The 42,892-nt window shown below is 38.2% G+C and carries 41 protein-coding genes; 25 read left to right on the forward strand and 16 right to left on the reverse strand.

Annotated elements, in window-relative coordinates:
• Positions 1–192: 192 nt before the first annotated feature.
• Complete coding sequence (locus tag MM239_RS15210) at positions 193–1,431, reverse strand: dipeptidase (protein ID WP_241349110.1); 1,239 nt, start codon at positions 1,429–1,431, stop codon at positions 193–195.
• A 180-nt stretch (positions 1,432–1,611) separates the two neighbouring features.
• Here MM239_RS15210 and MM239_RS15215 point away from each other — a divergent pair, with 180 nt between their 5' ends.
• From MM239_RS15215 to MM239_RS15225, 3 genes are all read left to right on the forward strand, one after another.
• The gene (locus MM239_RS15215) at positions 1,612–2,496 is read left to right on the forward strand and encodes an NHL repeat-containing protein (protein WP_241349111.1); all 885 of its coding nucleotides are present in this window, start codon (positions 1,612–1,614) and stop codon (positions 2,494–2,496) included.
• Positions 2,497–2,624: 128 nt separating this feature from the next.
• On the forward strand, positions 2,625–3,626 hold the full coding sequence (locus MM239_RS15220) for an acyl-ACP desaturase (RefSeq protein WP_241349112.1): 1,002 nt from the start codon (positions 2,625–2,627) through the stop codon (positions 3,624–3,626).
• 130 nt (positions 3,627–3,756) lie between these two features.
• Positions 3,757–4,611 carry a pirin family protein gene (locus MM239_RS15225; protein ID WP_241349113.1) on the forward strand — a complete coding sequence of 285 codons (855 nt, stop codon included), beginning with the start codon at positions 3,757–3,759 and terminating at the stop codon, positions 4,609–4,611.
• 140 nt (positions 4,612–4,751) lie between these two features.
• Here MM239_RS15225 and MM239_RS15230 read toward each other — a convergent pair whose 3' ends face one another.
• The 6 genes from MM239_RS15230 to MM239_RS15255 all read right to left on the reverse strand — a co-directional run bounded on the left by MM239_RS15230 (position 4,752) and on the right by MM239_RS15255 (position 10,523).
• A complete protein-coding gene (locus tag MM239_RS15230; RefSeq protein WP_241349114.1) occupies positions 4,752–5,528 on the reverse strand; it encodes a Rossmann-like and DUF2520 domain-containing protein in 777 nt (258 codons plus the stop codon).
• 26 nt (positions 5,529–5,554) lie between these two features.
• Positions 5,555–8,083 (reverse strand): cytochrome c biogenesis protein CcsA, encoded by a 2,529-nt coding sequence (ccsA, locus tag MM239_RS15235; protein WP_241349115.1) that lies wholly within the window; start codon positions 8,081–8,083, stop codon positions 5,555–5,557.
• A gap of 19 nt (positions 8,084–8,102) precedes the next feature.
• Entirely contained in the window at positions 8,103–8,519 is a 417-nt protein-coding gene (locus MM239_RS15240; RefSeq protein WP_241349116.1) for a cytochrome c maturation protein CcmE domain-containing protein, read from the reverse strand.
• Between the two features lie 24 nt (positions 8,520–8,543).
• Positions 8,544–8,792, reverse strand: coding sequence for a CcmD family protein (locus MM239_RS15245; RefSeq protein ID WP_241349117.1), 249 nt, complete (start codon positions 8,790–8,792; stop codon positions 8,544–8,546).
• A complete protein-coding gene (ccsA, locus tag MM239_RS15250; RefSeq protein ID WP_241349118.1) occupies positions 8,789–9,469 on the reverse strand; it encodes a cytochrome c biogenesis protein CcsA in 681 nt (226 codons plus the stop codon). The genes MM239_RS15245 and ccsA (MM239_RS15250) overlap by 4 nt, the downstream gene beginning before the upstream one ends.
• Positions 9,470–9,857: 388 nt before the next feature.
• The gene (locus MM239_RS15255; RefSeq protein WP_241349119.1) at positions 9,858–10,523 is read right to left on the reverse strand and encodes a heme exporter protein CcmB; all 666 of its coding nucleotides are present in this window, start codon (positions 10,521–10,523) and stop codon (positions 9,858–9,860) included.
• A 220-nt stretch (positions 10,524–10,743) separates the two neighbouring features.
• On the opposite strand from MM239_RS15255, the gene MM239_RS15260 reads away from it, so the two are divergent.
• From MM239_RS15260 to MM239_RS15270, 3 genes are read left to right on the forward strand one after another with little or no spacing between them, the layout of a single operon-like run.
• Positions 10,744–11,142, forward strand: a complete 399-nt coding sequence (locus MM239_RS15260) for a DUF1801 domain-containing protein (RefSeq protein WP_241349120.1) — start codon at positions 10,744–10,746, stop codon at positions 11,140–11,142.
• 4 nt (positions 11,143–11,146) lie between these two features.
• A complete protein-coding gene (locus tag MM239_RS15265; RefSeq protein ID WP_241349121.1) occupies positions 11,147–11,494 on the forward strand; it encodes an iron chaperone in 348 nt (115 codons plus the stop codon).
• Complete coding sequence (locus tag MM239_RS15270; RefSeq protein WP_241349122.1) at positions 11,491–12,090, forward strand: dihydrofolate reductase family protein; 600 nt, start codon at positions 11,491–11,493, stop codon at positions 12,088–12,090. The genes MM239_RS15265 and MM239_RS15270 overlap by 4 nt, the downstream gene beginning before the upstream one ends.
• Positions 12,091–12,389: 299 nt before the next feature.
• On the opposite strand, the gene MM239_RS15275 is transcribed toward MM239_RS15270, so the two are convergent.
• Entirely contained in the window at positions 12,390–13,397 is a 1,008-nt protein-coding gene (locus MM239_RS15275) for a LacI family DNA-binding transcriptional regulator (protein WP_241349123.1), read from the reverse strand.
• Positions 13,398–13,858: 461 nt separating this feature from the next.
• On the opposite strand from MM239_RS15275, the gene MM239_RS15280 reads away from it, so the two are divergent.
• The 6 genes from MM239_RS15280 to fucP all read left to right on the forward strand — a co-directional run bounded on the left by MM239_RS15280 (position 13,859) and on the right by fucP (position 20,035).
• On the forward strand, positions 13,859–14,245 hold the full coding sequence (locus MM239_RS15280; protein ID WP_241349124.1) for an L-rhamnose mutarotase: 387 nt from the start codon (positions 13,859–13,861) through the stop codon (positions 14,243–14,245).
• The gene (locus tag MM239_RS15285; protein ID WP_241349125.1) at positions 14,235–15,893 is read left to right on the forward strand and encodes an alpha-L-fucosidase; all 1,659 of its coding nucleotides are present in this window, start codon (positions 14,235–14,237) and stop codon (positions 15,891–15,893) included. Before MM239_RS15280 ends, MM239_RS15285 begins: the two co-directional genes overlap by 11 nt.
• A 148-nt stretch (positions 15,894–16,041) precedes the next feature.
• On the forward strand, positions 16,042–17,049 hold the full coding sequence (locus MM239_RS15290; RefSeq protein ID WP_241349126.1) for a zinc-binding alcohol dehydrogenase family protein: 1,008 nt from the start codon (positions 16,042–16,044) through the stop codon (positions 17,047–17,049).
• A gap of 24 nt (positions 17,050–17,073) precedes the next feature.
• Positions 17,074–17,916: an amidohydrolase family protein gene (locus MM239_RS15295; protein ID WP_241349127.1), complete on the forward strand. Its 843-nt coding sequence runs from the start codon at positions 17,074–17,076 to the stop codon at positions 17,914–17,916.
• A gap of 5 nt (positions 17,917–17,921) precedes the next feature.
• Positions 17,922–18,704 carry an L-fucose dehydrogenase gene (locus MM239_RS15300; RefSeq protein WP_241349128.1) on the forward strand — a complete coding sequence of 261 codons (783 nt, stop codon included), beginning with the start codon at positions 17,922–17,924 and terminating at the stop codon, positions 18,702–18,704.
• A gap of 92 nt (positions 18,705–18,796) precedes the next feature.
• Entirely contained in the window at positions 18,797–20,035 is a 1,239-nt protein-coding gene (gene fucP, locus MM239_RS15305) for an L-fucose:H+ symporter permease (protein WP_241349129.1), read from the forward strand.
• A gap of 37 nt (positions 20,036–20,072) precedes the next feature.
• Here the strand turns inward: fucP and MM239_RS15310 are convergent, their stop codons facing one another.
• The 3 genes from MM239_RS15310 to MM239_RS15320 all read right to left on the reverse strand — a co-directional run bounded on the left by MM239_RS15310 (position 20,073) and on the right by MM239_RS15320 (position 21,503).
• A complete protein-coding gene (locus MM239_RS15310; protein WP_241349130.1) occupies positions 20,073–20,414 on the reverse strand; it encodes a n-acetylglutamate synthase in 342 nt (113 codons plus the stop codon).
• 5 nt (positions 20,415–20,419) lie between these two features.
• Complete coding sequence (locus MM239_RS15315; RefSeq protein ID WP_241349131.1) at positions 20,420–20,749, reverse strand: SelT/SelW/SelH family protein; 330 nt, start codon at positions 20,747–20,749, stop codon at positions 20,420–20,422.
• A 241-nt stretch (positions 20,750–20,990) separates the two neighbouring features.
• On the reverse strand, positions 20,991–21,503 hold the full coding sequence (locus MM239_RS15320; protein ID WP_241349132.1) for a regulatory protein RecX: 513 nt from the start codon (positions 21,501–21,503) through the stop codon (positions 20,991–20,993).
• Positions 21,504–21,575: 72 nt separating this feature from the next.
• On the opposite strand from MM239_RS15320, the gene tpiA reads away from it, so the two are divergent.
• Both tpiA and prmA read left to right on the forward strand, forming a co-directional pair.
• Positions 21,576–22,337, forward strand: a complete 762-nt coding sequence (gene tpiA / locus MM239_RS15325) for a triose-phosphate isomerase (RefSeq protein ID WP_241349133.1) — start codon at positions 21,576–21,578, stop codon at positions 22,335–22,337.
• 122 nt (positions 22,338–22,459) lie between these two features.
• Positions 22,460–23,290, forward strand: a complete 831-nt coding sequence (gene prmA, locus MM239_RS15330; RefSeq protein WP_241349134.1) for a 50S ribosomal protein L11 methyltransferase — start codon at positions 22,460–22,462, stop codon at positions 23,288–23,290.
• Between the two features lie 258 nt (positions 23,291–23,548).
• Here the strand turns inward: prmA and MM239_RS15340 are convergent, their stop codons facing one another.
• Positions 23,549–24,463 (reverse strand): M28 family peptidase, encoded by a 915-nt coding sequence (locus MM239_RS15340; RefSeq protein ID WP_241349136.1) that lies wholly within the window; start codon positions 24,461–24,463, stop codon positions 23,549–23,551.
• A 112-nt stretch (positions 24,464–24,575) separates the two neighbouring features.
• Here MM239_RS15340 and MM239_RS15345 point away from each other — a divergent pair, with 112 nt between their 5' ends.
• Positions 24,576–25,562: an NTPase gene (locus MM239_RS15345; protein WP_241349137.1), complete on the forward strand. Its 987-nt coding sequence runs from the start codon at positions 24,576–24,578 to the stop codon at positions 25,560–25,562.
• Between the two features lie 67 nt (positions 25,563–25,629).
• Here the strand turns inward: MM239_RS15345 and MM239_RS15350 are convergent, their stop codons facing one another.
• The 4 genes from MM239_RS15350 to MM239_RS15365 form a co-directional block, all read right to left on the reverse strand.
• A complete protein-coding gene (locus MM239_RS15350; protein ID WP_241349138.1) occupies positions 25,630–25,887 on the reverse strand; it encodes a DUF6952 family protein in 258 nt (85 codons plus the stop codon).
• Positions 25,868–26,182, reverse strand: a complete 315-nt coding sequence (locus MM239_RS15355) for a thioredoxin family protein (protein ID WP_241349139.1) — start codon at positions 26,180–26,182, stop codon at positions 25,868–25,870. The genes MM239_RS15350 and MM239_RS15355 overlap by 20 nt, the downstream gene beginning before the upstream one ends.
• Positions 26,183–26,270: 88 nt before the next feature.
• Complete coding sequence (yjjX, locus tag MM239_RS15360; protein ID WP_241349140.1) at positions 26,271–26,849, reverse strand: inosine/xanthosine triphosphatase; 579 nt, start codon at positions 26,847–26,849, stop codon at positions 26,271–26,273.
• 160 nt (positions 26,850–27,009) lie between these two features.
• Positions 27,010–27,717, reverse strand: a complete 708-nt coding sequence (locus MM239_RS15365; protein WP_241349141.1) for a YebC/PmpR family DNA-binding transcriptional regulator — start codon at positions 27,715–27,717, stop codon at positions 27,010–27,012.
• 155 nt (positions 27,718–27,872) lie between these two features.
• Here MM239_RS15365 and MM239_RS15370 point away from each other — a divergent pair, with 155 nt between their 5' ends.
• The 10 genes from MM239_RS15370 (at position 27,873) to MM239_RS15415 (ending at position 42,445) form a co-directional block, all read left to right on the forward strand.
• A complete protein-coding gene (locus MM239_RS15370; protein ID WP_241349142.1) occupies positions 27,873–29,201 on the forward strand; it encodes an NAD(P)/FAD-dependent oxidoreductase in 1,329 nt (442 codons plus the stop codon).
• A 503-nt stretch (positions 29,202–29,704) separates the two neighbouring features.
• On the forward strand, positions 29,705–30,835 hold the full coding sequence (locus MM239_RS15375) for a DUF4221 family protein (protein WP_241349143.1): 1,131 nt from the start codon (positions 29,705–29,707) through the stop codon (positions 30,833–30,835).
• 22 nt (positions 30,836–30,857) lie between these two features.
• Positions 30,858–31,994, forward strand: coding sequence for a DUF4221 family protein (locus MM239_RS15380; RefSeq protein ID WP_241349144.1), 1,137 nt, complete (start codon positions 30,858–30,860; stop codon positions 31,992–31,994).
• A 10-nt stretch (positions 31,995–32,004) separates the two neighbouring features.
• Positions 32,005–33,141, forward strand: a complete 1,137-nt coding sequence (locus MM239_RS15385; protein WP_241349145.1) for a DUF4221 family protein — start codon at positions 32,005–32,007, stop codon at positions 33,139–33,141.
• A 10-nt stretch (positions 33,142–33,151) separates the two neighbouring features.
• The gene (locus tag MM239_RS15390) at positions 33,152–34,291 is read left to right on the forward strand and encodes a DUF4221 family protein (protein ID WP_241349146.1); all 1,140 of its coding nucleotides are present in this window, start codon (positions 33,152–33,154) and stop codon (positions 34,289–34,291) included.
• Positions 34,292–34,301: 10 nt separating this feature from the next.
• Complete coding sequence (locus MM239_RS15395) at positions 34,302–35,444, forward strand: DUF4221 family protein (RefSeq protein ID WP_241349147.1); 1,143 nt, start codon at positions 34,302–34,304, stop codon at positions 35,442–35,444.
• A gap of 17 nt (positions 35,445–35,461) precedes the next feature.
• Positions 35,462–36,607, forward strand: coding sequence for a DUF4221 family protein (locus tag MM239_RS15400; protein WP_241349148.1), 1,146 nt, complete (start codon positions 35,462–35,464; stop codon positions 36,605–36,607).
• 7 nt (positions 36,608–36,614) lie between these two features.
• A complete protein-coding gene (locus tag MM239_RS15405) occupies positions 36,615–37,760 on the forward strand; it encodes a DUF4221 family protein (protein ID WP_241349149.1) in 1,146 nt (381 codons plus the stop codon).
• A 7-nt stretch (positions 37,761–37,767) separates the two neighbouring features.
• Entirely contained in the window at positions 37,768–38,898 is a 1,131-nt protein-coding gene (locus MM239_RS15410; protein ID WP_241349150.1) for a DUF4221 family protein, read from the forward strand.
• A gap of 307 nt (positions 38,899–39,205) precedes the next feature.
• Positions 39,206–42,445 carry a S41 family peptidase gene (locus tag MM239_RS15415; RefSeq protein WP_241349151.1) on the forward strand — a complete coding sequence of 1,080 codons (3,240 nt, stop codon included), beginning with the start codon at positions 39,206–39,208 and terminating at the stop codon, positions 42,443–42,445.
• Positions 42,446–42,892: the final 447 nt, after the last annotated feature.

Below are 42,892 nucleotides of genomic sequence, written 5' to 3' on the forward strand. Positions count from 1 at the left end.
TTAGTCTACAAAACTCGGGAAGTTGAAAGACCAGGTAGAAAGCTACCCAGGCTCAAAAAGCCAAAAAAACCTCATTATATGAATTATAAACCAATTTAATCCTTAACTAAACGACATTGAATCAAAAACCTTTAATACTAAAAAAAGCCTTAGATATCTAAGGCTTTTTTTAAGACTCATCGTTATCTTATGCTATTTTGCTACAGCTTCGATTGATTTCCAAACCCTGAAGAAATTCTTGCTACATATTTTCTCAATATCTTCTTTCGAATATCCAAGCTTCAATAGTTCAGCGATCAGATTTGGATACATTGATGCATCTTTCAGTCCTTCCGGAAGCGTATCACCTACTCCATCAAAGTCTGATCCCAATCCTACATAATCAACTCCAACAAGCTTTACTACATAATCTATGTGTTCTGCTACCTTCGACACATGTACAGAAGGTCTATTGTCAGCCATATATTTTTCGATATAAGCTTGCGCAGCTGTATCTCTTCTAGTAAGGCCTTGCTCTTCAAGCCACGCTGTAACATGCGCTCTATTGGCTGTATTTTTATCAGAGAATGCTTGATCTACAAAACTACCTCCAAAAGTAATCATGACTAAACCGTCCTTCTCTGCTATTTTCTTGATGATATCGTCTGAAACGTTTCTTTCAAAACCTGGTGTGAAATTTCTTGCAGAGCTGTGAGTAGCTACAATCGGTGCTTTACTATGTTCAGCCACATCAAAAAATGTCTTATCTGTGATGTGAGACACATCTATAATCATACCCAGTCTATTCATCTCTGCGACCACTTCTTTACCAAATTCACTCAATCCTCCATGAGTTTCCGCATCATCATATGAAGAATCACCTACCAGGTTATCTTTTCCATGTGTAAGTGTCATGTATCGGATTCCTTTGTTGTAGAAATACTCCACATTATTGATATCATCCTCGATTGCAGCTGCATTCTCTATACCCATAGGGAGTGATAAAAGTCCATTCTTGAAATTATTTTCTATATCTTCTACAGATTTGGCTAATGCTAACTTATCAGGCCAGGTCGTAGCCATTCTTTCTACCATCATTATTAAGGTATCAGCCAAAGCTTTTGCTCCTCCTCGCTCCTGATAGCCAGCTGGAATATAGATTGCCATAAATGGTGCGTCCATTCCGCCTTCTTTAGCTCTTACATAATCAATATTTCCAGATTCTTGCCTGTTTATAAAATCATACACATCCCCATTCATGGTGTTCCCAAGATTATACATCCGAAAAGGCAAATCCATGTGACCATCCACTATAATGGTACTTTGGGCAATCTCTTTTGCCACCTCTAGTCTTTCTTCATCACTGAGTTGAGTATAATCGACCTCTTGAGGTTCTTCACTACATGCCAAAGCCAATGTGGCTCCTAGAGCGATTGATAGAATTTTCTTCATGTTGATAAATTTTTATAGATTATCAATTTAATGAATATTCAAAATATCAAAACCTTAAGATTTATAAACGGTTATATTTATGGTATAAAACAACTAAAATCAAATACACGGTCAAAATACTGACCAACAACTGAAATAAACTAAACAAATCTTACCTAAATCACCAAAACACAAACCAACATGAAAAAAAATGCAATCACCTATTTGTCTCTTTTTGCTTTGATGACCTTCTGGGCATGCAGTGGAGGATCAGTAGAAACAGTCAAAGAAGATACTAATGAGAACGAACTTGAAGAGATTTCACCCTCTCTCACCCTACTTTGGAAAACTGACGACGTATTAACCACCAATGAATCTACACTGTATGATGAAAAAAGTGGAAAAATATATGTTTCAAATATTGACGGTAGTCCAAATGAGAAGGATGGAAAAGGATTCATTAGCATCATTGATAAAGAAGGTAATGTCGTTGAAAAGGACTGGATCACTGGAATAGATGCTCCAAAAGGAATGGGAATCAGTAATGGCAAGCTTTATGTTACTAATATTGATGAAATCGTAGAAATAGATATTGAAGAAGCCAAGATTCTCAATAGACATAAGGTCGAAGGAGCCAAGTTTCTCAATGACATTGACGTACATAATGATAAAATCTACTTCTCTGATATGGAGAACGGCAAAATTCATTATTTACTCAATGGAGAAATTTTCGATTTTGCCACAGGTCAAGCAAATATCAATGGTCTAAGAGTGTCTCCTGACGGAACATTGTATGGTCTAGATGGTAAAGGACTGAAAAAGTACGATGAAGACGGTGAGTTCGAAATGATCAATGATGTGGTAACTGGCGGAGATGGACTGATCATTATTGATGACCATACATTCATTGCTAGTAGATGGCAAGGAGAAATCTATCTTATCAGAGACGGTAAAGAGACACTCATCTTAGATACGAAAAGCGAAGAATCCAATACTGCTGATATAGATTATATCCCTGAAGAAAATATTCTTTTGGTACCTACGTTCTTCAAAAATAAGGTCGTTGCCTACCAATTATCCTATTAATCAGGAAACTCAAATTAGAAATCTGGTTTTCCTTATTTCAAATCAGTAGAATGTCCGTATCTTTATAGGGGATTTCTCATTGGCAAAGTGTTAATGCATTGTATTGTCAAAGGAAAACAAGATTTACTATGAACAAGTCAGAACATATCAATTACGAATTAGAAAAAAACTTAGAAGTTATCAGTCAACTTGATGACTTTGTTGGGCATGCTGTGGACAATACTCTGGTAGATCCGGATGAATGTTGGCAGCCCACTGACTTCTTGCCAGATATGAGTGCTCCTGATGCGTTTGATCAAGTCAAATTGCTTCAAGAAAGAGCTGCTGGCATCCCAGATACGATCATCACTTCTCTTATCGGAAATATGATCACAGAAGAGGCTTTGCCTAGCTACCAGACCTACTTCAACTTACTAGAAGGCATCAATCCAGAAGGCAACCTTCTAAGCCCTTCAGGCTGGGTAAGATGGTCAAAGGCTTGGACTGCTGAAGAAAACAGACACGGTGACCTGCTCAACAAATACCTTTACTTATCGGCACGAGCTGATATGAAAAAAGTAGAGCAAACTATCCACAGACTGATATACAATGGTTTTGATCCGAAATCAGAAAAAGATCCGTATCAGGCAATTATCTACACTTCATTCCAAGAAAGAGCTACTAAGATATCTCACGTAAATACAGGTAAACTTGCTGATAAGGCTGGTGATGATGTATTGTCAAGAATCTGTAAAACGATAGCAGGTGACGAAGCAAGGCACGAGAAAGCATACAAATCTTTCATGTCTGAAATATTCAATATCGATCCAAATGGGGCGATACTGGCATTTGAAAAAATGATGCGTAAGCAGATCGTAATGCCAGCTGTTCTTATGGGCAAAGGAGGACCTAACCCTACTTTGTTTGATCAGTTCTCAGCTATTACTCAAAAGATCGGTGTTTACACAGGCTGGGATTATGCAAGAATCATTGACCATTTGGTGAAGCTGTGGAAGATTGAATCCCTCACAGGACTTAACGACATGGCTGCCAAAGCACAGGATTACCTTTCAAACCTTTCAGACAGATACATGAGATTGGCAGATAGAATGAAAGCACCAGATGAAATTCAGTTGGCTTGGCTTAAATAACCTCTAAGCTTACTCAAGATACATATCAATATCGATAAAATACCGGTGAATCTCATCGGTATTTTTTTTGTCCTTGAAGGAACAAAATGGCAAAATTTAGCATTACATGTATATACATTAATTACAAGCTATGAGAACGATCAAAAACATACATGCTGCTTCATATCACCCAATCGCTGACCTTATTACTTTCAACCCATTACCATCAGCAAAACTTTCCCAAATTGACCCATTCATATTCTTGAATCATCATGGTCACCAAACTTACCCTAAAAACAACCAGGGGCTGCCATTTGGCCCTCATCCTCACAGAGGAATGGAAACAGTGACATTTATCCTTGAAGGCGATATCATGCACAAAGATTCTGGTGGACATGAGTCAGTGATCGAAGCTGGAGGCATACAATGGATGACCGCAGGGAGCGGATTGATACATGCTGAAGTAAGTTCTGATAAATTCAAAAAAGAAGGTGGTGACTTGGAGATTTTGCAACTGTGGGTCAACCTTCCAGCAAAGCATAAAATGACCAAGCCAAGGTATTTGGGTCTTCAAAAAGATGAAATTACAAACTTCAAACTCGACGAAGGCAAAATTAATGTGCAGCTGATAGCTGGTGAATGGGAAGAGAAAAAAGGTTCGTTCAAAACACTATCTCCCATTACCATGAGTACCATACACATGAATGCTGGTGGAAGATTTACCAAAAATATCCCCCAAGATGAAAACATCTTTTTCTATGTTGTGAAAGGCTCAGTCAAGGTAAATGGAGAAGTTATAACTTATAGAAATCTCGTAGAATTCAATCAAGACGGGGACTCTTTGACTGTAGAGGCTTCAGAAGACGCCATCATCATCCTTGGCCATGCCTTACCACTCAATGAGCCAATGGTAGCACAAGGACCATTTGTGATGAACACACAGCAAGAGATCATGCAGGCATATCAAGATTACCAAGCTGGGAAATTCGGTACTTGGAATCACTAATTGTAATTTCAAGTGAATCAGTGAAGCTTAAAAAAATGAAAACCATTGAAGATTAATCATGCTTCAATGGTTTTATTATTTTTAGTATGAGCAATATCTTCCATACCTACAAAGACAAGATTTGAAGCAAATATGCTTCATCAATTCACATCAATGATATCCTGAGAAATCAGCCGATATATTTCAGCTACTTGCTCGTTGTAATTCAAGAATTGAAAATGATTATCAAGGGTACTATAATCTCCGCGGATTGCGGGGCCAGTTTGAGCGCGTTTTGCCCCGATATCTAGGCTTTTGCTTATCGATTCAATAATAAGTGGTTTTAGCATTTCGAAATCCAACCCTTGCCTTCCCATGATCTCCTCAGATAGCCTAAGCATATGATTGGTGAAGTTACTAGCAAAAACAGCCGCTACATGGAGTGCCAATCTATCTTTGGACTTGACTACATAAACTTGGTTTGACAAGCTTTTGGCTACTTTTTTTAAATGTTGTAATGTTTCCTGATCTTCGGATTCCACTAGAAATGGCACATCATCAAAATCTATTTCTCTACCTTTGGAAAAAGTCTGTAATGGATAAAGGATACCAGTATAGGATGCTGAGCTATATCCCAATATACTCAATGGAATAGTGCCAGAAGTATGGACTAAAATACTATCCTCAGGCAAAATGATCTCATCGGCAATCTCCGAAATAGCACTATCACTTACTGCCAAAATAAAAAGCCTTGCCTCACTTTCCGAAAAATCAAGATCATCTTTGGCTTCAGCTACATACACTTTGTCACAGACTTTGGATGCAGCCAATATATCTCTGCCATATACTTCAGTGACAGTATGTCCAGCTTGCTCAAGTGCAGGTACCAAGTGGGTAGCCACATTTCCAGTACCAAGCACAGCTATCTTATAGTTCATCCTGAAAGATAAAGAATATAACTTTACTATTCCACTCCCTTATCTCGCATCTTCGAAAACTCATCATACCTTCTGTATATCGCTACACAGAACCCTATCAGCATGATAATGGTACCTGCCCACAAGATATTGATTTGTGGCTTCACCATTGCCTTTAGTACTACATAATCTTTTTGCGTCCTGTTGACTGTAAAGATGAACTTGTTCTCTTCGGGTACGATATTGGTTAGTTCTACCTTTACACCAAGCTCATGATCAATCACTGGAATTCTTCCAACTTGATTATTTCTAATGATAAATACTGGCTCAAGGACTTTCTCTACATCATAATCTTGCACAACAAGCCTCGCCTTCACTGCTACATCTCCATCAAAAAGCTGCATGCCATCCAGTTCTGTAACCACATCTGCACTTTCTAACTTGGTAACCATGTCTGAGATGTGGACCATCTCCCCTGGAGACACTTCGTAAGTTTCATCTTCTCTCCATTCTGGATCTTCGAGATCACTTATTACCGACACGAAAGTGTAGAGATCTTTATCAATAAATCTTCTCGAATCTGGTGATGAAAGCAATCCCATGGAAGAATTGTATTGCGCCATTGGACTCAGAGAAAACTTGAATTCATCATCTTGATAATAATCAATCTTGAAGTAATCATTTTCTTCCAAAACGATATCTACAAACTCACCCTCTCTATAATAGGTCTTATCATTGACTACAATGTCTACCAAAGCTATTGCTTGATTGACTTGCTCCGTCGGTTTGAGAAGTTTAGCATTGACAAGCCCTGGTACGCCAACTACTTTCTTCTGTCTTCCTCTATAGATTGCTGTATATTCTTTGATTTGAGTAGGTTTATTGATCCATAGCAAGGCATGTTCCTTGTTCACTTCATCTTCGAAATCATTTCTATAGGTCAATCCTGACATGTTTTGAGAAATAACTTCAGAATATCCAGATGAAAACATCACTCCGATCAAAATCATCCCTAAGCCAATATGAGCCAAAGAGCCTCCTGCAAGCTTGAATGTAGACTTTTTGAGCAACTTACTCAAGATTGTAGCATTGGCCACGATTGTAAATGTACCTGCCATAACCACAACCATATAGCTTAAGTTATATACCTTACCCAGCACAATAATACCAGCAGAAAGCAATACAGAAATGACATATGGAGTGACTAGTGTCTCTTTCAATGTCTTGGCATCCATCTTTTTCCACCAAAAAAACTGACCCACAGCTGTCAATAAAGCTAGGACAACGGCAAACCACAACTGAAACTTGGTATAGAAACCTACTTGATCGGCTGGAGGTGCCATATTTGATATGCCTCCAAAACTTTCAACAATTGAATTCCAAACGGGTATTGACGTCGGTAGGATTACTTGAAAAGCCATTAGCCCCAAGGTAGTAGCACCTATGAAAATCCAAAACTCTCTTGAATAGACTGAAGCTTCCTTCTCTGAAGTTGGTATATATTTCCAAGACCTTACGGCAAAGAAAATAGCCATTGCCAAAAAGAATAGCATGTATATCAACAATTGACCTGACAAACCCAAGTCAGTAAAAGAGTGAACAGACGAATCACCTAAGACTCCACTTCTTACCAAAAATGTAGCATAAAGCACAAGGATAAAAGAGGAAATTACGAGTACAATGGAGGTCTTCAGTGCTGTAGCACTTTTCTTGTATGTAATCATGGTGTGTATACCCGCCACCAATATCAACCATGGTACATAGACGGCATTCTCTACTGGATCCCAGTTCCAATACCCACCAAAGTTTAAGGTAACATATGCCCAATAAGCACCCATAATGATTCCCATACCTAAAATCATGGCAGAGAATATAGCCCATGGCAAGGTAGGGCGAATCCATTCGGAATATCGCTTCGTAGCTAAGCCAGCCATAAGAAATGCAAATGGAACCAAAGTACTTGCATAACCCAAGAACAATGTCGGAGGATGAATAACCATCCAAATGTTTTGTAGTAGCGGGTTCAACCCTGTCCCATCTTCTGGAACAAAATCAGGGTTGATCTGGAAGATCGGAGCCGAAACAGCATCTCGCAATAAAATAAATGGAGAACTACCAATCTTCAAATCTCCAATCACTACTCCCAATATCATAGAAACCAAAAAAGCTTGAACTAAAGCAAAAACTATCATTACTGGACCTTCCCAAGCTTTATTGGTATGTATCACGACCAAGCCAAGTACGACATTCCAGAAGATCCAAAGGATAAATGCTCCTTCTTGTCCCTCCCAAAAACTAGAAATCATGTAGTGAACCGGTAGTGCAGAGGAAGAGTGAGAATAGGCATAAAAATACTCGAACCTGTGATTGTAAATTATTTCAAAAAGCGATATTGCTATAGTCACCGAAGCTACGGAGTGAATGTAAAACATCACGCGACTAAAATTTCTCCAATTGGACTTCTCAAGCTCATTTGCTTGATAATATTTATAATAAGAAAAGGCCGTCAGCACCGCACTTACAAAAGCAAGAATAGTGGCCATATGACCTAAATTACCCACAAAGGTATTCATCATAACTTCTAAATTTTCAAATTTACATTCCCGCAGTGCTCACTTCATTTTCTTGATACTTGGAAGGACATTTCATCAAGATTTTGTCAGCCATGAATATCTCTTCATTCTTGTAGCCACCTATCACGACTACTTGCTCTGATCTATGAAAATCAGCTGGTACAGGTTCATTGTAAAACACACGCTGTTCTGTACCATCATTGTCCACCATCAAAAAGTAAAAAGATGTCTTGTCTTCATTGACCTCAATTCCTTCTACATTTCCAGATTCACCTTTTTTAAGTTGACCTACTACGTGAATTGCTTTGTCTTCACCTTTGGCTTTCATTGCTTTAGCTGTGGCAAAGCTTTCGTATGTACTCGCATCACCTAGCATGGAGATGATGATCACTATGGCGATCGCAATGATCCCAAGGCCTAATATATGTCCCTTTTTCATAATGAAAATGTTCTTAATTTAAACTTACTTCTCTTCTTGTACCAATTTCTCTAATCTCGCAACCCTTCGATCAGTACCAATGATGTAAACCAAGATTCCTCCAAAAACAATCCCTATTATCCCAACCAATACATAAATTTTCCCTTCGGATCTCATCACATCAGCCATTTCTATGCTTGAGTTTTCATAATCTTCCTCCGTGATTGCTATTTTCTCCTGAGCCATACCTTGCAAGCTGACCAAGAAAAACAAGATTATTATTAACTTCTTCATGATACTTGATTTATCAATTTATCTTCTATTCTTCTCTCTATTCTCTTTACCCTTACCCTCACGATGCTCATCCATGTACCTAAAAGTGTCCATCCAATGATCGCTGGATAGAATACCATCCTTAGATTGCTATCCATATCATAGGCATTGAAGCCTGGATTCCCTCCGTTGCCTGGATGAAGGCTATCGGTGAGTCTTGGCAAAACAAAAATCAATGGAATAAATGCTGCAAATGCAAAAATATTGTAAACGGCTCCTATTCTGGCCCTTTGCTGCACATCCGTGAGGGAATTGCGGAGGATCAGATAGGCAAAATACATCAATATACCTATCGCCGAAGCGTTTTGCTTAGGATCTCCACTCCAGTAATCTCCCCAAGTAAATTTCGCCCATAGCATACCAGTGACTATTCCCAATACACCAAAAAGTATGGCTGCATTGGTAAATTCTATAGCAATGTCGTCGTGTCTGAGGTCGTTGGTTCGAAGGTATTTGATGCTGTAGACTACCGCTACGACAAGCATAATGATCATTCCAAACCACATGGTGACATGGAAATATAAGGCTCTGATCGTTTCGTTAAGTATGGGTAGTCGGGGAACATCCATAACTAGCCCCCCAATGATGGTATAGGCCAACAAGACTATGGTCAAAATTTTCCACCAGCTAAATTTCATCTGTTATAATTTGTCTTTCATTGATCTGATGGTCTACCTCAAGCAAGCATCGAGACTAACCCTAGACCAGAATTCATATTCAATTGAAAAGCTTTGGTCACGTATTCACACAGCAAACTGACTCGATTTCGTGTAACCTGCCCTGCACTTTTCGAGTGCAAAAATAAGGTATAACTTCCTGATTCTTGCCATTTTTGTGAGATATTTGAGTCAATTGTATAACGGAATACTTTGAAAAAGGAACACATCCCTGACCGCAGCACTTTTGAAAAGTTTAAAAATTAAGTGGATAAAATTGCCCGAAACCTTATTTAGTTCCATGAAATTCTATAGTACTAAATACTTATGAGGTTTTATTCGGAAATAAGCCACCCTCAAGCCCTCAATACTAGCTCCTCCACAAGTATGGAAACAGAATATAGGAGGTAGCAGAAATGATTGCATTGATAGCCATAAGGGTAATGATCTTATCTATACTGACACTCCAGTCTAGGCCATCTATTGCATTTTTTGACACCCTTATAGCCATGAGAAGTATGGGGATGATTATTGGGAAACTTAATATAGCCATCAGTGTCGCATTGTTGCTTGCTTTGGAAGCAATAGCAGAAACCATCGTAAGGCATGCTGAAAACCCCAGTGATCCTAAAACCAAATTCAGCAAAAACAGCCCTTGATCCTGAACGGGATTACCTAGAATGATAGAGAATACAAAGTAGCCTAACAAAGCCAATACTAAGGTCAAAATTGAATTGTATATCATTTTGGAAATGATAATCGACTCTGGGGATGCAATCATGTAATAGTATAACTGTCTTCCTTGATGCTCCTGCACAAAACTCTTAGCAACTGCATTGACCGCTGAAAACAAAATGATGATCCAATACAAAGCATTCCATGTAGGCACCCCGATGTTTCCTTGCTTTGCACCTACGCTCAAGTAGGTAATAAACACCGCCGATACCACATACAAAAGTATCCCGTTCAAGGCATACTTTTGCCTCCACTCCAAAGTGAGTTCTTTGATGATAAGGGTATTTATTTGCTTTAGCATGGAGGCAAAGTTAACACATGAAGAGGAGATCATCATGGTAATCAAAAAAAGTAAGGAATTTCTTGTCGCAAATCACCTGAGAGATTGTCGTATTTGCACGGCTTCAATGAGCTCAATTATAGATACATTTGAGAATATGAAACATAAATACTCCGTTTTTCTCTATTTAGCTTAATGTTATATTATACATTGACAATTGTAAAAATAGAACCACCTACTTATGATAAACCCGGAGATTCAGGCATACAACAATTTACAAAAAAAAGAATACACGGAGATTTGTAATGCAATTTCAGAAATTGTGGGCAGGTGTTTGCCTGAATCAGAAAGTAAAATTTGGCATAGGCATCCTGTTTGGTTTTTAGATGGCAACCCTACAGTCGGTTACAGCATACAAAAACCTGGAGTTAGGTTGATGTTTTGGAGTGGGGCAGATTTTGAGGAAGATAAGCTCAATATTTTGGGCAAGAAATTCAAAGATGCTTCAATTTTTTATATCAATGTATCTCAAATCGATATGGCGGATTTAGAAAGGTGGCTCTCAAAATCAAAAGAGATTCAATGGGATTATAAAAATTTAGTGAAGCGAAAAGGAGAATTATTGAAATTGAAAGGATGACAGTATGAAAGATGTAAATGAATATATTGATGGATTTGCGGATCCTGTGAAATCAATACTTTTAAAAATCAGAGAGATTGTTTTGCTTCAAGCTCCTGAAGCATTGGAGTCAATAGCTTATGGCATGCCAGCTTATAAAACCTGTGGAAAACCTCTCGTGTATTATGCAGCATTCAAGCACCATATTGGATTTTATGCTACACCTACGGGACATGAGAAGTTCAAAGATTCTTTATCAAAATACAAACAAGGGAAAGGCTCTGTACAATTTCCTCTTGACCAAGAGATCCCGTATGGGTTGATTGAGCAGATGGTAAAATTTCGTTTTGAAGAAAATCTAAAATTCAAATGAGAAAAATCATATCATTTATGCACATTTCATTAGATGGATTTGTGTCGGACTCAAAAGGGAGTCTCAGTTGGGTAAAACTGGATCAAGAGATTTTTAAGTTTGTAAGTCAACGTGTCGGCAAGACAAACACAGCAATGTATGGACGCAAGACATTTGAGATAATGGAGAACTACTGGCCAAAGGCTGGTTCAAGACCAAATGCTACCAACCATGAAAAAGTGCATTCCAAATGGTATAATAATACGCATAAATTAGTCCTTTCTTCAACAATGAAAGAAGCATCGCTTCCGAATACCAACATTATCACGGACAATATTTCTGAACAAGTAAAAGAAATAAAATCCTCCATCAATCAAAATAGTAATGAAATTCTCCTTTTTGGAAGCCCACAAGCGACCCAAACCCTTATGGAGTTGAATTTGATTGATGGGTTTTGGTTATTCTTAAACCCCATTGTTTTAGGACAAGGTATATCCCTATTCAATGAGTTTGAAACAATGCAATTACTTTCTCTCAATTCAATTTATCAATTTCAGAACGGGGTAATTTCATTAGATTATACGATCACCAAAAAAGAAGATTTCTGGGCAATTTGAAATTATAATTTAGGTGGAAGCAAATTGAAGGTAATGAAATATAGTTCCCTGTATATCAGAAACTACTTAGGATCTGCTGAAAAAGTCCGATTTGAGTAAGATATGGGTTGGAGAAGTGCAGATGAATAAATATACTGCGAAATGAAACCAACGAAGTAGATTGCATGAAGCTGGCTAACACAACCAAGTCAAAATACTGCAAGAGTTTTGTGTTCATTTGCAGAAAAACCCTCTCCAAGATCAATGACTAGGTAAATAACCCATACATTACCAACTGGTTTTGAGTATTTAAGCAGATCCTACTTAGTTGATTCCCTGATGATCAAAGTTGTTGCCAATTGTTTGGACATGATTGTAGAGTTTTTATCTTCGATCATTTTGAAAAGAATTTCAGCCGCATGCTTGCCAATTTCAAAAGCGGGTTGCTTTACTGTAGAAAGTTGTGGGCTAATATATTGCGCTATAGGCTCATCAGCATAGCCGATGACAGAAATCTGATCAGGAATGCTAATTCCTCGTTTTTGCAATACTTTGATAGCATCATATGCGTAATAATCGCTAAAAGCAAAAATTCCATCTACATCATTAGTATCTAAGATTCGCTGTAGCTTTTTTTCAAAATCCTCATCCTCCCCCAACAAGATCATATCTTCTTCTAAGCTCAAGCCGTTTTTCTTCAACCCTTCCAAATATCCCAAGTACCTATTGAAACTAGTGGAGATATATTCAGGCCCCTTAATGTGTAGGATTTGCTTACAACCCGTTTGAACTAAATACTGAACAGCATCCAATGATCCTTGAAAGTCGTCAGTGACTACGTAGGAAGTATTCAAGTCTTCACAAATTCTATCAAGAAGTACCAAAGGTGTCCCGTCTTCTATGACTGTCTCAAAATGACTCAAATCATCCGAATCATTCCCTACCGCAGCCAAAACACCATCGACTCTGGTATTTAAAAAAGCCATACATGACTTTTCCTCCTTCTCTTTGAGTTCATCTGAAGTACAGATAAAAAGTTGATAACCCTTATGAAAAGATACACTTTCGATACCTGCAAGAATGTTATTAAAGTAATTGTGGGTAAACTCAGGAAGAAGTAAACCAATCGTAAAAGTTTTGTTAGAGACCATACTCTTGGCTATTTGATTAGGTCTGTAACCCAATTCTTTTGCCAATTGCACAATCTGATCCTTTCTGGAGTCACTGATGCTTTCATGTCCATTAAGAGCCCTAGAAATCGTAGAAGGTGTTACTCCCAAGATTTTGGCTAAATCTCTAATATTTACTCTTTTCTTGTACAAACTCATTGCGTACTCAAGTTAAGAAATTTCTTTATAAAATTGACCTATACTACTACAACAGGTAGAATTTCACACTTAATCTAAAGACCAATAGTAGAGCTTCGCACCTCAACTTTGAAGCTTATGCATCAATTCGAAGCTTGTAAATCTTCAATTTTCGGAAATAATTAGTTCATTTAACTTAAAATCCAAAATCCGTAAAAAAAAACATTATAATTGGTTGATTTATAATGACAATAGACCTTACAGATTCCACTCGATTATTCCTAGTAACTGATTAGTAGACAATAAAAACCTGAACGGTCGGCAGATTTTAGGTAAGAACAAAATCATTTACAAGCGTCTTTGTTGGACAAACTTTTTATCAAAACTCAATAGTACTATACAATCACCAAAACAAACGTTTGACTGGAAAAGCAATAGATTTTATCTTAACATTACTTATCCCAAACCTATTCAAACCCAGAATGAACAGACACTATCTCGCAACTGATCTAAAAGATGATCCAAAACTCATTGCAGCCTATGAAGAGTGGCATAAGGATTCCTGGCCCGAAATCCGCCAAAGTATTTTTGAAGCGGGTATAATCTCAATGGAAATTTTCAGAACAGGCAATCGGCTCATCATGGTTATCGAAACCGAATCAGACTTTAGTTTCTCAAAAAAAGCCCAAATGGACGCTTCCAACAATAAAGTACAAGAATGGGAATCTTTAATGAATCAATTTCAAACCCCACTTCCATGGGCAAAACATGGTGAAAAATGGACTTTGATGAAAAGGATCTTTCACTTATCTAAGAACAAATACAAAACCCAAAATGAAAATCAAACCACTTCAAATCATGAAAAATAATCCTTCGATTCGCTTAGTGTTTAGCATCATAATAGCTACAACACTAAATTTAAAAACATACGCACAAAAAGCTTTCCACGCACCAATTGGCTCAAACAATGAACAGCAACTGACTGGAAAATTTGAAGCAAATTGGGAATCCTTAAGCAATTACGAAGTCCCTGAATGGTATAGAAATGCTAAATTTGGAATATGGGCGCACTGGGGACCTCAATGCGAACCTGGCCAAGGTGATTGGTATGGCCGTGAAATGTATAAGCAAGGAAGCAGAGTCTACAATTGGCATGTAGAAAATTATGGACACCCTTCCCAATTCGGCTTCAAAGACATCATTCGCAACTGGAAAGCCGAAAATTGGGACCCTGAAAAACTTGTAGCCTTATACAAAAGAGCAGGGGCACAATATTTCTTTGCCATGGCCAACCATCATGACAATATGGATCTTTGGGACAGCAAATATCAAGAGTGGAACAGTGTCAACCTTGGCCCAAAAACTGACATCATTGAGCGTTGGGCACAAGCAGCAAAAAACAATGACTTGCCGCTTGGACTAAGTGTACATTCAGCTCATGCCTGGCTATGGTATGAGACTGCCCAGCAATCGGATCATGAGGGTCCACTGAAAGGCGTCTCTTATGATGGAACACTGACCAAAGATGATGGCAAAGGTACTTGGTGGGAAGGACTTGACCCGCAGGCACTATATGCTCAAGATCACTCCTTGAGTGAAGAAGCCAATGATATAGCTACCATTCATGGGCAGTGGGATTGGAAAAATGGTGCTTCACTACCATCTGTAGCATACAGTGAAAACTTCTACAATCGAACCATCGATTTGATCAACAAATTCAACCCTGACCTCATTTACTTTGATGACACTGCTCTGCCACTATATCCTGTCTCAGATGCTGGACTCAAAATAGCAGCTCATTACTACAATCAGAATATGAAGCTAAATGATGGAAAACTGAATGCAGTGCTATTTGGTAAAATACTTACGGACGAACAAAAGAAAAGCTTGGTATGGGATGTAGAAAGAGGTGCACCAAATGAAATTCAAGAGCTGCCCTGGCAGACATGTACATGTATTGGCAATTGGCACTATAGCGAAGACTATTATAAAAATGACAGGTACAAGTCCGCCAAGGACGTAGTCCACACGCTCATAGATATCGTAAGCAAAAATGGTAACCTATTGCTAAGTGTTCCAATCAAGGGCGATGGAACTCTAGACGACAAAGAAATTAAAATCGTCAATCAAATCGGTGACTGGATGGAAGTGAATGGAGAAAGTATCTTTGAAACTAGACCATGGTTAGTCTACGGTGAAGGCCCAGCCGTAGAAACATCAAATCCAATCAGTGCACAAGGATTCAATGAAGGTAAGATCAAGTTTGGATCAAATGACATCAGGTTTAATCAAAAAGGTAAAATCTTATACGCAAGTATATTTGGCATACCAGAGCAATCCATAAAAATCAAAAACCTTGGCAAGTCTTCAGAAAATGCTCTAAAAATTAAAAAGATTGAGCTTTTAGGAAGCAATGAAAAAGTAAAATGGAAAGTTGAGAATGATCATCTTACTGTTGAAAAGCCAAACACAGCTCCAAATGAGGTTGCCTTGGTTTATAAGATCTATCAAAAATAAATCTCAAGAATTCCATTTGCGATTTTGAAAGTTGATTTAATAAGTGTTAAATTAACATTTCTGAAAATAAAATCCTCATTAGATACCAAAACACATATTAAAAAGGAAGTCAAGTTAAATTTGACTTCCATTTTTCTAAAGTAAAAATATGAAATATATTGTCTGTGAAAACCCTGGGAAATTCACTTTAAAAGAAACCCAAAAACCTACCCTTAAAGAAGGTGAAGTATTGATTGCTATTAAGAAAATTGGAATTTGTGGTACGGATATCCATGCTTATGCGGGCAACCAGGCATACTTTTCATACCCCAGGATATTAGGTCATGAACTGGCAGCTGTCGTTGAAGAGTCCAATAAATCAGATTTTGCAAAATGTGAAAAAGTAATCCTCATTCCTTATTTACACTGTGGCAATTGTATCGCATGCAAATCAGGTAAGACCAATTGCTGTGTCAATATGCGTGTCATGGGCGTACATGTGGACGGAGGTATGCAAGAATACTTAGCTGTACCAAGTTGGTCTTTGCTAAGAACACCAAACCTAAGCTATAGTGAGATGGCACTTGTAGAGCCTCTGGCTATTGCTGCACATGCTATCAGAAGAGCAAATATCCAGGCAGGCGAGCATGTACTCGTGATGGGTTGTGGCCCGATTGGCTTAGCCATCATGGCGATAGCAAAAATCAAAGGAGCCACAGTAATTGCCTTAGACATCAATCCACAGCGAATACAATATGCAAAAGACCAAATCGGTGTGGATCATGGTGTAATCGCAAGACCAAGTGCAGAGGAAGAAATCAAAGTTCTAACAGCAGGCTCAAACTGTCAAGCAGTCTTCGATGCCACTGGAAGTAAAGTGGCGCTAGAGTCTGGTCCTAACTATATGAGTCATGGTGGCAGGTATGTACTTGTTGGGCTATCCAAAGGTGAGCTGGTGTTCAGTCACCCCGGGATACATGCAAAGGAATCCACCATTATGTGTAGTAGAAATGCAACTCATGAGGATTTTGACTTTGTGATCAATATGTTAGGCGAAAAATTATTTCCTACCGAATCCTTTATTACACATGAAGCAGCGTTTGAAGATATGATAGCTGTTTTTGATAGTTGGATCAATCCTGAAACACAAGTGATCAAAGCAACTGTAAATCTCTAATCTCTGAAACCCCAAAATAACACCATGTCACAATCCCTAAAAATAGACGCCCATCAACATTTTTGGAAGTATGACTCGCATAAGCATGCATGGATTGAGGACAGTATGTCTGTGCTGAAAAGTGACTTTTTGCCGAAAGACCTAATCCCTCTACTTGAAAAATCAAACTTGGATGGATGCATAGCTGTACAAGCTGATCAAAGTGATGAAGAAACTGAGTTTCTTTTAGATTTAGCACAAGGGAACTCCATCATCAAAGGTGTAGTAGGATGGACTGATTTACAATCCTCTCAGCTCGAAACAAAGTTAGAAACATATGCTTCCAGACCTCTCCTCAAAGGGTTTAGACACGTACTCCAGGATGAAGAAGACGATGCCTATATCTTGAGAGCAGATTTTATGAAAGGGTTGAAGCTACTTTCCAAGTTTAGTTATACTTATGATATATTAATTTTCCCAAAACAATTATCAACTGCCGCAGAAGCCGTAAGCCAATTACCTCATCAAGCATTTGTGCTAGATCACATTGCCAAACCTTCCATAGGTGGAAATGACATGGAAACTTGGAAAAAGGGAATCAAACAACTTGCTCAATATGAAAATGTATCTTGCAAGATTTCTGGAATGGTAACAGAAGCTAAGTGGGGCACGTGGGAATATAATGACTTTGTACCTTACATGGATTTTGTCCTTGAGCAGTTTGGGTCAGATAGGCTGATGTATGGTTCTGACTGGCCTGTATGTACGCTTTCAGGCTCTTATGATGCTGTCCAAAGCATTGTAACTCAATACATCAGCAAATTATCACGCACAGAGCAGGCTTCAATCATGGGAGGAAATGCGGTTAAATTTTATAAAATACAGTAAATAGCATGGATTTAGGATTAAAAGATAAAGTATATATCGTCACTGGAGGGTCTGAAGGAATCGGTGGTGGAATCAGTGAAGCAATAGCGCTAGAAGGCGGAATACCTATAATTGCTTCATGGTCCAGAGAGACTACCACAAACTTCGTAAGTAAACTCAAAGACCAAGGTCTTCAGGCTGATTACATCCTTGGAGATCTTCAGGACACTCTCTATTGCAAAGAGGCAATTGACTTCACTTACCAAAAATATGGCAGGTTAGACGGTATCATCAATAATGCTGGAAGTAACGATGGGGCAAGCCTAGAAAAGGGGCCTGAAGCATTCCGTAAATCTCTTATGCTCAATCTCAACCACTATTTTGATTTGGTGCATTTCGCACTACCCTATCTCAAAGAAAGTCAGGGAAATATTCTCAACATTAGCTCAAAAGTAGCTCTTACAGGGCAAGGTGGTACTTCTGGCTATGCCGCAGCCAAAGGTGCTCACTTAGCGTTGACGAGAGAATGGGCTTTGGAGCTAGCTCCTTTTGGCATACGTGTCAATGCGATCATCCCAGCAGAAGTCATGACTCCATATTATAAAAAATGGCTAAATGTGACTTTTGACAATCCTGAAGAAAAAGAAAAGCAAATCTCTTCAAAAGTTCCTTTCGGAAGTAGAATGACAAAAATAGAAGAGATAGCATCCCTTGCAGTATTTCTCATTTCAAGCAAGTCAAACCATACCACGGGTCAGTTCCTACATGCTGATGGAGGTTATGTGCACTTGGATAGGGCAATAACTTGAAAAGCTCAAACATAAATGGATTGGAAATGAGAAAAACGCAAAATCTCTAATAACTAGTCCTTGGAAAACAACTATTAAACCCAAAATCCATCATGACTAAAAACAGTAGAAATGCGCTTGCATTTGTCTTGGTAACGAGCCTATTCTTTATGTGGGGACTGGCCAATAACATGACCGATACCTTATTGGCTGCATTCAAGAGGGTGCTAAGTTTGTCAGATTTTCAGACATCCTTTGTACAAAGTGCATTCTATGGTGCATATTTTTGCCTGGCACTCCCTGCGGCTTTTTTGATCAAAAAATATAGTTATAAAATAGGCATTTTGATTGGTTTAGGACTTTTTATTGCTGGAGCATTGCTATTCTACCCAGCAAGTCAATCGATGGTGTACAGTCATTTTCTATTGGCCTTGTTCATTTTAGCTGGAGGACTTTCGATCCTAGAGACTGCCGCCAACCCTTATATTCTGGAGATAGGCTCGCCTGAGACAGCGACTAAAAGGCTGAATCTAGCACAATCCTTTAACCCAATCGGATCTATTTCGGGAGTTATCTTGAGTAAGTACTTCATACTTTCCAAACTTGATATTGCATCTATGGAAGAAAGAAGTAACATGGACATTGGAATGCTTCAGGAGATGCAGGGTCGAGAATTACAAGCCGTCATGGGGCCTTATGTAGGAGTAGCTTTGGTGCTGGTAGTGCTATGGCTGATTATTTTCTTTTCTTCCATGCCTCAAGCCAAAGACAATGACCAGCTTCATTTGAAGGCTTCATTTTCTAGATTGATCCAAAATAAAAGCTACCTGATGTCTGTGGTAGCACAGTTCTTTTATGTAGGGGCTCAGATAGGGGTTTGGTCTTTTACCATCAGGTATGTCATGGAAGAGCTTTCTATCATGGAAGCTGATGCCTCCACTTATTACATAGCAGCATTAGTTGTATTCTTGATTTCTAGGTTTATATGTACCTACCTGATGAACTACATCCAACCAGCTAGACTTTTGCAGTTTTTGTCAGTTGCAGCCATGCTACTCTTGGGTTTGGCAATTGTGGGTAGTGGCTATTTTGGTGTCATAGCTTTGATAGCAGTTTCGGCATGTATGTCTTTAATGTTCCCGACAATTTTTGGGCTTGGACTCAAAGGCCTTGGGGAAGATACCAAAATTGGTGGTGCAGGCTTGATCATGGCGATTTTGGGCGGTGCTGTATTACCTGTATTACAAGGACAATTGTCAGATTACACTGGTAGCATCAAGCTGGCATTTATCATACCGATATTGTGCTTTTCAGTAGTGTATTATTTTGGGAGGATTTCAAAAGCCAAATAATAATCAAAAACCGTTTAGATAAAAAAGTCTATATCCATCACCCGAGTTCTTCTAAGATAGATTCGCCCGCAGAAAAATCTTGGCAAGTCCAGTGCCATTTTTCAAGTAGGCGAATCTTTCCATTTGAGAGGATTTCTGGTGTTGACTTACATGTACCCGTCATGATAACCCCACTATCATTGACCTGATGATACCTCATATCTATGTTCCCGATGTCATCTACCAAGCCGATCAAATGGCCTTTGATTATTCTACCACCAGCGTATTCACAAGTAAGGATATTCCCAACTTGGATGTAATGAAACACCATTTGGGAAGAAACTTCTCCATTTGTAGAATTACTGATGGCTTTGAATTTCTTGTTGTGGTAATTGATCATAAAATCTATTTGTCTTTTTTATCAGCATGCCCAAGGCTCTTATTTGGTGCTAAAATGTCACGGACAAGCTGTTTCAATTCCGTGATTTCTGGAAATCTTTCCATTTTCTTTCTTGACCATAGACAAGTCCCATTGACATAGATTTCAAAAATCCCTCCAGTACCTGGTCGTAGCGTCATAGCAGAGATGTTTCCTTCAAATGTAGTCAACAGCTCCTGCGCCATCCATACACTTCTTAGCATCCACCTACATTGCGTGCAATAATGGATTTCGACTTGGTTAAAGTTCTCGTCAGGAAAACTTCCTAGAGGTTGGGTAGGCTTTTCGGATTGCATGGATTTAATTTTTACTTGATAAATTGAAAGTAATGAAGATAAATAGATCAAAATGTAAAAATTAATTTACCTTCTTAAAGGCAGCGTAATTTTTTTGCTGTTCTCCTCATAACTTAGTTCTAAACCATTCATGAAACTAAGAAAACAAAAGTTCTATTCAAAATTTTCAAAGAATGAAAACCTATTGAACTAGACATACTTCTCAAAGAAAAATGGTCATTTTCAGTATATCAAATACGATTTAACCATCAGACTCCCCAACTACCTCCATCACCTCCAATATCAAATCCATCTCAAACCCCCTTGACATCAAGTACTGCTGGACTTTGTATTTCCTTTTGAAGGAATCCGTCTCTTTGGTCATTCTCCATTTTTTCTCTGCGACTTGACAGAGGATTTGGAAATACTCCTCGGGATCTATTTCTTTCATCCCTGATTTGATACAATTCGGGCTGACTCCTTTGAATTTCAACTCCTGCAAAATTTTATTTCTACCCCATTTTTTCAAGCGAAACCTTCCTCTGACAAAAGATTGCGCAAATCGCTCTTCGTTCAGAAAATTCTCACTGATCATCTCTGAAATCAACTCCTCCGCCTGCTCCCCATAGATTCCTTTTTCGTGGAGCTTGGTCCTGACCTCCTTTTGGCAACGATCCTGATAGGCACAATAAGCAGCTATTTTTACCTTTGCCTCCTGAAGGCTCCAGTACTTTTTAGGCTGTTCATTTCCATATTCGTTTCGTGGGTAGGACATTTTGTGTAATTTTGTGGCAAAGTAACGGCTTATGTTATTTTTTTCAAATCTATTAACCAAACCATTAATACCATGCGTAAGAAAATCGTAGCAGGAAACTGGAAAATGAATCTCACTTTTGATGAAGGTCAAAAATTAACCACAGAGATTGTCAATATGTACAAAGATGAAAACATCAAGGATGTAACCGTTGTATTGAACCCTCCCTTTGTACACCTTTTCCCTGTAAAAAAACTTGTAGGTGATACCCCAAACCTATTTTTAGGTGGTCAAAACTGCTCTGACAAAGCTTCAGGGGCTTTCACTGGAGAGACTTCAGCACCTATGCTCAAATCTTTTGGAGCTACCTATGTGATCATTGGTCACAGCGAAAGAAGAGAATACTTCAATGAAAGCAATGAGCTACTTACTGCCAAAGTAAAACAAGCTTTGGAAAATGGCCTTACTCCTATATTTTGCTGTGGAGAACCTTTGGAAATCAGGGAAGCTGGTACGCATGAGGATTATGTGAAAAACCAATTGACTGAAAGTCTTTTTGGCTTGAGTGATGAGGATTTTGCAAAAATCGTGATTGCCTATGAACCAATCTGGGCTATCGGCACTGGAAAGACTGCTTCTTCGGACCAAGCTCAAGAAATGCACAAAGCTCTGCGAGACCATTTGGCTGGCAAATATGGCCAAGAAGCAGCTGACAATACGTCGATCCTTTATGGTGGAAGCTGTAACCCAGGCAATGCCAAAGATATATTCTCCAAAGCAGATGTGGATGGAGGATTGATCGGTGGAGCTTCTTTGAAGTCACGTGACTTTGTAGATATCATCAAGTCATTCTAATTGCCAAAATTTAGACCTGCCAGGTTTTCATTCTACATTGATTTATCTGATATTCGATAAAGAATAGCTGTTTGTCAAGATCAAACCTGTCAGGTCTTTTGTCCCCTTTCCAACAACAATTTATGCAGTATTTAGAGTTTAAGATTAATTGCAAAGAAGATTTTCGTGAGATCCTTATTGCGGAGCTATCAGAAGTAGGGTTTGACTCCTTTTTGGAAACAGAAAGGGGTATCGATGCCTATATCGAAGAGTCTACTTTTGACAAAGAATCATATGATGCAGTCATAGCAAAGTATCAAGATGTTGCATCTATAGAGGTAGAGGAAGGTGTAATGGAAAAAGTCAATTGGAATGAAGAATGGGAAAAACATTACGACCCTATTCTGGTAGGTGATGTTGTGTATGTAAGGGCTTCATTTCATGCTCCGAAGCCTGAGGTCAAGCATGAGATCTTGATCAACCCAAAAATGTCTTTTGGTACAGGTCATCACGCCACCACCTTTTTGATGCTATCTCACCAGCTCCGAGTGGATCATAAAGGAAAAAGGGTAATCGATATCGGTGCTGGCACTGGCATCTTAGCTATCATGGCACACAAGTTGGGTGCATCTCAAGTAGAAGCTTTTGATATTGATGATTGGTGTGTAGAAAATGGCAATGAGAACTTTGACCTCAATGGCATGAAGGATGTGCGAATGGGCTTGGGTACAGTCAGAGAAGTTGCTCCTCAAGGCACATTTGATATCGTCTTAGCCAATATCAACAAGAATGTCCTTCTTGATGAATTAGCAATATATGCTTCCTTGGTCAAAACTCATGGAAACCTATTACTAAGCGGATTCTATACTCATGATATTCCTGATATTGAGCAGAAAGCTATTTCCGTTGGATTCAAGATGATCGATCAAAAAGATAAAGACAATTGGGCAGCATTAATTTTTGAGAAAATATGACAGAGTTAATTGTATACGCCATCATTTTTTTGCTACTAATTGCTCACTGCTTGTTAGCAGGGAAAATGTATCGTACAGTTCACGAAGATATGAGCCTTTCGATCTCTGAGAAAAACGATTGGAAGTTAAAAGCTTTAATTTTCCCAGCTTTGTTTTGGTATCAGTATAAGGGTATTAAAAAGTAAAATACAGTTTTACAAAAAAAGGAAGTATAGACTGAACTATACTTCCTCTCTTTTTGAATGTTTGCCGTTCTCATCAATCCAACAAATCTGTATCAAGCTCAATCAAAGAAGCCAAAATCAAATCAACTGCAGCTTTGAAAAACTCAGGCTGAATGTTTTCAAAAGTATCTCTTGGCGTATGGTAATCTGGATGATCTTCGACACCAAAGTAGATAAACGGAACCCCCTTCTGATGGAACTGTGCATGATCAGATGCATTTGTCCAATCCTGACTTCCCGACCCTGGTACATCATGACCAAACATAAGCTTCGGAAACTTCCCTTTAGCAGCCTTTTCTAAACTAGGTTTCAAAAATGGATAGTGATGTGTACCTACAGCATAGAGTTCGTTATCATCATTTCTACTGACCATATCCATGTTGATATTTACTTTTACTTGATCTAATGGAAAAGGAAAATCAGCAACCAAGGCTCTTGCTCCTTGCATCCCCATTTCTTCAGCATCCAAGGCTACAAACATCATAGAATGCCTAGGTTTATTATCTGCAAAATATCCAGCCAAAGCCATCATTGCGGCCGTTCCTGAGGCATTGTCATCGGCACCAAGAATCATTTCTTCTCCCCTTTGACCAAGGTGATCATAATGTCCCATGATCACGATGATCTTTTCAGTTTCTTTCCCAGGGATAAAACCCACAATATTGGCAGCCTTTTGATAGGTTCTTCCATCTCTTCTATTCGTAAAATCAAAATACTGTGTATAATCCGTGTATTGGCTACTTAGGCCAAGTAATTGAAACCTGTCTTTGATATACTTTCTTGCTTTCAAGCTTCCCTCGCTCAGTGGCTTCCTACCTTCAAGCTCCTCAGAGGCCAGGTATTTGATATCAGCTATCAATTGGTCATGATCTACTTGTTGCGCTTTCAAGGAAAAACAGAAAAGCCAGCTGCTCAGCACAATAAAACAACACACTAATTTTTTTTGCATTGAGAAATTCATTTGGGTTGATATATTTGTTAAATCAATTGAATAATTATTATCATCTGGTCACGTTCACTATATTCGTGAAGTAATCAGAACTTTGGCAATATCTTAAAATATGAAGTATATCTCAGCAATGCTGTTGTTTTTTTTTATGTCAATGTCCATGAATGGTCAGGGCTTGCCTGAAAGTTTTTTGAATGGAAAAGCTGTAGTAATGATCTCTGCGGCACCACAGGCTAGACCTCCTATGAATTGGACGGATATAGCGGAAAATGTACATCCAGGGCTTGTAGCAGCTGGTGGTGATCCAGTGGCATATTATGAACTCGAAGATGTAGCCTTGTCTGAAGAGACCCAAGCTGGATATGCTGAAGCATTCAATAAGCGGCAGGTCAAAAGTATCGTTCTGCTCACAAGAAAACCGAATGGAGAAATAGCGCTGACAATCACTCCATATACCAATAACAAAAACATTGTTTCCAATGCGGCTGAATTTTCTCTTCAAATGCCGGATGCTGCTAGCATGAAAGAGAGTCTAGAAGCATTGGGGAAGAATATTAGATCAAAAAATATGCTTGTGCTTGATGTACCGGAATACCCAACACCTGAAGGTACTGTTCCAACTTCTCAGCGTAGATTTCTGAAAAGAAATCCACTAAACCTTGATGTGTTCAAGCTAGGCATTCCTCTTTCGGGCACTGTTGGAGAAGCTGGGTTTTTGACGATGTACAGGTATGATCTTCTTGGTAAATCTGCTGAAGCTATTGCCGCCGAGCAAGTGGCCGAAAAAAGAGGAATGGAAGGAATCTTGAAAGCTAACTACTCTCATCAAGTAGCGTTTTTGACCGAAGCAAAACCCGAAGCCGAACTGATAAGAGATAGGGTTCAGTTCTTGTTGATGAGAGTAGAGGGGAGAGAAGCTGACTTGATGGAAAGCATGGGGCTTGAAGTCACCGATCCATCTTCATCGACAAGGATAGTGGTAAAATACTACATCAAATTTTTGGTCAGAAATGAATTGTATATTGGCCCAGATTGGGATGCAGACCCAAATTGGCAAAAAGCACTTGGTCAGTTTTTGGAAAACCTTAAAAAACAATAAGGACTCCGAAGAGTCCTCATTTAGCGATTTTGTGTTAAATCTGGGTGATTAAAAACAACTTTTCGCTTTATTTGTCAATGGAACCTGTGACGCGCTTCATGAATGCATTCATGGCTTCTTTTTTGTCCATTCCATCTTTGATCATCTGACTGACCTCTAATGTACCATATAAATTTGAAAGAAGCTCACCCATCACTTCAATCTCTTCATCTTTCAACGAAGAAATTTCCGTCATATTTTCTAGAAGCTCAATAGTTTCCTTTACCCAATCTTCATCATTAGCTTCAATGAAGCCTAATACATGCTTAATTATCGGCAATCTCATCTATCAAATTTTTAAGTCCTTCTTCCTTATTTGTTTGTACTTGGTTGACTAGTTTTCCATCTTTGAATGATGCAAAGGTAGGAAGATTAGTGACAGATGCCAACTTTCTTGATTCAGGTAGTTTCTCTGCATCTACATAAAGAAAAATAATCCCTTCATAAGAGCCTGCTAATCTTTTCATCTTTGGCTTCATTATTCTACAGTTGCCACACCAAGTAGCACCATATTGCACTACTACCTTATCATTTTGACCAACTATCTCTTCTAGTGTATCTGTTTCTAATTCTTGTAACATAGCTTTTATTTTTTCTATTTAAGAACTGCAAATTTACTGCCTAATTAGTCCTTATGCCAATCGAAAATCTCAATGATAGATTGATGTACTAGATATAGATCGATTTATTAACAAATGGAATCAATGCCAAAATCAAAGCCTGAGCATAGTATTCCTTCCTATTGACAGCTCCATTGGTCAGTATTCCTACTGCTCCATTGCCTTGCTTGGAGTTTTCCCTATTGAATACCTGATCATCTGCATCACCCAGCTCCATTCCACCTTTTATCAAGTCCGCAATCACTTTCGGGAGATAAAAAGAGGCTGTTTTTGCCTTACCCACCTTGTCCTCCTTATCGATCACGACCACCCAAGCGAAAGCCGACATTTCATCAGCTTCATTTTCTTCGACACCACCTTCTATCCCAACCCAAAAATCTCCTTCTGGAAAAACAAGTTTGGAATTTTTTGCTCTATTGAATGCGCCAAGGTACGTCTGTTCACAACCTATCGGTTGATCACCAACCTCCGAACTCACATTGAGACCCTCTACCAGAAATGCAGTATTCTCAAACGCTTGATGAAAGGCTGAATCTGTACTACTTATTTTTACAGGATTCTTGCTCCCTACTATGACGAGCAATTGTCTCTGCTCTTCTTTAATGTTTTTTCTCTTTGGAAATGCCATGATTTAATGTTTGTTAGAAAAGCAAAATCACTCTAAATTGAGTATTGAAAGTATATTAAGGCGACACCTTATGTGCCCAATTCCTTTTCAATAAACATATCTTTATGAGAAATACTTTTCAAGTAAAAAAACCTGCCAGACTCAACTAGCAGGTAAGCTTTTATGCCATATTGGTGAAAACCTGATTTACATCATCGTCATCTTCCAACTTTTCAATCAATTTATTAATCTCTTCTTCTTGCTCTTCATTCAGCTCAACTGTGGTAGTCGGAAACCATTGAAAATCTGCGTTGATGATATCAATACTACGTTCTTCAAGAGCTTTTTGCATATTCCCGAAGTCTTCGAATGCCGTGTAAACAAAGATCTCACCCTCATTCTCAGCTACCTCATCAAGTCCAAAATCTATCAACTCCAGCTCCAACTCTTCAATATCATGTTCTCCTTGAGCAAATCTAAACACTGCTTTTTTGTTGAACATAAAGCTTACCGAACCCGATGTACTCAGTGAGCCATTGCTTTTGGAAAAGTAGCTTCTGACATTCGCAACCGTCCTATTGGTATTATCTGTAGAGGTCTCAATGATCACTGCCACACCATGGGGACCATAGCCTTCGTACAATACCTCTTCGTAGTCCTTCTCATCTTTATTTGAAGCTCTTTTGATCGCTGCTTCTATCCTATCCTTGGGCATTGCTGCACCTTTGGCATTTTGGATAACTGTTCTCAGCTTGGTGTTATTTGCAGGATCAGGGCCACCCGCTTTCACTGCCATGACTATTTCCTTTCCTAGGCGAGTGAACACCTTGGACATCTTACTCCAGCGTTTGAATTTTCTTTCTTTTCTAAACTCGAAAGCTCTTCCCATATTAAAACAATTTTTACGACTGTAAAATTAACAAAACTTTTTTATTGAACTTCGTTTAGCTGATGTTGTTTATGCCAAGTATTCAATAAAAATCAATTTTTTACGACCTTTTTTGAATAAATTCGTAACTAAATTTAGCATCTAACAAATCTCCTATGGATTTTTATAAAAACTCTCCACTACCAAACCTTCCCCAATCAAACCTTCCTAAAATTGTTATTATCGGTGCAGGCTTTGCTGGATTGAAAATGGCACGAAAGCTTATGGGGAAACCCTATCAAGTGCTACTTTTAGACAAAAATAATTATCATCAATTTCAACCCCTATTCTATCAAGTGGCAACCTCTGGCTTGGAGCCAAGTGCTATTTCCTTCCCTTTAAGAAAAGTATTTCACCATTCAAAAAACGTGACATTCAGAATGGCTGAAGCCAAGCAGATAGATCAAGGGCAGAAAAGACTCTACACAGATGTCGGTTATGTAGACTATGATTATTTGGTATTGGCACTTGGGACAGATACAAATTTTTTCGGCCTAAAAAATGTAGAAGCCAAAAGTAGTCCGATGAAATCTGTTTCTGAAGCACTTTACATCCGAAACAAAATCATCGCAAACTATGAGACAGCCATCAATGTAGCTGATGTAGATGAGCGTAAACCCATCATGAATATTGTGATCGTGGGTGGTGGGCCTACCGGAGTCGAGCTAGCTGGTGCAGTAGCTGAGTTGAGAAATAATGTATTCCCAAAGGACTACCCCGAGCTGAGTTTCAAGAATATGAAAGTGGTCTTGATCGAAGCAGGACCTAACTTACTCGCAAGCATGTCAGATATCGCCAAAGAGAAAGCGAAAACCTATCTTGAAAACTTAGGAGTAGAGGTAATGTTAGATACCCAGGTATCAGACTATGATGGGGATCTGGTCTATCTGAAAGGAAAAGAGAGTATTAAGACTAAAACTTTGCTGTGGGCAGCAGGAGTAAAAGCAAATAAGATCAAAGGCTTGATAGAAGATCAAGTTCTTCCTAATGGTAGACTGGTGGTTGATCAATACAATAAACTGGCTTGTTCAGATGATATATTTGTTATAGGTGATATGGCATTGATGATTACCGATGAGCACCCCAGTGGCCATCCTCAAATCGCCCAAGTAGCACTCCAGCAAGGTAATAACCTAGCTGACAACCTGATCAAAAACCCAAATGGGCAAAATTGGAAGCCTTTCCAGTACAAAGATCTCGGATCAATGGCTACTATAGGTAGAAAGCTTGCCGTGGTAGACTTACCATTCATAAAATTCCAAGGACTACTCGCTTGGTTAACTTGGCTTTTTGTCCACCTCATGGCTATTCTAGGTGTGAAAAACAAGTTATTCATTTTCATAAACTGGGCATGGAACTACCTAGCGTTCGATCCAAGCCTCAGACTATTGATTAGACCAAAAATGCCAAATAAGGAAGAGAAAGAAGATTTGGTTGAGTCTTAAGTCAGAACTCACCTGTTTTACATTTTTCTTATTAGCAGCTATTGATTCACTATAGAGCCAAAATTCGCAGACCTTTCAGGTTTTCATTGACTACCAATCAGTTATTAGAAATAATTGAGTAAAACCTAGAAGACCTATTGATACTATAAATCAATCGATTACGGAATTCTCTTGCGGGTTTTAGAAAATAAATTAAGCGCAATACCAAGGCTGAAAGTATGACACCTCTTCCTCAAGGCATCACCTTGGGTATCATAAAGCCTTCGTAAGTTATGCTCTGAATGAGTAACTTAAACATATTTCTAATGGTTACTGGTGTGATGGCAGATTTAGGGGTTAATTTTCCGCTAAAATGTTAATTTACTTTAAATTAAGTATGATCTAAAGTACTGATGCCTTATATTAACAATCGATTTAGTTTTTGGCTATGAACGATTTTGATTTTTGTGATTTGTGGGAGATGCTAAAAACTTTTTCTTCTTTAAATCACACAATCAAATACCATGAAAAACCTCTACCTTATCTTCCTCACCATTCTAGTTATCTCTTGCGGTAAATCAGGGGATGCCGTTCACTCTTCAAGCTATGATGATATCAGCATCAGCATGGATACTGTCATCGTAGATTCCAAAGATGAAATCCTTATGGCAGCGACCAGCTCATTTGGGTATTCTTATAGCAATGATTTAGATAAGCTTTTCTATTGGGACGGAAGATCTGCAAGCATGGAGATCATAGACCTTGACCTCTTGGAACTAGTAGAAAAAAAAGAGTTCGAAAAAGAAGGGCCAAATGGAGTAGGTCAATATGCTTATAGCTCCAAATATATAAATGATGAAATATTTGCAGTTGGTGAATGGAACGAAGTAAAAATCATTGATTTTGATGGCAAAGTCAAAAAAAGGATCAAACTTGAAGATGAATGGATTAAGGAAAATTTAGATGAGTCAGAATCTTTGAATCCTTTAGTCTTTTCATCAGATGGTAACTTTATGTACTGTGCTATCACAAATTTTTCTAAAATTAATTCCAATATCGTAGAAGTTGATCTAGAGAATAATACCACCAAGATTTTTGAATTGCCCGAATTCGATAAGCGAGAAAACTTCAGAGTAACTTTCAAATATGATGGTGGCGGAATGTCTATGTATGCCCCAGGCATTTCTACTTTGAAAAACAATGGTAAGATCATTTTTACTTCGGACGCTTTCAGCAATTTGTATGTCTACGATCATGATACAGACTCTGTCACCTTTGAGATGATCACCAATAAACTCACCCCAAATGAGAAAATGGGCACTTATCGCAACGAGGTGTCAAGCCAAGAATCATTTCAAGAAGAGATGAACAAAATCAATCAGGAAATTTCCTTTTCTCAACCTCTATGGGATAATAAAAACAAGGTTTTCTACCGCTTCTCTTACTACGCCAAGCCCAAACTAAACGACGATGAGGAAACCAAGTTCAATGTCTTTTTGAGTATCCTTGATCAAAGCTTCGAGGTAATTGGAGAAAAAGAAATCAGCGAACATTTCAAATCCAGACCTCAAGCATTGTTTGTCAAAGATGGGCTGATTTACAATTACTTGAATGTAGATGACGAATTGGGTTTTGTCAGGCTAAAAATCAATTGATTATTAAATAGCTAAGCAGTTGATGAAAAACCTACTAATTGTGATCGCTTTTATGTTTTTGATTTCTTGCAAAGAGAAGAAATCGGGAACCTACGGCAAGGCTTACGACGAAATTCAGATAACCATGGACACTGTAGTCATTGACTCCAAAGGTGAAATCACAATGGCGGTGACCAGTTTTCCAAATTACCCCCAAAATTCTGATCAAAATAAACTTTACTTCTGGCATGGTAGAACTGCCAGTTTGGAAATTATAGATTTGGATAAGCTTGAACTCATTGAAAAGAGAGAATTCGAAAAAGAAGGGCCCAATGGAGTAAGTCAATATGCGATGCAAGGATATTTGATAGGCGATCACTCACTAGCTTTGATCAACTGGGAACAAGTAACATTAGTCGATTTGCAAGGAAATGTTCAAGGGAGGATCAATTTAAATGATGATTGGATAAAGGATGGATTAGATGATAATGAGTCATTGGCAATACTTGGTTTTTCTTATGATGGAGATTTGATGTTCTGTAGCATCAAAACTTTTTCAAGATTGAACTCCAATATAGTGAAAGTAGATTTGAAGAATAAAACTACACAATTACTTGAGCTGTCAGCGTATGACAAAAGAGAAAACCTCCGGATCACACATAAAACAGAAAGTAATGGAGGCACTTCAATGCTTACGGTTTCACCGAGTCTTGAGTTAGAAAAAAATTATGACAAAGTTATTTTTTGGTCAGATGCCTTCAATAGCATTTATGTCTACGATCCCATGACCGATTCACTAAACTTCAAGACAATCACCAGTACACTTACACCAAACGAGAAAATTGGAAATTTCAAAAATGATGTTACTTCCGATGAGTCTATGCAAGAAGAAATTCAAAAATACTTCTTAGAAATGACCTTTTCAAAGCTTTTTTGGGATGATAAAAACAAAATTTATTACAGGTTTTCATCATATGATTTACCCCAAGTAGCCGATGAAAAGTTAAAAGGAAGGGTCTTTATTAACATAATCAACGAGGCTTTTGAGGTCATCGGGGAAAAGGAAGTTTCGGATATGTTTAAAACAGTGCCCACAGCTCAATTTGTCAAAGACGGATTAATCTATTGTTTTCTCAATGTGAATGACGAGTTGGGATATGTTAGGATCAAGGTGAATTGAAATTTATGATATGAAATATTCTATACTTCCATTTGTCGCTCTACTTCTCTTCTCCTGTGGAGGAAATTCTGATCAAAGTTCGGCTGGAAATTATACCGATATCACCATCAGTATGGATACGGTGGTGGTAGACTCAGGGGATGAGATATTGATGGCAGCGACCAATCCTTATGGACATTCATATTCAAGAGACGCAAGAAGGTTATATTACTGGGACGGGAGATCCGCAGGCCTAGAGATTGTTGATTTAGATAATTTTCAACTACTAGCTAAGAAAACTTTTGAGACTGAAGGGCCCAATGGAGTGGGAAAAGATGCCTACCAATCTTGTTTGGCAGGAGAAGACCGAATGGCGTTTAGTGATTGGAATCAGGTGGTGATCACAGATTTTGAAGGAAATGTCAAAGATAGGATCAAATTGAGTGATGAATGGATTACGGCAAATCTAGATGATACAAGCTCTTTGTCATTACTTGGATTTTCGGATGATTGGAATTGGATGTATTGTGAGATTACGAATTTTTCAAAGTTAAACTCCAATATTGTTAAAGTTGACTGGATCAATAAAACTACTGATCTGATTGAGTTGCCCGAGTTTGATAAAAGAGAGAATTTTAGAGTTACCTTCAAGTCAGCGTCCAATGGAGGAACTTCAATGTCGATGGTGTCTCCAAGTCTTGATTTAGAAAAAAATCGCGAAAAGGTTATTTTTTGGTCAGATGCATTTACTAATGTGTATACTTATGATGCTAAGAATGACTCTCTAAAGTTTGAGCTGATTATCAGCTCACTCACCGCAAACGAGAAAATGGGGACTTACAAAAATGATGTTTCTTCCTATGAAGCGATGTCTGAAGAAATAAGTAAAATAAACCTTGAAGTAAGTTTTTCAAAGCTCTTGTGGGATGATAAAAACAAAATTTACTACAGATTTTCATCCTATAACCTGCCAAAAATAGCCGACGAAGATAGTAAGTCAAGGGTTTTCCTTAGCATCATCAGCGAAAACTTTGAAATGATGGTAGAAAAAGAAGTTTCTAATCTTTTCAAAACAGTACCAGCCGCTCAATTTGTTAAAGACGGCTTGATCTATTGTTTTCTCAATGTGAATGACGAGTTAGGATACGTTAGGATCAAGGCCAATTAACTCATACGATATGAAATATTTTACTTTACTAATTATTGCTCTCGCAATGTTTTCCTGTGGGGGAGATTCTGAGCAACGTTTGGCCAAAGATTATGCTGATTTCACCCTGAGCATGGATACTGTAGTCGTAGACGCAGGGGAGGAAATTTTGATGGCAGGTACAAGCTCCAACTTGAAGATCAATAAAGCTGGTAGTAAGCTTTATTTTTGGGACGTTAAGGCATTTCAACTTGAACTGATAGATGTAGAAAATTTGATATTGGAAGAGAAGAGGCTCTTCGAAAGAGAAGGTCCTAATGGGGTAGGTAGTTATCCTTATGACATTCACTTGATAAATGATGAGAAGATAGCATTTAACAATTTTACCCAGTCGATCATTCTTGCGAAAATGAATGGTGAGGTGATCAAGCATCTAAGCTTAAATAATGAGTTGTTGAAAGAAGGGCTGGACGAAGGTGAATCATTGAACCCACTAGCTTTTTCAGAAGATGGTAAGCTGATGTATTGCGGGATCAACAATTTTTTCTCAAAGTCAAATTCTAATATAGTAGTCGTAGACCTTGAGCAAGAACAAACGCAAGTTATCACGCTGGAAGCCTTTCAAAAACGCGAAAACTTTAGGGTTACATTTTCGAAAAGTAATGGGGAGTATATGGAAGTCTATGCGGATGTTCCCAAATTGGAGGTTATTTCTCACAAAGATCAGTTGATCTTTTGGTGTGATGCTTTCAATGCCATTTACCGCTACGATCCGCAGTCTGCTGAACTTAGGCTGTATGAGATCACCAACTCACTATTTCCAAACGAAAAGTCAGGAACCTATTCCAATGACCCTGATACGATAGAAGAAATGCAAGAGATGACAAAAAAACTGAAGGAAGAGATTCTTTTTAGCAAGCTTTTTTGGGATGCAAGCAATAATGTTTTTTACCGATTTGCCTCCTTCAACCTCCCGACGGTAGGAGACGAAAAGGTAAAGTCCAAAGTTTTTATCAGTATCATCGATGAAAACTTTGAAGTGATTGGAGAGCAGGAAATTTCTGATATCTTCAATAAAGTTCCATCAGCTCTATTTGTTAAAAATGGCCTGATTTACTGTTACTTAAATGTAGATGATGAGCTAGGACTTATAAGAATGAAAATCAATTAAAAGTTACAATATGAAAAACTTAATACTTCCAATAATTGCCCTGGTACTGTATTCTTGTGGGAAAGATGAAGAACAGGGTCTCAGTATTGAAACCAACCTCTCATATTCCTTTGATACCGTGATGGTAGATGCTGGGGACAAGTTTTTGCATTTGAATGACAATCTTTACTTATCTGATCTTTCAGCTAATGAAAGGTATCTTTTCAATTGGAATAGAAATACCAACACCTTGGAGAAAATAGATCTCGATGAATTGAGGCTATTAAATACAGTAAACTTTGAAAAGGAAGGACCAAATGGAGTCGGAGCTTTCACATTTGATTTTGCCATAACACAAGATGATAATAGTCTTTTTTGGTCTTCCAAAAAAGGAGTATGGGATCAGAGTGGAGTACTTATTCGTGAATTACCTATAGACAAGTTATTGGAAAATACGGAGCATACCGACGAAGTGATGTTGTCAAGACTCGTTCAAATTCCAAATGAGCCAGATAAGTACCTTACCTTTCATAGAAAATGGAGGTCTCTTGATTTTTATTTCTTGATTTTTGATTTTTCTGATGACAGTTTCAGAAAGATAGAATTACCTGAACTGCAAAAGCTAGCTGAATTCGAAATCACCTTGCTAAATGGAGGACAATGGATGGGTAGCTTCAATGCAGGAACCATGCAAACAGTCTATAATGATAAAATCATATTGGCTTTGAATTCTTTCAACCAAGCTTACATCTATGACATGAAGGCGGATTCACTCTATTTCAAAACTTGGGACGGGCCAATGGTTGGCAGCAAACAAACTACCCAACTTCCAAAAGAAGTACCAGCTGAAGGAAAAGAGCGAGCCGAGGCTATAAGAAAAGCAAATGAAGAAATCAATTATGGTCCATTTCTTTGGGACATGAAAAATAAAAAGTACTACAGATTCTCAGTTAAAACAATCTACAGTGAAGAATTGACGGAGTTTGAAACTTATAAAGTCAGTGGTGCCGAAGTTTTCTTGAGCATTTTTGATAAAGACTTTGATCTCATTGCTGAGTCAAAAATACCGGAATTCCAGAATAGACCAACCAAGCACTTTGTCAAGGATGGCCAAATCTGGCTCTTTGAGAATATAGACGATGAATTGGGATTTGTGAGGATGAAAATCAAGTAAAAATTAAATAGCTAGAAATGCAAAACCTAATTCTCCTATTTGCTTTTATATTATTGATTTCATGTGGAGGCAATAGAGATTCTAATAGAGAAATTACGATTCTGACCGAACTTACCTATTCCTTTGACACAGTTATGGTAGATACTGGAGATGAATTTTTGAATTTGAATGATAGGCTTCTATTTTCAGATCTTTCTAATGATAGAAAATACTTTTTCAATTGGAATCGCAGTGCCTTTACCATTGAGAAAATTAACCTTGACGAGCTCAAGCTAGTGGATAATATCAAATATGAAAAAGAAGGGCCTGACGGGGTAGGTTTATATGTTAGATACATCGCTAGTAGTCCAGATGGCAATATCATATTTTGGTCTTATGAAAAAAAAGGGATCTGGGATCATCAAGGTAAGCTTATTCGTGACTTATCAATAGAAAGTATTCTGAAAGATTCAGATTTTCCTGAAGATTTTGAGTTGTTTCAAATCACCCAATTCCCAAATGAGCAGGATAAGTTTCTGACATTGTATGATGAATGGGATACCAACACAATAAGTCTCCTGATTTTTGATTTTTCCGATGCCAGTTTCAAAAAGATAGATCTTCCAGAAATAAATAAATCCACTGAATTTTATTCAGAGATTTTATTTAATGGTTCTAAGGTTGGGCGCTTAAATAAAGATGTAGAATATACAGTCGATCAGAATAAGACAATCATTATATCAAACGCTTATAATTATGCGTATATCTATGATATTGTCACGGATTCTTTATCATTTAAGGCTTGGGACGGCCCATTGGTTGGAGACAAAAAGAGGTTTCAGTATCCAAAAGAAGTTGAATATGAAAAACTGTGGGAATCTGTTAGATTATCAGAAGAGGATATCAACTTTGGGGGTTTTAATTGGGATGAAAAAAATAGATTATATTATCGTTTTGCTGTAAAAACAATTTTTGGAGAAGAGAAGTACGACTATGGCGCATTTAAGCCAATTGGTGCGGAAGTTTACCTCAGCATTTTTGATGAAGATTTTAACCTCATCGCAGAATCAAAAATACCTGAATTCCAGAATAAACCAACCAAGCACTTTGTCAAAGATGGCCAAATCTGGCTTTTTGAAAATATAGACGATGAAATGGGCTTTGTGAGGATGACCATAAACTAATATAAAGATGAAAAAAAATATAATTGCATTGATTTCAGGGCTGATCTTGGTAACAGCTTGCTCTACTGAGAAAAACAAATCTCTGGAGAGCTTTGAGTTTAACTTGACTATGGATACAGTTGTGGTAGATGCTGGAAATGAGATTATCAATTTGGTTTACGGACTTAGTAGCCCAGCACTTTCAAAAGATAGAAAGTATTTGTACCACTATACACATGGTCAAGCCACTTTTGATAAAATAAATTTAGAAACACTAGAACTAGAAAAAACCATAAAGTTTGAAAAAGATGGGCCAAATAGCATTGGTTCCTACATTGGAGGATACTCCATCACACCAGAGAACAACTTCATGATCTGGTCCTATGGACTCTATGCCATTTTCAGTCCAACAGGAGAGAAAATCAAAGACCTAGAGTTGGATAAAATTGCTAATGAAGAACTGAATGGAAATGGATCATTCCCGATCCGACTGATTGAAATACCTGGTAAACCAAATGAAATTTATGGTTTTTTTGTACAGTGGAATGACAATGAATATTACCTCATTAAGTTTGATTTGGAAAATAGAAGTTACAAAAGAATATCTCTTCCATTTCCTGAAAAACTCAATGATTTTAGGATGGAAATTGAGTACAATGGACAGGCAGCAGGAGGCTATCACCCTAGCTCTCCCCGTCCAATTATAGTAGAAGATAAGATCATTTTCACTACCACCGCATTCAATGAAGCATACATTTTTGATACCGCTATAGATTCCTTAATTACCAAAAGTTGGGAGAGTTCACTGACCGGCAACAAAAACGAAGCGAAGCTTCCTAAAATCGCGCAAATGGAAGAGGCAGAAGAACATACTAGGAAATTTTCAGAGTCTATAAATTTCTCGATGCCTCAATGGGATCCGATAAGTAAGCAATATGTACGATTATCTCATAAAACAGCCTTTAGCGAAGAGAAGGATGAAAATGGCAGGTTAACTGAATCAAGTGCTATAGTCTACCTAACACTAATGGATAAGGACTTAAATATCATCAAAGAAACCATATTGGAAGGCTACACCAAAACTCCTCCAAGCCATTTCTATATCGATAACACCATCTGGCTCTTTGAAAATATAGACGATGAATTGGGCTTTGTGAGGATGACCATAAACTAATATAAAGATGAAAAAAATTATAATTGGATTGATTTCAGGGCTGATCTTAGTGACAGCTTGCTCTACTGAGAAAAACAAATCTCTGGAGAGCTATGAGTTTAACTTGACTATGGATACAGTAGTGGTCGATGCTGGAGAAGGGCATATTGATTTACGATATGGACTCAGCTATCCCGAGCTTTCAAATGAGGGAAAATTTCTCTTTAATTATGTTTTTAATTCATCCAAGTTTGATAAAATCAATTTAGAGACATTGACCCTAGAAAAAACACTTCAATTTGAGAGAGAAGGGCCTAATGGGATGGGATCCTATATTGGTGGCTATTCCTTGACATCTGATGAGCAAATTATGATCTGGTCCTATGGGCTCAACGCAGTTTTTGACCAGACGGGTAAAAAAATTAAGGATCTAAACCTAGATAAGTTTGGACCACAAGAAATTAAAGGTGCATCATCCTTTCCTATGGGATTGGTCGAACACCCTAATGATCCCTCACAGATTTTTGGTGTTTATATCAAAAGCGAACCAAAAGAATTTTTTATCATGAAATTTGATTTGGAAAAAGAAACTTATCATAAAATTCCATTACCTGAGACAGAAAAGCTTGATGAATTTCACATGGAATTTACCTCTGGTGGTGCGTTTCGTGTCGCTCCTTTTCCAATATTCAACGCTGGAAGAATTATTATGACCAATGATGCTTTCAATGAAGCTTATGTTTATGATATGTCCTTAGATTCTTTGTATTTGATTCCTTGGGATAGCAAGCTTACAGGTAATAAAAATGAAACTGAAATGCCCTCAAAAGTGGATATAGAAAAAGGTATGGTCTTCAGAAGAAAGTTTTTTGAGTCCATAAACTTTATGACTCCAAAATGGGATCCGGTTTCTCAACAATTTGTCCGATTGTCCTTCAAAAACAAGTATGAGGAAGAGCCAGATGAATATGGAAATCCAAAATTCTTAAGATCAGAAGTTTTTTTAACCCTTTTGGATAAAAATCTAAAAATCATTAAAGAAACAAAATTAGAGCATTACACTAAGGAACCATCAAGATATTTCTTTTTAAACAATACCATTTGGCTTTATGAAAACATTGACGATGAATTGGGATTTGTAAGGATTAAACTTGATTGATAGCTTATAAAGCTACACCGAACATTTTTGTCTATTGTACGGCTTGCTGTCCGATGAGGGGACGGTTGCGAACTTATTTTAAAGCAAATACCTGAATATTCAAATATAATAACCTTAAAATCAATAGCTTACAATACTTAGTGTATTGATGGCATTAAATTTTCAATCGCTTCTGAGTCTCAATATCTCAATGCTGACCACTTGTTTTCGATCAAATTCTGTAATTTGAGATAAAATTTATCAAAGGTTCAGTCCATTGCTACATATTCCAGTTCAGTAGCGTGGATTACATTTAACCCAAATATTAATGAAAAGACTGTTATTATTGATTCTATCACTATCCCCAATTGCTTCGGCATTGGCGCAATTGGATGCTAGCCTGATGCGACATCCAGATGTTTCAGACACCCATATTGTATTCTGCTATGGAGATGATATTTGGTTGGTCGCTAAAGAAGGCGGTACTGCACACCGTCTTACTTCCCCGGAAGGCCCAGAAATGTATCCCAAGTTCTCTCCAGATGGAAACCAAATAGCCTTTACAGCTAACTACAATGGCAACAATGATATTTACGTCATGCCTTCCACTGGTGGAATTCCAAAACGCTTGACATATCATGGGATGTCTGACCTTGTACTAGGGTGGACACCTGATGGCAAGTCTGTCCTTTTTTCCTCAGGTCGTGAAAGTGGCAAAGAGAGGTTTTCACAGTTCTACACCGTACCAGTGACAGGAGGGCATCCCTCTAAGCTTGCAGTACCTTATGGAGAGTTTGGATCATTTTCTCCTAATGGAAAATCTATCGCCTACACAGATAGAAGTAGGGTAAATAGAAATTGGAAAAGATACAGAGGTGGGACAGCTCCTGATATCACAGTTTTCAACTTGGAAAACCTTCAAACAGAAAACATCACTTCAAATGATGCCAACGATGAACTTCCTATGTGGATCGATGATGCTATCTTCTACATGTCCGACAATGGGCCAGAAGGACGAAACAACCTTTGGAAATATGATATCAAAGGCAAAAATCATAGTCAATTGACTTCATTTGAGGACTTTGACATCACTTTCCCTTCTAACAGCACCAAAGAAATCGTATTCGAGGCAGGTGGCAAACTTTACCTTTACAATATTGCCTCTTCAAGAAGCAAAGAGATTCCAGTCAAAGTTATTTCTGATCAAAAAGCACTCATGCCAATCCTTACAAATGCCTCTGATTACATGCAATCTGCAAGCATTTCACCTGATGGCAAGCGAGTATTGGTATCAGCACGTGGTGATGTTTTCAACTTACCTGCAAGTGAAGGGTTTATCACCAATGAGACCACTACAAGTGGCGTTGCAGAAAGGTATCCTTCTTGGTCTCCAGATGGTAGACTATTGGCCTATTGGTCAGATGCCTCAGGGGAATACCAACTTCATGTCAAAGATTTAGAAAAGAAATCTACCAAAGAGCTTACCTCATTCAAAAAAGGGTTTTACTACAATATCTACTGGTCACCAGACAGTAAAAAGATTGTTACGATCAATCAGGCCATGGAAATCATGATGATTGAGATCAACAGTGGTGCTGCAAAAGTCATTGACAAAGGCAAATACATGTTTGAAGGTAACCTACAAGGGTTTGAAGTAAATTGGTCTCCAGACAGTAGATATGTTGTCTACAGCATGTCTAAGCAAAATAGAGCAACTTCAGAAATTTACCTATACGAACTAGCCAGTAATAAAGTCAGTCAGATTACTTCTGGCTTTTATGCAGACAATTCACCAGTATTCAGTAGAGACGGTAAGTACCTCTTCTTCACTACCAACAGAAATTTTGACCCACTGTATTCTGACATAGACAACACTTTCATCTATCCAAATACCACTGGAATAGCTGTTGGTACTGTTGCGAAATCAGTTCCTTCACTGCTCACATTGAAGAATGATACCCAAGAGGTGAAAAAAGATGGCGATGATGATAAGAAAAAAGAAGATGATAAGAAGGACGAAGGCAAAGTTGATAAAATAACTTTTGAAGTTGAAGGTTTTGAAGAGAGGCTTGAGATGCTAGACATTGAAGTAGGTAATATTGCATCATTGGCAACCACCAAAGACAAGCTGATATACTTGAGGTATCCAAATTCAGGAAGTGCATCTGGAACAACCTCAAAGCTGGAGTTCTATGATTTTGAAGAAGAAGAATCCAAGACAATCATGGAACGTGTAGGTAGCTACCAATTATCCGCCAATGGCAACAAACTCCTCGTAAGCTCAAGAGGCCAATGGGGAGTGATAGACCCAGCTCCTGGAAAAAACATAGAAGATGCTGTACCTACCAAGGACATGAAGATAGCTGTAGTTCCGGCAGAAGAATGGAAACAAATCTTCCATGAAGTATGGAGGCTCGAAAGAGACTACTTCTACGACTCTACCATGCATGGTGTAGACTGGGATAGCATGAAAACAAAATATGGCAACCTAGTCACTCAAGCTACTTCTAGAAGAGATGTCAACAGCATCATCGGAAACTTGATAGCTGAACTCAATGCTTCACATACATATGTAAGTGGTGGAAGTATGGAAAGTGCCAGTAGCATCAATGTGGGTTACCTTGGAGCTGATTTTTCTTTTGAAAATGGTGCCTACAGAATCAAAAAAATCATCAAAGGTGCGCCCTGGGATCTTGAAGTGAGGTCTCCATTACAAAAGCCTGGTGTTGATATCAAAGAGGGTGACTACATTCTTGAAATCAATGGTCAAACTTTAGACAATGAGAATTCTATCTATGCTGCGCTTCAAGGGCTCGCAAATAAAACTGTTCAACTCACTGTAAATGGTAGTCCAAATACTTCAGGAGCTAGAAAAGTCTTGGTAAAGTCACTTTCCTCAGAAGCAAGATTGAGAAATCTAGCATGGATCAATGGATTCAGGGAGCGTGTAGAAGAAGCAACTAATGGTAAGATAGGTTATATCTTTGTCCCAAGTACAGGAGTAGATGGACAGAATGAACTCTTCCGTCAATTCTACGGACAGATGAACAAAGAAGGATTTATCATCGATGAGCGATTCAACAACGGAGGGCAGATACCAGATAGATTTATCGAACTGCTTGACAGGGGACCATTAGCGCACTGGGCAGTAAGAGATGGTGAAGACTGGGATTGGCCACCTTCAGGAAATTTTGGACCAAAAGTAATGCTCATCAATGGCTTCTCTGGTTCAGGTGGGGATGCTTTTCCAGATTATTTCAGAAAAAGAAACCTAGGACCACTCATAGGAACCAGAACATGGGGAGGGCTGATTGGAATCTCTGGTGCACCCGAACTCATAGATGGCGGCTCTGTAACAGTCCCGACTTTCAGGATGTATGATCCAAATGGCGAGTGGTTCAAAGAAGGTCACGGTGTAGACCCAGATATCGAAGTAGTAGAAGATTTTGGAAGCTTGGCCAAGGGTAAAGATGCGCAACTTGAAGCGGCAATTAAAGAAGTCTTGCGACTTCTAAACAGTTCAGAAGCTTATAAAAGACCAAATAGGCCAAAATATGAAGAGAGGTAGTTTGAGAACACAGTTTAATGTTGTTTACTTAAGCTAAGAAGACTTGACCGGTTAGGCCAACGTATTGGGGTTTATCTCACACATGGGCTATTTGAAGGAAAACAGGGCAGTTCTAATCTAAACGACATTGAATCACAATTCTTGAACTTGATTTGGTAGTAAAATTTGAAAAGCCTCCTTTCATCATTTGATAGGAGGCTTTTCTATGCTATTATACAAAATCTCTAAAGTTTTCCCTTTTAATAGTTTCACTTTGATAGTTTCTTTAAGAATTCTTGGTAACATATTTCTTTCAATTCCCCAAATACAATATAATTCAGCAGCAATTCCGATTTTAAATAATTGAAGTAGTTTGATCAATTTGCTTTAGAAAATAGACATAGGATTCCCATGACCCTGTTTCCAGGGAATTCTTTTTTTTAATTAAACCAGTTTTTGTGTTTTTGC

Origin of the sequence: Belliella filtrata (assembly GCF_022549775.1) — a bacterium.
GTDB classification, from domain to species: Bacteria; Bacteroidota; Bacteroidia; order Cytophagales; family Cyclobacteriaceae; genus Belliella; species Belliella filtrata.

Excerpts from the sequence above, each read along its gene's own strand:
- MM239_RS15210 (WP_241349110.1), bottom strand. The coding sequence starts at position 1,431 with ATGAAGAAAATTCTATCAATCGCTCTAGGAGCCACATTGGCTTTGGCA.
- MM239_RS15215 (WP_241349111.1), top strand. The coding sequence starts at position 1,612 with ATGAAAAAAAATGCAATCACCTATTTGTCTCTTTTTGCTTTGATGACC.
- MM239_RS15220 (WP_241349112.1), top strand. The coding sequence starts at position 2,625 with ATGAACAAGTCAGAACATATCAATTACGAATTAGAAAAAAACTTAGAA.
- MM239_RS15225 (WP_241349113.1), top strand. The coding sequence starts at position 3,757 with ATGAGAACGATCAAAAACATACATGCTGCTTCATATCACCCAATCGCT.
- MM239_RS15230 (WP_241349114.1), bottom strand. The coding sequence starts at position 5,528 with ATGAACTATAAGATAGCTGTGCTTGGTACTGGAAATGTGGCTACCCAC.
- ccsA (WP_241349115.1), bottom strand. The coding sequence starts at position 8,083 with ATGATGAATACCTTTGTGGGTAATTTAGGTCATATGGCCACTATTCTT.
- MM239_RS15240 (WP_241349116.1), bottom strand. The coding sequence starts at position 8,519 with ATGAAAAAGGGACATATATTAGGCCTTGGGATCATTGCGATCGCCATA.
- MM239_RS15245 (WP_241349117.1), bottom strand. The coding sequence starts at position 8,792 with ATGAAGAAGTTAATAATAATCTTGTTTTTCTTGGTCAGCTTGCAAGGT.
- ccsA (WP_241349118.1), bottom strand. The coding sequence starts at position 9,469 with ATGAAATTTAGCTGGTGGAAAATTTTGACCATAGTCTTGTTGGCCTAT.
- MM239_RS15255 (WP_241349119.1), bottom strand. The coding sequence starts at position 10,523 with ATGCTAAAGCAAATAAATACCCTTATCATCAAAGAACTCACTTTGGAG.
- MM239_RS15260 (WP_241349120.1), top strand. The coding sequence starts at position 10,744 with ATGATAAACCCGGAGATTCAGGCATACAACAATTTACAAAAAAAAGAA.
- MM239_RS15265 (WP_241349121.1), top strand. The coding sequence starts at position 11,147 with ATGAAAGATGTAAATGAATATATTGATGGATTTGCGGATCCTGTGAAA.
- MM239_RS15270 (WP_241349122.1), top strand. The coding sequence starts at position 11,491 with ATGAGAAAAATCATATCATTTATGCACATTTCATTAGATGGATTTGTG.
- MM239_RS15275 (WP_241349123.1), bottom strand. The coding sequence starts at position 13,397 with ATGAGTTTGTACAAGAAAAGAGTAAATATTAGAGATTTAGCCAAAATC.
- MM239_RS15280 (WP_241349124.1), top strand. The coding sequence starts at position 13,859 with ATGAACAGACACTATCTCGCAACTGATCTAAAAGATGATCCAAAACTC.
- MM239_RS15285 (WP_241349125.1), top strand. The coding sequence starts at position 14,235 with ATGAAAAATAATCCTTCGATTCGCTTAGTGTTTAGCATCATAATAGCT.
- MM239_RS15290 (WP_241349126.1), top strand. The coding sequence starts at position 16,042 with ATGAAATATATTGTCTGTGAAAACCCTGGGAAATTCACTTTAAAAGAA.
- MM239_RS15295 (WP_241349127.1), top strand. The coding sequence starts at position 17,074 with ATGTCACAATCCCTAAAAATAGACGCCCATCAACATTTTTGGAAGTAT.
- MM239_RS15300 (WP_241349128.1), top strand. The coding sequence starts at position 17,922 with ATGGATTTAGGATTAAAAGATAAAGTATATATCGTCACTGGAGGGTCT.
- fucP (WP_241349129.1), top strand. The coding sequence starts at position 18,797 with ATGACTAAAAACAGTAGAAATGCGCTTGCATTTGTCTTGGTAACGAGC.
- MM239_RS15310 (WP_241349130.1), bottom strand. The coding sequence starts at position 20,414 with ATGATCAATTACCACAACAAGAAATTCAAAGCCATCAGTAATTCTACA.
- MM239_RS15315 (WP_241349131.1), bottom strand. The coding sequence starts at position 20,749 with ATGCAATCCGAAAAGCCTACCCAACCTCTAGGAAGTTTTCCTGACGAG.
- MM239_RS15320 (WP_241349132.1), bottom strand. The coding sequence starts at position 21,503 with ATGTCCTACCCACGAAACGAATATGGAAATGAACAGCCTAAAAAGTAC.
- tpiA (WP_241349133.1), top strand. The coding sequence starts at position 21,576 with ATGCGTAAGAAAATCGTAGCAGGAAACTGGAAAATGAATCTCACTTTT.
- prmA (WP_241349134.1), top strand. The coding sequence starts at position 22,460 with ATGCAGTATTTAGAGTTTAAGATTAATTGCAAAGAAGATTTTCGTGAG.
- MM239_RS15340 (WP_241349136.1), bottom strand. The coding sequence starts at position 24,463 with ATGCAAAAAAAATTAGTGTGTTGTTTTATTGTGCTGAGCAGCTGGCTT.
- MM239_RS15345 (WP_241349137.1), top strand. The coding sequence starts at position 24,576 with ATGAAGTATATCTCAGCAATGCTGTTGTTTTTTTTTATGTCAATGTCC.
- MM239_RS15350 (WP_241349138.1), bottom strand. The coding sequence starts at position 25,887 with ATGAGATTGCCGATAATTAAGCATGTATTAGGCTTCATTGAAGCTAAT.
- MM239_RS15355 (WP_241349139.1), bottom strand. The coding sequence starts at position 26,182 with ATGTTACAAGAATTAGAAACAGATACACTAGAAGAGATAGTTGGTCAA.
- yjjX (WP_241349140.1), bottom strand. The coding sequence starts at position 26,849 with ATGGCATTTCCAAAGAGAAAAAACATTAAAGAAGAGCAGAGACAATTG.
- MM239_RS15365 (WP_241349141.1), bottom strand. The coding sequence starts at position 27,717 with ATGGGAAGAGCTTTCGAGTTTAGAAAAGAAAGAAAATTCAAACGCTGG.
- MM239_RS15370 (WP_241349142.1), top strand. The coding sequence starts at position 27,873 with ATGGATTTTTATAAAAACTCTCCACTACCAAACCTTCCCCAATCAAAC.
- MM239_RS15375 (WP_241349143.1), top strand. The coding sequence starts at position 29,705 with ATGAAAAACCTCTACCTTATCTTCCTCACCATTCTAGTTATCTCTTGC.
- MM239_RS15380 (WP_241349144.1), top strand. The coding sequence starts at position 30,858 with ATGAAAAACCTACTAATTGTGATCGCTTTTATGTTTTTGATTTCTTGC.
- MM239_RS15385 (WP_241349145.1), top strand. The coding sequence starts at position 32,005 with ATGAAATATTCTATACTTCCATTTGTCGCTCTACTTCTCTTCTCCTGT.
- MM239_RS15390 (WP_241349146.1), top strand. The coding sequence starts at position 33,152 with ATGAAATATTTTACTTTACTAATTATTGCTCTCGCAATGTTTTCCTGT.
- MM239_RS15395 (WP_241349147.1), top strand. The coding sequence starts at position 34,302 with ATGAAAAACTTAATACTTCCAATAATTGCCCTGGTACTGTATTCTTGT.
- MM239_RS15400 (WP_241349148.1), top strand. The coding sequence starts at position 35,462 with ATGCAAAACCTAATTCTCCTATTTGCTTTTATATTATTGATTTCATGT.
- MM239_RS15405 (WP_241349149.1), top strand. The coding sequence starts at position 36,615 with ATGAAAAAAAATATAATTGCATTGATTTCAGGGCTGATCTTGGTAACA.
- MM239_RS15410 (WP_241349150.1), top strand. The coding sequence starts at position 37,768 with ATGAAAAAAATTATAATTGGATTGATTTCAGGGCTGATCTTAGTGACA.
- MM239_RS15415 (WP_241349151.1), top strand. The coding sequence starts at position 39,206 with ATGAAAAGACTGTTATTATTGATTCTATCACTATCCCCAATTGCTTCG.